Here is a 45,900-nt window from a genome sequence, read left to right as displayed (position 1 = left end):
CGCAACCCCAGTGAGGTTCCCAGAATGACGACGACGACCGCCCCGCCCGCCGGCGCGCAGACCGGCACACCCCAACCAGCCAGCCCGCGCAAACGCGGCCACCGCGGCACCCGCGGCACCCGCACTCCCGGCGAAGGCCGCATGGCCGCGCTGCTGCTCTCCCCCACCATCCTGGTCCTCGCCCTGGTGATCGTGTACCCGCTGCTCGCCGCGGTGCACCAGTCCCTCTACCGCGCCGAATCCGGACTGGACGCGGACGGCTTCGTCGCCGACGTCGAATCCTTCGTCGGCCTGGCCAACTACGCCGACCTCTTCGTCGGCGAAACCGGGCGGCGCTTCCTCAACGCGCTCGGCAACACCACGTTCTTCACCGTCACCACCGTGTTCCTCGAGACCGTCCTGGGCCTCTGCCTGGCCCTGGCCATGAACCGCGCCTTCCGCGGCCGGTCCTTCCTGCGCGCCAGCATCCTGGTCCCCTGGGCCGTGCCCACCGCCGTGTCCGGCCTGCTGTGGCGCTGGATCTTCCAGTCCGACGGCATCGCCAACACCCTGCTCGGCAGCGAAATCCTCTGGACCGCCGAGGGCAACGCCTCCCGCGCGGCCATCATCATCGCCGAGGTCTGGAAGACCGCCCCGTTCATCGGCCTGCTGGTCCTCGCCGGCATGCAGGTCATCCCCGGCGAAGTCTACGAGGCGGCCAAGATCGACGGCGCCGGCTGGTGGCGCCAGCTCAGCTCCATCACCCTCCCGCTGGTCAAGCCCACCCTGCTGGTGGCCGTGCTGTTCCGCATGCTCGACGCGCTGCGCATGTTCGACCTCCCCTTCGTGCTGATCGGCCCCGGCAAGGAATCCGTGGAAACCCTCTCCATGCTCGCCTGGGACGAATCCAACCAGCTCCGCTACGGCTCTGCCTCCGCGTTCGCGATCATGCTCTTCCTGTACGTCGCCGTCGTCGCGATCGTCTTCGTCAAGGTGCTCGGCGCCGACGTCACCGGCGCCAAGGAACTGAAGCTGATCTCAAAGAGGAACCGCACCAAGGCAACCCGCACGCAGGCGAACACTGACCAGGCAATCGCTGAACAGAAGAAGGCCGAGGCCACCCGATGACCATCTCCGACCTCCGCAACGCCGCCGCATCCTCCGGCGCGATCGGCACCGGCGCACCGGGCGCGCCCGACTCAAGCACCACCGTCGGCCGCCCCGGAAAACCCAAGACACAGCGCACGTGGCGTTCCTACTCGGTCTACCTGGGCCTGGCGCTGATCTTCGCCTACTGCCTGGCGCCGTTCTACTGGATGCTGGTCTCCAGCCTCCGCCGCACCGCCGACATTTTCGACAACACCCTGCTGCCGGCCCCGTTCTCGCTGGAGAACTACGCCAAGGTGTTCGACGGCTCCACCATGTTCGGCCAGGCCCTGCTGAACTCCCTGATCGTGGCCGGCACCACCACGGTGTTCGCGCTGCTGCTCGGCGTCTTCGCGGCCTACGCGATCTCCCGGCTGAACTTCCGCTTCAAGTCGGTGATCCTGGGCGTGATCATCGCGACGTCGATGTTCCCCGGCATCTCCGTGGTGGTGCCGCTGCTGCGCCTCTTCACTGACCTCGGCTGGATCAACACGTACCAGGCGATGATCGTGCCGAGCCTGTCCTTCGCGATCCCGCTGGCGGTCTGGAACCTCACCACGTTCATGAAGGCCCTGCCGTTCGACCTCGAGGAAGCCGCGATGATCGACGGCTGCACCAAGTGGCAGGCGTTCCGCCGGGTCCTGCTGCCGCTCGCCGCGCCGGGCGTCTTCACCACCGCGATCCTGACCTTCATCCACAGCTGGAACGAATTCATCATCGCGCTGTCCATGATCAATGACCCCAAGATCCAGACCGCCACGGTGGCGATCTCCAAGTTCACCGGCGCCACCGAATTCCAGGCGCCGTTCGGCGAGCAGATGGCCGCCGGCGTGATCGTCACCGTACCGTTGGTCATTATGGTGCTGATCTTCCAGCGACGGATCGTCGAAGGCCTCACCGCGGGCGCGAGCAAATGAGCCCTGTCTCGCCGGCGGGCCCCGTCGAGGAAACCACCGTCGCGCCGGCCCCCGACTGGTGGCAGTCCGCCGTCATCTACGAGGTTTACCCGCGCTCCTTCGCCGACGGCGACGGCGACGGCGTGGGCGACCTCGCCGGGCTCATCACCCGGCTGCCGTACATCGCCGCGCTCGGCGTCGACGGCATCTGGATGACCCCGTTCCAGCCGTCCCCACAGGTGGACCAGGGCTACGACGTCACCGACTACTGCGGCGTGGACCCGCTGTTCGGCACCATGGAACAGTTCGAGTCGCTGCTTTCTGACGCGCACGGGCTGGGCCTGCGGGTCCTGCTCGACGTCGTCCCCAACCACTGCTCCTCGGAGCACCCGCTGTTCCAGGCGGCCCTCGCTGCCGGCCCGGGCTCACCGGAGCGGGACATGTTCCACTTTGTGCCGGGTCCATTGGGCACGTCCGACGACGGCGGCAGCGGCTCTGCGTCTGAGGCCGACGCCGGCGATCCAACCAACGATGTCCCGCCGAACAACTGGCAGAGCGTCTTCGGCGGCCGGGCGTGGAGCCGCGCCAACCCCGAGTCCGATACGGACACGGACTGGTACCTGCACCTCTTTTCGGCCGGCCAGCCGGACTGGAACTGGCGCAACCCCGCCGTCGGCGATTACTTCGACGGCGTGCTGCGTTTCTGGTTCGACAAGGGCGCGGACGGGCTGCGCATCGACGTGGCGCACGCGCTGTTCAAGGCCGACGGTCTGCCGGACTCGCCCTCCACGGGCGGGGTGGTGGACGGGCTGCGGTCCAACCCGCAGGTCTCGGACCAGGAGGACGTCCACGACGTCTACCGCCGCTGGCGCACCCTGGCCGAGAAGTATGAACCGCACCGGCTGCTGGTGGGCGAGGTCAACCTGGAACCGTCCCGCGCAGCCCGGTACACCCGCGCGGACGAGATGCAGCAGGCCTTCGCATTCGCGTTCGTGAAGCTCGGTTGGGACCCGGAGGCGTGGGCCGCCGTCGGGAACGAACTCGAGGCCGCCCGGCAGCTCCACGGCGCCGCCCCCACCTGGGCGCTCGAAAACCACGACATCGTCCGCTCCGTCACCCGGTTCGGCGGCGGCGAACTCGGCAACGTCCGGGCGCGGGCTGCCCTCGTGGCATTGCTTGGACTGCCCGGCGCCGCGTACATCTACCAAGGCCAGGAGCTCGGGCTGCCCGAGGTCGACGTCCCGGTGGGTGCCCGGGTGGACCCAATGTGGGCCCGAGGGGGCGTGTGCCGTGACGGCGCGCGCGTCCCGCTGCCGTGGTCCGACGACGCGGCGTTGAACCACGGGTTCTCGCGTGCTGAGCCTGCCGGGAAGGCATCCGAGCCCTGGCTCCCGATCCCGGGCGGCTGGGGAACCCACGCCATCGAACGGCAGGAGCAGGACCCGCAGTCCGCCCTGAACCTGACCAAAGCGGCGCTGGAGCTCCGCCGGCAGTTGTGGAAGACCGAGGTCTTCACCGCGGACGACGGCGGCAGCTGGCGTGTCGAGGCCGGAAACCTCCTCATCTGCGAACGCAACGAGCACTTCCTCGTCGCCGTCGCGATGGGCACTGAACCGGTCAAACTCCCGGCCGGCACCGTGCTGCTCAGCGCCGCACCCCTGGCCGAGGACGGCTGGCTGCAGCCGAACAACGCGGCGTGGGTGCTGCGCGACTGAGGCCATCGCCTCCGCGCCGCCCGCGAGATGCATGGACTTAGAGGCACGCTCTGGACTGTCTTGGCTCTGGTGTTCAACTCCATCACCCAGGACTTTGCCTCGGGCGGCAGGGCAGCGTCCCATGGGCTCTTCGGGGTTGGTGATCGCAAACAGGGCGGTCATGGCTCCCGGCGCGGCACGGCAAAGCCCCCGGCTGCTTTGCCGGGGGCTTTGCGTTTTTCCTGTGAGTGTTACTTAACGGCTACGAAAGTCTTGTCGGCGAGCATGCCGGGCCTGACCGCAAGGACGCCTTGGGCGGCCGTGGCGGTCGGAACTTCAATGGCCTTGTTGCCCGTTGCGGTGGCGTTCTTGTAAAGCGTGCTCGTGGTGTCGATAGGCTTCGGTGCGACGACGAGCTTGTCGAGGCCATTGACAGTCTTGCCGTCCGCTGTGACGTACTCAATTGACACGAAGGCAGGCATTTGCCCGTTAGCGTCATCGCCGATGTAGGTAGTGGAGTAGTTCACGATAATGTACTCCGACCCGGCAGTCGGCGGCTTATTGATGGGGCTGGCAGCGACAACGGAATCCGTGGCGGCGAGGGAGACCGAATTGATCACGAGGCGCCAGTCGTCAGACTCGATAACCGAGCCGATCGGGTGTGGGTTCTCGCGGGTTCCGGCATTGGCGGCAGGCTTTGCCTCTGCCGCTCCACTAGTGCCACCTGCTGCGTTGGACGGTTCGACGACTTTGGTGTCCCCGCTGCCGATAGCGTTGTCGACCGACGTCGCAAGGACGGAGAAGAACACGGCAAACCCGACGATCGTCCCCACGATGGACACGATCAGGGCGGTGATGCCCATCCACTTGGGCTTGTCCTTGAGGAACAGAGAAACGAGAGCCAGAACGAATGCGATCGGCAGCAGTATCCAGCCAACGATGAGAGCGCCGGGAATACACGCGAAAATGAACCCGAGCGCTGCTGTGATGAGAGCGATGAGCCCGAGGACGTTCAACGGCTTTTTCGCCTTCGGCGGCTGGGGCGGCGTCTGAGTTGGCGCCCCATGATCCTGCTGCGCGAGAGATGATTGCTGTGGCTGGTGGGGCGCGGTCTGCTGTGAGCCCACCCCAGGGAGCTCTGGTGTTGTCATGGCCCAACTATGGCAGACACGGGTGGTTTGTCATGTTTCACGACACGACGCAAGCTCAACTATGACAGACATGAGGGTTCTCATTGTCTCTCGTCACGACGCAACAGGTGGTTGATGAAGCTTGCGCCCGCAGACCAGGGCGGAGCACTGACAGAGCCGCGTCCTGGGATCACTCCTTGAGTACGCCGCAGGTCGCGCCGAGCTCGATGCGTGTAGCGGCCGCCCTGTTCAAGGCCGACGGGCTGCCGGACTCGCCCTCCACGGGCGGGGTGGTGGACGGGCTGCGGTCCAACCCGCAGGTCTCGGACCAGGAGGACGTGCACGAGGTCTACCGCCGCTGGCGCACCCTGGCCGAGAAGTATGAGCCGCACCGGCTGCTGGTGGGCGAGGTCAACCTCGAACCGGCCCGCGCCGCCCGCTACACCCGCGCCGACGAGATGCAGCAGGCCTTCGCGTTCGCGTTCGTGAAGCTCGGCTGGGACGCATACGCGTGGGCAACCGTTGGGACCGAGCTCGAGGCCGCCCGGCAGTTGCACGGTGCCGCCCCGACGTGGGCGCTGGAAACCACGACATTGTCCGCTCCACCCGGTTCGGCGGCGGCGAGCTCGGCAGCGTCCGGGCCCGCGCGGCCCTCGTGGCTCTGCTCGGGTTGCCCGGCGCGGCGTACCTCTACCAGGGCCAGGAGCTCGGGCTGCCCGAGGTCGACGTCCCGGTGGAGGCACGGGCGGATCCGATGTGGGCCCGCGGCGGCGTCTGCCGCGACGGCGCCCGCGTGCCGCTGCCCTGGACCGCGGATGCGGCGATGAGCCATGGCTTCTCGCTCGCTGAACCCGCCGCGGATCCGTGGCTCCCGATCCCGGCTGGCTGGGGAACCCATGCCATCGAGCAACAGGAACAGGTTCCGGGCTCCTCCCTGAACATCACCAAGACGGCGCTGGAGCTGCGCCGGCAGTTGTGGAAAAACGAAGTCTTCACCGCGGACGACGGCGGCAGCTGGCGTGTCGAGGCCGGAAACCTCCTCATCTGCGAACGCAACGCGCACTTCCTCGTCGCCGTCGCGATGGGAACCGAACCGGTCAAACTCCCGGCCGGCACCGTGCTGCTCAGCGCCGCGCCCCTGGCGGAGGACGGCTGGCTGCAACCGAACAACGCTGCCTGGGTGCTGAAGGACTAAAGGTCCGGCGGCCTGAATCTGGGTTAGGACGGTCAGGTTCTGAGGAAGTCGATTAGGGCGCACAGTGTTACTGGAGTGGTGGCCAATTCGTATTCTCAGAGACGTAGCAGGCGCTGGGAACGTGAAAGCATAAGCCGGTGCACACGAACCAGTACGGACCAGAGAGCGCACCTCCTGTCTTGCTCCTGCACGGTGGTGGCGTCGCCGGTTGGATGTGGCAATCCCTGAGCCGTAGCCTGGAAGACCGGCACCGTGTGATCGTCCCCGACCTCCCGGGGCACGGAGAGAGCTCCAGCGAGGAGTACATCTCGCATTCCGCGACCGTAAATGCCCTGGCCGACTTGGTGTTGCAACGGGTTGGTTCGCCAGTAGCAGTGATCGGCTTCTCGCTCGGGGCCCAGCTATCCATCGGTCTGGCGGCTCAACATACGCCTCTGGTGAGCCGAGTTATGGTCGTCAGTGCCCAAGCGAAGCCGATGGCGTACGGTGGCCTCACCCTGGGCATTCTCGGTTTGAGCGCGCCACTTGCCCGGAGGAGATGGTTTGCCCGCCTGCAGGCCCGGCAGCTGTTCATACCCCCAGAGCTGATGGAGCAGTACATCGACACCAGTGCAGGCATAACGAAGGCGACCTTGACGGCCGCCGTCGGGGAGAACCTGCGCTTCGCATTGCCTGAGAATTGGTCCCGCTTCCCTGGGGAAGCCCTCGTGATGGTGGGTCAGCGTGAACGGAGGCTGATGCGTGACTCTGCCGCTGCGATCCATGCCGCCCTACCTGGAAGCGACTTGGAGGTTGTGGATGGGTGTGGCCACGGAATCCCCCTTCAACGCCCGGAGTGGTTCAACGCCACGGTATCGGCTTGGCTCTCTCAGGAGTAATGAGGAGGACCGACCGGACCGTCAGCAGCTGCCCGGAAGTTTGAAGAAGCCTGCAACGTCGGCTGCGCCCAGGAGATCGTGACGGAAGGCGATGGCGTCCACGGGCCGTGTCTCGACGAACAGGACCGCCACCGTCCGGGAGTGGACCACGGTGTACCGGGTCGGTCCGTCCAGCCAGGAGTGGATCCCTGTGTACTCATCGACCAACAATCCGTCGCCGAGCAGGCCCTGCTCCTCGAGCAGGTGATAGACAACATTCCAGGCGAGATCCATCAGTTCATGGATCGCCGCCTCCACTGTTGGAGCGGTCATGAGTCCATGGTCCTCCTGGGCACCGACAGCTTTGCGGAGACAGAGCGGCGTGTCTTCGAGGACACGTCTGCACCGCCAGCTCCGGATCGAACCCACGGCGCGGCGTCCTGGGGCAACGGGTTCGTTCCATAACCAAGGTGCGTCCGACCGGCGGTCGACGACGTTAGCAGCCGGCGTACAGTTCAGGCAGGTCCCCGGTGAAGGCTTCCCGTGGATCGACTCCTGCCGCCTCCAGGATGGCGCGGGCCAGAGCCCGGGCATCATCCGTCCGGTAGCTGACCGAGGCCGTCACGCCGTCGGCCTGATTGATCTGGACGCTCGGCTGATCGTCAAAACCACCGGTCGGAATTGCACGCCAGATGTCGAGGTGGTCTTCGGGGATTTCGGTGTCGTGGTGGCGGTGGACGAAGTAGTCTGCGGCGGCCATGGTGGTCCTCATCTCGAATCGGGCAAGAGAAGAGTGTAAGCACGCGAGGACAGTTCAGAAAAGTGCCCGGAAGCGAGTACCGGCCACTCGTATGCCGTGCACGGTCTTCGTCCTAATGTGGAGCGTACCGGCGGCATCCCCGGTGCTGGGGGTTTCGGATTGAAACGTGGTTTGGATACCGGGGCCGGCGGCGAGGGCGCTCACCTGTTTGTGCGCCCACTCCAGCCGTCGCCGGCCCCCTTTACGCCTGCCGGGCTACGCCTCCAGGTGGAACTCCACCCGGTACTTCATGAACCGGATGTTCCGGGCGATGGACAGTGCACGGCGGATCCGCAGATCATCTTCCTGCGCGATGATGACGCCTTCAACGGACTGCCCAGGTTCGAGCAATGCTTCCTGGACGTAGCCCATGTAGCGCTGGATCTGGCCGACGACGGCGTCACTGGCGCGACCGCGCTTGAGTTCAATCACGAGCAGCCGGGTCCGGTCCTTGCTGATCGCGAGGATGTCCATGGGCCCGGTGTCGGTGAGGTACTGCTGGCCTTTGAGTTGGCCGTCCTCTTCGTAGATGTCATAGTCCTGGCCGAGCGTTGTGCTGCGCCAGTTGTGGACCAGGAAGTCTTCGAGCTGCTTCTCCATCTGGAACGCGAGCTGGTCCTCGACCTGGGAGGAGATCGCCTGGGCTATAGGCTGGGCGGCATCGGTGAGCTGAGTGAGCGCCGCCAGCTCTACGGTGTGGGCGGCCAGCTGGAACACCGTCATGATCGACCTGGCAGATGATGCCAAGGCGGGGCTCATGTCGTCCTTGCTGAACGAGCCCTTCCAGTCGACCCGGCGCCGGTGTGGCAGATCCGTGCCCGGGTGGTATTCGTACCCGCCGGTCACGACGCCGTACTGGTAGGTGCGGTCAGGTTTGGGTGCCAGCACGAGGTTGCCTTCGACGATCCCTTCGCAGGCCCACCACAGATTGCCGGCGGCGAGACCGGCCGCGACCTTGCCCTTGTCCGGTTCCTGCCCCAGGAACACCTGGACCACGGCGGAGCGGAAAGAGTCCGGCCCTTCGCCCAGATGCGGGGTGAGGTCATAGTCGCCGACAAAGTCGACTCCCATGTATCCGGCCTCGATCATGTCTTCGGCGAACAGGCCACCTCTGCCCTGCCGGACCATCCATGCTGTCGTCATTGTTCTCCATGTCCTGATGCCCCCTGGACGGGGCCGCGTGCGGTTCCACCTGAACTTATCGCATGCGGCGGCCTCTGGCCTGAGGCTTCCCCTCGTCTGTAAGCAGCGGTTGGAGCAGTTGCCCACAGCGGAGCGGAGTTTTCAGGGGGACCAAGGCCCAGGAGCAGGCTCACCGTCGCTCCGCTGGCCGAAGACGGCTGGCTGCAGCCGAACAACGCGGTCTGGGTGCTGCGCGACTGAGGCCATTCTGTTCGTGACCGCCCACGTTTCCACGGGGAACACCCGTTGCGCTATCACTTGTAGCTGCTAAACAGCTGGTCTCAGCTATCAGAACGACCGTAGGTGATAGCGCATCGGGGCATCCGGCCTACGCGCGCTGGGAGATGTTGATGATGTTGCCCTCGCTGTCCAGGAACCAGGCTGCCTTCCCCCAGTCAGCGGTGGCAATGCCGTTCTCCGTCTTCAGGCCGGGAAAATCGTAATCTTCAAAGACGACGCCGCGGCCTCGCAGTTCCTCCATCTCGCGTTCGAGATTGTCCGTTTCCCAGCCCATCTGGGTGTTCTTGGCTGACCCGGCATTGTCTGTCTGGTAAACGAGGAAGCGCGTTCCTTGGCCGCAGCTGTACATGACGCTGCCTTCCTCCATGGATTCGGAGGGTTCCATTCCCAGCTTGTCCCGGTAGTACTCCTTCGCCCTGTTGATGTCCTTCGCGGGGAGGACAGCGATGATGTTTGAATCCTTGAGCATGATGATTCCCTTCAGTGCGTCGATGACCGCAGTGATGGCGATGCTCCCCCCGGTTTCGGTCCCCGGAATCCTTGTCCGGAGCCCGTGACCGCCCCTTGCGCCGAGCCGGGGCAGCCACTTGGGACTCTTCAACGCCGCGCCACCTATCACCAGCGTGAGGGGTTCCCGAAGTTATGTGGACATTATGGACCGATTTGGGTCTGCTGAAACAGGGTGCACGGCATCCGGTTGAAAGGTCATATGCCGGCCCCCAACGAGGTCCTCGCGCTCAGCCCGGAGTGGCGTCTCGCTGATGCCGGCACTTGCACTTGCTAACCTGTGGCCGGTTCCCGCGAACAGTGTGGCTGCTCCTTGGAGATGCGGGAGCACGCTGCCCGTCGAATTGATCATCAGTGAAAGGGCATCGACGTTAGCCTGTTCCGTGATGTCCATCGCGGTTTCGAAGCAGTGCCGCCCATAAGATGAGGCAAAGACTTTGGGGCCCGCCCTGGACGATTTTTGGGTGTGGAGTGCACCGAGAGAACCTTGGAAATGAGATTCCTGAAATGTCCGGTCAGGAACCGGCATACGGCAAAGAAAGCTGGCCGCGGGTAAAACGGGCGAAGCCGGCGTGAACGTCACGGACAATGACGGATCCGGTGCCGAGGAGCTGTGCCTTCTCTCGAAGTTGCGCCACGAGGTCCTCGCTTGGGCGGCCGAAGATTTCGATCGACTTCATCTTGATAAGCGGCGCAACTGGCGGGAACTTAGGCCCCGCCACTTTCATGTGGAACTCCAACGAGGCCAGATCAGGATGGAAATGGAGGACACTCATGGTGGAGCCGTCCTCTGAGAAACAGACGCTGTAGGAGATGATCCGAGGCTCATTCTGTTCAACGAACGCGGCGAGTTCTGCCATGGCTGTCTTGAGTTCCTCAAGTTTGCCGGAGCGGACCTCCGAAGTATCAAGGTAAGCGACGAAATCATCCATGTCAGCTCTCCCGTTGAAGGCCCTGGCTGAACGCCTGGACCTGGTTCACTACGCACAATTGTCCTCCCGATCCTCTATGGAAGCGCGGCGGATTTATGGCTCCAGGATCACGGCCAGCAGTATGCCCTGAGAATTCGCCACCGGGCCCATGGCCGCGATGACCTCACCGGGCTTGGAGCCCGAGGGCAACTGCATCACCCGACGGGTCCCCGCACCTTGCCGCCCCTTAACCCCGGCGGTAGCCTGAAAAGCAGATGACGGGCCGCGCCGCCCACCACCGGTTCCGCGAGTGCCGGGCCGGGCAGCGCCCACCGGCTCAGACCCGCCACCGGGAACGTGGAGGCGCGATGTCTACACTCGCACACGGCCGGGAGGCCTATGCCGAACGGCGCTGGCCGGACGCCGTAGGGCAGTACACCGCTGCCGACCACGACGCCGAACTGCCGGCCAGCGATCTGGAACAGCTGGCCACCTCCGTCATCCTCACCGGCCGGGGTTCCGAGGGAGTGGACATCCTGGCCCGGGCGCACCTGAAGTACCTCGCCGAAGGCGACTACGACGCCGCCGCCCGCTGCGCCGCCTGGTCCGGGTTGAACCTCATGCTGCTGGGCGAGGCGGCCCGCAGCGCCGGCTGGCTCGCCCGTGCCCACCGGATCGTCGAGGACCTGCCCGAGCCCTGCCCCTTCGAGGGCATGCTGTTCGTCCCTGCCGGGCTGGGCGCCCTCTACCGAGGCGACGGCGCCGCCGCCGCGGAGGCCTTCACCCGGGCCGCTGACCTCGGACGGGAACGTGGCGACGCTGACGCGGCGGCCCTCGGTTTGCTGGGTCTCGGGCAGGCAAGGATCATGCTGGGCCGGCTCGAGGACGGCCTGGCCCTGCTCGACGAAGCCATGGTCGCCGTCACCGTGGGGGAGATCTCGCCGGTCCCGGCCGGGATCATCTACTGCGCAGTGATCGGAACCTGCCTTCTGGCCTTCGACCTGCGCCGTGCCCACGAGTGGACACGGGCGCTGGACCGGTGGTGCGACGCGCAGCAGAACCTGGTGGCCTTCAGCGGCCAATGCCAGATGCACCGGGCCGAGCTGTACCGGCTGCACGGCGCCTGGACCGAGGCGATCGACGCGGCCCAGATGGCGCAGGACCTCGCCTTCCGCGGCGACCTGCTGGCCACCTACGGCGGCTTCTACGAACAGGGCGAAATCCAACGGCTCCGGGGCGACTTCGACGCCGCCGAGGCCTCCTACCTGCACGCTCAGGAGACCGGTTTCCCCCCGCAGCCCGGGCTGGCGCTCCTGCGTCTGGCCCAGGGCAAGCCGGACCAGGCCCAGTCCCTGCTCCGGCAGGCTATGGACGGCGCCGACCCCACGTACCGGCGCCAGATGCTCGCCGCCCGGGTGGAAATCGAACTGGCAGCAGGCGACGCACGGGCAGCACGGGCTGCCGCGGAGGAGCTGGCTTCGCTCTGCGCCTCGATCGACATGCCCCTGCTGCACGCCCTCGCCGAGCAGTCCGAGGCCTCTGTCCTGTTCCACGAAGGCGACCTTCAGTCTGCCCTGGTCCCGCTTCGCCGCGCGTGGTCCCGCTGGCTCAGCCTCGACGCACCGTTCGAAGCGGCCCGCTGCCGCGCCCTCCTGGCCAGGCTGTGCGCCGCGCTCGGCGATGAGGAATCCGCCCGGCTGGAACTTGAGGCGGCCCGGGCAGTATTTTCCGAGCTGCGCGCCGCGCCGGCGCTCTCGGAGCTTGAGCAATCGGTGCCCGTCGCGCCGGACGCCCGGGCAGCCCCGGCGCCAACCACCGGGAACGACGTTCATCACGCCGCCGACGCCGGGCCGCTCACCGCACGCGAAACCGAGGTGGTCCAGCTCGTCTCCACCGGACTGAGCAACCGAAACATTGCTTCCGAGCTGTTCATCAGCGAAAAAACGGTGGCCCGGCACCTGAGCAATATCTTCACCAAGTTGGGCCTGACCTCCCGAGCCGCGGTCACGGCCTACGCCTACCAGCACGGACTCGCCCTGACCTCCCGCCCTGCATAAAACTACCCATTCCCCGCCCGCCGGATTTCTCCCCGGGAAATGGGTGATTCGCCCGATTCGCCGCGATGCGGCGAAAAATAGCGTTAATGGCATGAACGTTTCAGTGCTCGCAGGAATGGTTTCCACCGGCCTCTTCGCGGTGAGCTACTTGCCCATGCTGCTCAAGGCACTACGCACGAGGGATCTTGACTCCTACAGCCTCGGCTACCTCGCGCTGAGCAACGTCGCCAACGCAGTGCACTCCGTGTACGTCTTCAGCCTCCCTCCGGGGCCGATCTGGCTATTGCACTCCTTCTACGTCGTCGCCTCCGCGCTGCTGCTCATCTGGTACCTGAGCTTCCGGTCCGGACCCGCCGGCCACCCGGCGCCACAGCAGTCACAACGTTCATAACCACCCAACTGCACATGCAGCACCAAGGAGGCACCACCATGAACACCACCCCAGCAACTGACACCCGCGGCACCGTCGGCACTGGCATAGTCGGCACTGCCACCGTCGACACCGTCATCATCGGTGCCGGACAGTCCGGCCTGGCGCTGGGCTATTACCTGGTGCAGCAGCACCGGAACTTTGTCATTCTCGACGCCGGCACACGGGTTGGCGACGCGTGGCGGAGCCGCTGGGACTCGCTGCGCCTGTTCACCCCCGCCAAGTACAACGGCCTGCCCGGCCGGCCCTTCCCCGGCGACCGCCTCGCCTTCCCCACCAAAGACGAGCAGGCGGACTATCTGGAGGACTATGCCTCCCGGTTCCACCTGCCGGTCCGGCCCAACACGGCCGTCACCCGGCTGAGCCACGACGGGCAGCGGTTCCATGTCACGGCCGGGGCGCGGCGCTGGACGGCGGCGAACGTCGTCCTCGCCACTGGTGCCTGCCAGCTGCCCAAGACGCCGGGCTTTGCGGCGGACCTGCCGTCCGACGTCGTGCAGATCCACTCCCACAGCTACAAGAACCCGGCCCAGCTCAAGCCCGGTCCCGTCCTGGTGGTGGGGGTGGGCAACTCCGGAGCGGAGATCGCCCTGGAGACCAGCCGCACCCATGAAACCTGGATGGCCGGCAAGCCGAGTGCCGAGATCCCGTTCCGGCACGGCCGGACCGCGGCCCGCTTCTTCATCCCGGTGGTCCGCTTCGCCGGGATGCACGTGCTGAACACCAACACGCCGGTCGGGCGCAAGGTGCTGCCCAAGATGGCTGCCATGGCTACGCCGCTGATCCGCACCAAGCTCGCGGACCTCAGCGCCGCCGGCGTCCACCTGGTGCCGCGGGTCACCGGAGTCCAGGACGGCGAAGTAATACTCGACGACGGCCAGAGCCTTCTAGTGGCGAACGTCATCTGGTGCACCGGCTTCACCGAGGCCTACCCATGGCTGGACATCCCGGCCCTGCCCGCGAACTGGCGGGAGCAGCAGCACCGCGGGATCGTGGATGCCCTGCCGGGCCTGTACCTCCTGGGGAAAGACCTCATCTTCGCCGCAGCATCTGAAACCCTCCCCGGCGTGTGCCGGGACGCCAAATACCTGGCGAAGCGGCTCGCCGCCACCCGGGCTCCGCAGCACGCAGCGGAGGTTCAGAGCCGGCTGGCGGCATAACGCAGTTGTCAGGAAGTCGCTGTCGAATTCAAGGTCGGGGACAATCTCGCCATTGTCAGGTAGTGAGCGGAGGCCCGATGATCTCGATGTTGTGGCGTGCAGCGATCGCGGTTAGTGCCTGGCCGTCGACGGGTTCAGGTTCCGGCAGTACCCTGCGCGCTGCCGGCGCTCCTGCCTCGGCGGCGAAGGTTTCAAAGCCGGCTGGCACGGTGATCACGAGGCTGCGGAAGGACTCTTCCGGTCCGGCAAGAAATGTGTGGGTGGAACCTTGGGGAAGAAAGACGAAATCGCCCTTTTGCACGGTGAAGCGCTGCCCGTCGCTCTCGAACAGAGCCGTGCCCGAAATAACGTAGAAGGATTCATCCTCAACCAGATGCCGGTGCATCGGTGGCGCGTAGCCAGCCGGATGCAGAATCTCCGTAATGGTCAGCCGCTGTTTCGTCTCCGGGCCGCCTGCCTTGACCAAGACCAATGCATTCGTGAACCACAGGGCGGTCCCCTCGTCGGCTGCAAGTTTGTACGCCCTGCCCTGTACGCCGGTGGCCGGCGTGTTCGTATCATCGGACCTGTCCATGACGCTCCTCAGCTTGGAAGTGCCTGCAATGCTACTCAGGATCCCGATCCGTTCAATGCCGTGCAGCTTACTGGCGTCCGCACCCACCACAGGACGGAACGGCATAACAGCGCCGGGACCCAGCCTCACGATGGGTCCCGACCCTCGGCAGGGCTGCCAGCCCTGCCCTCCGCGGTCAGCGGGGCGTTCACGCTGTTCTTAGCGTTGCTTGCCCGTTTCGGTGCCCGTGACGTTGAACGAGGCGTCCAATTTCACTGTCGCTGACGTCCCGTCAGCCTTGAGGATGTGCGCCTCGTAGGCAGCCCCCTCCGCATCGGTTTCGACGCGGACGACGGTCGCCCCGGGGTTGGCGTCCGTCACTGCCGCTTCCACACGTGCGGCAGTGTCACCTGTTAGCAGCTGCTCGGTGATGCCGTTGGCTTGATGACCGCCCTTGTGCTGGGAAGCGGACGGTGTGGTGGAGGTCGCCGCGCCGTCCGGAGCGGCCATTGCGAGATACATGCCGCCGCCGGCGAGAGCGGCCGTTAATGCTGCGCCCGCTGCGACGTTTCGAAGTGTCTTCATCACGTGCTCCTGATTTCTGCGATCAGGCCCATCGGTGTTTGACTGACCGCTTTCTCGTCCTGGGCATCGTGTCCCCGCAACGCCCAGCGCGGGTGAATCCGAGTAGGGACATTGTGGATTCTACGCATGTGTGAGGGTGACGACTAGGAGCATTTAGGACCATGGTTTTCCCGGCGCACAAGACCTTTTCCGGGGCCTTTGACTACCCGAGCCGACGCAGTTCCACGAGCCTGCCGGGCAGAGGTCTGTTTCACTGGCCCCCTGTGAGGACGTCCGCCGTCACAGGTCACCGGATCATTCCTCGACGAACTCCAGCAGGTCACCCGGCTGGCATTTGAGGACCCGGCACATTGCTTCCAGGGTACTGAAGCGGACAGCCTTTGCGCGGCCGTTTTTCAGCACCGCCACGTTCGCCGGGGTGAGTCCCACGCGCTCGGCGAACTCCCCCACGCTCATCTTTTGTTTGGCCAGTTCGACGTCGATGCGCACCACGATGGGCATCAAATCACCGCTTCCATGTCGCTGCGCAGGTCCGTGGCCTGCCGGAGCAGCGCGCGCAGCACCACCACCACAAGGCCCAGGGCGGCGCCGGCTACCAGCAGCAGGAACAGCAGGAGCGGCAGGCCCGGATCATCCGCGTTAAGGACCACGAAGGCGGACAGTGCCGCCAGCAAGGTCCATCCGGCGGCGACGGCCCAGACGATCGCGTCCACCCACCGCAGTGCTTCGTTGCTGAAGATGCTGCCGAGCTTGACCATGGTGAGCAACTTCCAGGTGCTCACCATCACCACCTGGACGCCAGCGACTTCCAGGATCGCGAAGACGGTGAGCGGCCATTGCAGGTAAGCCCGCTCCGGATTCTCCTGCGCCATATGGGCGAACTGCCCGGGGAGGGACATGACTTGGAACAGGACCAACAGGAGGAACGCCACAACAAGGACAATCCGAAGGGCGATGACTGCCACGCGAGTAAGTTGCATGCATCGATCTTCAGCCATTAACTATCGAAAGTCAATCGATATACTTTGGTCTGCGGACGCTCGCGGCGTGACAGGCCGCTGCCAGCCCGGTCCACTTCCGTCACCGGCCACAGAGTGCCAGAGTTGAACTGTGAACGAGCCAACGGGGAATGAGGCAACCGGGAACGCGGAATCTGGCGCGCTGGTCCTGAATCTGGAGTGCACGCTCGCTGCTCCCCCGGAGGAAGTCTTCAGGATGCTGACGGAATCGGCCGAACTGGTGAAGTGGTGGGGCCCGCACGGATTCACCATCCCTGCAGCCGAACTGAACCTCACGCCAGGCGGCCGCTACCGATTCCGCATGACGCCACCGGACGGGGAACCCTTCCACCTCTCCGGCGAGTTCCTGGAAATCGACCCGCCTTGGCATCTGGTGTACACATTCCACTGGGAGGAACCGACGCCAGACGACCGGGAAACCGTCGTCGATCTCTCGCTCGGGAGTACCGGCAAAGGCACGCGTCTGGTGCTCTCGCAGGGACCGTTCCTGACGGACGAACGCCTAGAACTGCACCGCGGCGGCTGGACTGAGTCGTTTGAGAAGCTGCGCTTGGTTACAGACGCCCTCGCCTAGAAAATGAGGGCCAGATGCCGCACCTGGCTCGCACGCAGTCCGCCACGTGGTCAAAGGCCGGGTGGCGGCGGCGGGACCTGATCGTCCTTGCCGATGTTCTGGATGCCGACCGGTTCGCCCTCCCTGGTGTTGGTCCTCCTGTTGATCAACCAGGTGATGAACCACAGCACGACGCCGATCGCCATCAGTCCCCCGGCGATCTGGTACTGGATAACGGGCCGGCCCACCCATGGTCCGGCGAGGAAGGCGCACAGCAGGGCCGCGACGATCGGTATCGGCCCCGGCGAGGTGAAGAAGACCTCGCGGTTGGGGTCCCTCTTGCCGCGGAGGACAACGCAGGCCACGTTCACCAGGGTGAACACGCATAGCAGCAGGAACGCCGTAGTGCCGGAGAGGTTCGCCACGACGTTGCTCTCCGGGTCGCTGGTGACGTACCAGATCAGCCCCAGCGCAAGGACGGTGGAAAACACGATCCCGGCCCATGGCGTGCGGCGTCCAGGGAGCACCCGTCCCAGCGGCCGCGGCAGGACGTCCTGGCGGGCCATGCCGTAGATCAGACGGCTGGCCATCAGCATGTTGATCAAGGCGGTGTTGGCCACGGCGAAGACAGCGAGGAACGGGAACACCTTGTCGATGGGGAAGTCCGGTGACCCCTTGTGCACCACCTCAAGGAGCGCGGCGCCTTCGGCCTCCCTGATCCCTTCGAGTTCGGTGGGCGTGAGCACGCTGACCACGGAAACGGCCACGAGCATGTAGAGGATCACGGCGATGCCGAGACCGGTCAGCATGGTCCGCGGGAAGATCCGCTCGGGGTTCTGCGTTTCCTCGACCATGTTCACGGAGTCCTCAAAGCCGACCATCGCAAAGAACGCGATGGACGTGGCCGCCGTGACTGCCAGGAACAGGCCCTTGTCCTGGTGGTCGGTAAAGACCGTGATCTCTGCTGGATTCCCTGTTCCTTGGGCCATCACGTAGAAGCCGACCCCGATCACGATGCACAGGGCGATCACCTCGACCAGGGTGAGCACAACGTTGAACTTCACGCTCTCCCCCACGCCGCGCAGGTTGATAGCCGCCAGCAGCAGCATAAAGCCCAACGCAACCGCGGTGATCACCTCCCGACCGGGCATGTCCATCCAGCCGTTGATCGCCAGGCCTCCAAAGAAGTTCTGGGCAAGGACGTTCGCAGACGTGGAGGCGCTGGTGATGCCGGAGCAGACGACGGCGAACGCGACCAGGAAGGTGACGAAGTGGATCCCGAACGCCTTGTGAGTGTAGAGCGCCGCACCGGCTGCCTGGGGGTATTGGGTGACCAGCTCCAGGTAGGAGAATGCGGTCAGGGTCGCGACGACGAAAGCGAGCAGGAACGGCAGCCAGACGATGCCGCCCACCGTGCCGGCCATGGTTCCGGTGACGGCGTAGACGCCGGCGCCGAGGATGTCACCGACGATGAACAGGAGCAGGAGCTTGGGTCCAAGGACCCGCTTAAGCGTGGGTTCGTCACCCTCGGGAGTGGCATCGAAGACTTTGTCGGACGTGGTGCTCATGGTTGACCTCCACCGCGGATACACGGCCCTGAGAGCCGCGGCCGGCCTCCCGGCCTCGATGTGACGTACTTCACTGTGATCTTCTCGGGTCTGTTTGGCAACACCAAGGTGCGGGCCCACCCGCGCATCTCCCGCATCATTGTGTGTTCACCCGCGGTCCAGCTCCCCGCACACCACAGTCCATCTCACCTCCCTACGGTGGTCGGGTCGCCGGCACAACGCCGGTAACCGTCACCCAGGAGGAAACCATCACCATGCGCACACCCCTGATTGCAGCGGCCGCCGCCGCGCTCATCGCCTCGCTAGCGGGCCCCGCCGTCGCCGCTTCCAACCCCGAAGCCGGCCCGCCGTCGTCGAACGCTGCCGGAACGGCTGCCGCAGAGGCAACAGCCGGTATCAAGACCAACGAGAGCAACGGCCCCTTTGACCTGCAGTCCCACCGCGGGGGCCGCGGCGAGTGGACCGAAGAATCCCTGGCCGCATTCGCCAACTCGCTAAAGCTCGGCGTGACCACGCTGGAACTGGACACCCACCTGACTTCCGACGGCAAGGTCATCGTCTGGCACGACGACACCATCCAGCCGGACAAGTGCCGCGACACCGCGCCGGCGGCTCCCGGCGACGCGGCTTTCCCGTATGTCGGCGACCGGGTGGCCGAACTGTCGCTCGCCCAGATCAAGACCCTGGACTGCGGGTTCACCCAGCTGAAGGGGTACCCGGAGCAGGACGTCATCGAGGGCAACCGGATCGCCGAGCTCAAAGACGTCTTCCAGCTGGTCCACGACGCCGACGCCAAGAAGGTCCGCTTCAACATCGAGACCAAGGTGGAGGACGGCCGGTCCGGCGGCGAGGGCATGGTGGCCCTGACCAAGGCCGTGGTCACGGAGATCTACACCGCCGGCATGGCCCAGCGCAGCACCGTGCAGTCGTTCGACTGGTCCTCGCTGAACCTGACCAAGAAGATCGCCCCGCAGCTGCCGCTCGTCGCGTTGTCCAGCGGCGACGCCTGGCTCGAGGTCGGCCAGCCCGGCGCCAGCCCCAACCTCGGCGGCATCGACATCGACACCTACGGCGGTTCGCTCGCCAAGGCAGCGGCAGCCCAGGGGTACGACGTCGTCTCCCCCACCTTCCGCTCCGTCACCCCCGAGATGATCGCCGAAGCCCACGAGCTGGGCCTGCCGGTCATCCCCTGGACCGTCAACACCACGGCGGACATGACACGGCTGATGGACCTCGGCGTGGACGGCATCATCACCGACTACCCCACCCGCCTGCGCACCGTCGTGGAAGAGCGCGGCTTGAAGCTCCCGAAGGCATACTCGACCGCGAGCTAAACGACGACGGCTGGCTGCCGCCGAACAACGCCGTGGGGGCGCTGCGCAATTAATTCTCCGCAGACCAACTCCGCGGACGGAGGGCTGTCCTCGTTTCCATGAAACGTGGGCAGCCCTGTTTTCTGTGCCCGCCGGCGGTCTTTCCGGCCACGAGCGCGCGTCGGCCCTGCGTGCGTAGGCCCTGTTCAGGCAATGGCCACGGCGCCAATCTGCCGCATGAGGCTCAGGTTGTCCGTGGTGCCCCAGTGCTCGGCCACCTTGCCTTCCTCGACACGGATGATGTCCGTGCAATCGAATTCGACGCTCTTGCCCGTTGCCGGGATGCCGGCCAGTTCGCCACGATGCGTTCCTGTGAGAATCACATGGCATACCTCCAGGTTTCCGGCAGCCACCTTGGGCTCGATCTCCTTAACCTTGATGTCCGGGAAAGCCGTCCGCATTGTGTTCACGAAGTACTTGACGCCGTCCTTGCCGGGCGGCTGCCCGGGGAGGCCCTCTTCGTGATCCACATAGCTGTCCGCAGCCAGCTCATCAATGAGGGCGAGGTTTCCGCTCTCAATGACGTCCTTGTAAAACCGCTCAATCAATCCAACACCTTCAGACATTTCCGACTCCTTGTAGGCGAGAGACCGAATCCAGATCCCCCCAGACCATTCCCCAGGAGGCTCTCCTTTTCTGGCGCCTCGGCAGGCAGAAACTGCCCGCGCGGAGCGTCGAGAATTGCTGTGGAGATTCCAGTGGAGATTGGGCGAAACGCCTCGTTAAGGCAGAAGATATTCCGGGGTTCCGAGGGTGTCAAGATGCCCTGATTACCAGCGGTCCCGGCCCAGCCGCGACACGACAAAACCCCATGACGGCTAGGGGCCCTTCCGCGCGGAAGGGCCCCTAGCTGTCGCTTAATTCGGTGCTGCCTACTTCGGTACCGCGCCGATCTGTTGCATGAGGGTCATGGTGTCCGTGGCTCCCCAGTGCTCGACGACTTTGCCGTCTTCAATGCGGATGATGTCAACGCCGCTGAATTCGACGCTGCGACCGCTGGCCGCGACGCCCATCAGTTCTCCCTGATGCGTTCCGGTCAGGACCACGTATTGCGCCTCCAGATTGCCATCGATCAGCACGGGCTCGGTGGTCTTGGCCCTGAGATCAGGGAATGCCGCCCGCATCGTATTGACGAAGAACGCGACCCCGTCCTTGGCGGGCGATTGTCCTGGCATGGGATCGTGATCGACAAAGTCATCACTCACCAGTTCATCGATGAGGGACAGGTTTCCGTCCCCAATCACCTCTGTGTAAAACCGTTTGATCAATCCAGTCCCGTCAGCCATTTCCGACTCCTTAAAAGTGGATGAGACCGCAGCCCAAGTTTCCCACTCCGGCCAGGGCACATCAACGGCTCGCGCATCCGCGGCCAGCTCCGCCGCCGGCTGCCCGCAGGACCTCAGGCCCGCCGCTCCCGCCACGCCAGCGACACCATGAACACCACCGCACCCAGCCCCAGCATCACGAATACCATCAGACCCCAGTTCGCCTGAGTTACCCCGCTGCCGTAGAAGATGCCGATCAGCACGGTGGCCGTGATCGCGCCCAAGTAGCGGCAGGTCTGGAAGATCCCGGCGGCCACCCCGCGTTCCTCCGGCCGGGTGGAAACGTACATGCCCTGGCTCGACGAAATGGCGACCACGCAATACGGCACACCCAGCAATGCGGTCAGCGCGAGCACCAGCGGGACGGCGAGGGACACCGTCAGCAGCCACATCGCCGCCGACGCGACGAGGAGAAGCACGACGCCGGCGATCAGCACCCGCCGCACGCCGAACATGTCGATCGCGCGGACCGCGAACGGCGTCCCGACCACGGAAATCGCGGCGAGCGGCAGCATGAGGATGCCCACGACGCCGGGATCGTATCCGCCGGCGGTCTGCAGCAGCTGCGGCAGGCCGAAGAACGCGAAGTAGTAGACGCCGTTGAACAGCGCGAAGCCCAGGTAGACCAGCAGCAGCGGCCGGTTGCGGCCCAGCAGCCGCAGATCCAGGAAGGGCGGGCTGAACCGCAGCTCCCGCCACGCGAACAGCGCCGCGAGGACCAGCCCTCCGCCAAGCAGCCACCACCGGTAGGCGGGCAGCACATTCAGCAGCGCCATCATCACCAGCACCAGGGCCCCGATGAAGGCCCCGATGCCGGGCAGGTCCGAGTCCCGCACCAGTTCCGACACCCGGCCGCGCTCCCGGGCACCGTCCGCCGGGGCAAAGCGCCGGACCACGAGGATTGCCAGCAGCGAGAGCGGAACGTTGACCAGGAACAGCGCCTGCCACCCCACCAGGGACACCAGCAGGCCGCCCACCACGGGCCCGACGGCAGCCGCCGAGGTATTCGCCATCTGGATCCGGCCCAGCGGCCGCGTGGACTTCACGTTCGCCTCCCGGGCCAGCGCCGCGACCATGACGACGGCGCTCGGGTAGGCGGTCGCAGTGCCGAGGGCCATGAAGGCCCGCGCCACGCACAGCAGCGCGAAGTTCGGGGCAAAGGGAGCGAGCGCGCAGGTCACGGCCACCAGGGCCATGCCCAGCAGGAACAGCCGCCGCGGGCCGAAGCGGTCCGCGAGCCGGCCCATGAGCGGCTGGCCAGCCGCGGAGGTGAGGTAGAACGCGGTGATCACCCAGGTGACCGTGGCGACGTCGAGCCCGAAGTCCTCGCGCAGCACCACGAGGGCGACGGCGATCATCGAGGAATTCAGCGGGTTCAGCGACGTGCCGAGACTGAGTCCGGCGACGGCGAGGCCCGCCCGGGGAGAGTTGCTCACGGCAACAGTCTGTCTTACGGCGGACCATAGCCGCCAACTGCAGGACGCTGGTGGCGGGACGGCGATGGGCGCCGTGAGGTCCCTCCAAGGACGTCAGGCCGGCGGTTGCGGGCCGTCGAAAGTACGCGAAATACAGAACCTAGTTACCTGCTCCAAGTACTGCCTCCGCGGACATGTGAGTACTCGGTGCAGGTGTGCCCACGTAGTTCCTCGTATTGCCTTACCTGAATTTGGGTACTGCCTACTCGTGTTGGGGAGTGATCCCGTTCATAGGCTCGCAGTTGTCAGGTTATTGGAAAATATCGCGGGGAATAACGGGCCCCGCGGTGCATTGGGGATGATCGGTCTCATTTCTCGATGACGTTCAGCTTCGTTGTCATAAGGGTTTCACTCCACGCGGCAAGAGAAATAGTCAAACCGCGTCCAGGGAAACTCCTGCCGATATCAAATGAAGCTCACCAATTCGAACCGTTTGCGATAAGGAACTAAAATGCGAGTTATCGTCACTGGGGGTGCCGGTTTCCTAGGGTCCCATTTGTGTGAAGCGCTACTGAAATCTGGAACCACGGTTGTTTGCGTCGATGATCTTTCGACCGGAAGACTCAGTAACGTCGACCAGTTCCAGGACAATCCCCTGTTCACCTTTATCAATGCGGACGTCAGCACGGGAATAGACATTGACGGTCCCGTGGACGCCGTCGCCCACCTGGCCAGCCCGGCCTCACCGCCCGATTACCACCGGCTACCGCTGGAGACACTCGCAGTGGGAAGCCGTGGAACGGAACATGCCTTGCGGCTGGCCCTGAAAAAAGACGCGCGCTTTGTGCTGGCGTCAACTTCCGAAGTGTACGGCGATCCGGCCGTGCACCCGCAAACGGAAGAATACTGGGGGAACGTCAACTCCATCGGCCCGCGCAGCGTATACGACGAAGCAAAACGCTTCGCTGAGGCCATCTCCATGGCATATGCGCGCAGCTGCGGCGTAAACGTTGGCATTGTTCGGATCTTCAACACCTTCGGACCGCGCATGCGCCCCGGCGACGGCCGGGTGGTGTCCAGCTTCATCACACAGGCGCTCAACGGTGCACCGTTGACTATCTACGGAGACGGCACCCAAACGCGCAGTTTCTGCTACGTGGATGACCTGGTCCGCGGAATCGTGGCCATGCTCCAGAGCGACGAACCCGGCCCCATTAATCTTGGAAATCCCGCGGAACATACTGTTCTGGAACTGGCGGAAATGATCCTGGAGATTACCGGATCCAAGTCTTTCATCGAATTTCACCGGCTGCCCGTTGACGATCCCACCCGCCGTCAGCCGGACATCAGCCGCGCGGGAACACGGCTTGGCTGGACGCCGCAGGTGCCCACCAGCGTCGGCTTGCGCCGCACGGTCTCTTTCTTCCAATCGCAGCCGCTCGAGGTGCGTGCCGCCGCCGAGACAGTGGCCGGCGCCCAGTTTGAAGGCGCCCGATCCACATCCGTCATCCATTCCGAGGCGCTGGCCAAAACAGCCTGAGCTAGCCGTTCGCGGGCCTCCCCTTTCTATTCACAAGCTGAGTACCCCCTGCCACAAGGAGCTTCACTATGCGCATTACCGTCATTGGAACGGGATACCTGGGTGCGGTACACGCCGCCGGAATGGCTTCGTTCGGTCACGATGTGATGGGCGTGGACGTTGACGCCGCCAAGATCGACCAACTCTCCCGCGGCCTCACGCCCTTCTTTGAACCGGGTCTGCAGGACTTGCTGCGGGAGAACATCGCCGCGGGAAGACTGAAGTTTTCGACGTCCCTGGAGGAGGCCGCCGGCTTTGGCGACGTTCACTTCATCTGCGTCGGAACCCCGCAGTCCCCCAACTCCACAGCCGCAGACATGAGGTTCGTCGACGCCGTCGTGCAAGGGCTTGCTCCCCATCTGAAAAAGCCGTGTCTGCTCGTCGGAAAGTCCACGGTGCCGGTGGGAACGGCAGCCAGATTGTCCGAGATGGCCGCTCGGTTGGCGCCCTCAGGGACTCAGGTAAACGTTGCCTGGAACCCGGAGTTCCTCCGGGAGGGGTTCGCCGTCGAAGACACCTTGCACCCGGATCGGCTGGTCATCGGCGTGACCTCCGCCGACGACGAATCAATCCTTCGCGACGTGTACGCACCCGTGCTGGCGGCGGGGACGCCCTTCATCAGCACGGATCTGGCCACTGCTGAACTGGTCAAGGTCTCGGCCAACGCCTTCCTCGCAACCAAGATCTCCTTCATCAACGCCATTGCAGACATCTGTGAGGCCGCCGGCGCTGACATCATGCCCCTGGCGGCGGCCTTGGGTCACGATTCCCGGATCGGCAGCCGGTTCCTCGCCCCGGGAGTCGGCTTCGGCGGCGGTTGCCTGCCCAAGGATATCCGTGCCTTCATGGCCCGCGCAGAGGAGTTGGGCGTGGGCGAGAGCCTCGATTTCCTCAAGAGCGTAGACCGGATCAACGTCAGCCGTCCGGCGAGCGCCGTCGATCTGGCCCGGGACATGCTCGGCGGATCGCTCATGAACAGGCGCGTCGCGGTACTGGGTGCCGCCTTCAAACCCAACAGCGACGACGTCCGTGATTCCCAGGCGCTGAAGGTCGCCAAAGCCCTGCAAGCCCAGGGGGCCCACGTCCGCGTTCACGACCCGGAAGCGGTGGACAACGCCCGTGCCGTCTATCCGACGCTGAACTACACCCACGAAGCTGACAAAGCCTTCGAAGGAGCCGAACTCACGGTCCACCTCACCGAGTGGTCCCAGTACCGGCAGCTGGACCCAACCCGCCTCTTGGGCCTGGTCACCTCGCCCCGCATCCTCGACGCCAGAAACACCCTGGACATCGACCATTGGCGTTCGGCCGGATGGACAGTCCGGGCCATGGGCCGGCCGTCCCGCTGACGCGCACCGGACGCCCCCACGACAATCCCACTTCACCGAACAAGGAGAATCATCATGCGAATACTCGTAACAGGCGGAGCCGGTTTCATCGGCTCGCACGTTGTGGAACTGCTCGTCTCGCAGGGACACGAAGTGGTCGTGTTCGACAAACTCGTCAAGCAAGTGCACGGAGACAAGGGGCCGCAGTTCGTTCCGGCGAACGTCCGGTTCATTCAGGCGGATATGTTTGACCGCCCACGCCTCATCGAGGCACTTCAAGGCGTGGATCAGATCGTGCATCTGGCGGCGGAAGTCGGCGTCGGGCAGTCCATGTACGAAATTTCGCGCTACGTGCAGGCAAATACCGGCGGTACAGCTGTCCTGCTGGACGTCCTGGCCAACGAACCCCATCAGGTTTCGAAAATTGTTGTCGCTTCCTCGATGTCTATCTACGGCGAGGGATCCTACATGTGCAGCGAACATGGTCTGCAGGCCCCGCGGTTGCGGACCGAAGAGCAGTTGCGCGCCCACGACTGGGAGCTCAGGTGCACCGGCTGCAACCGTGAACTGACGCCCGTCCCGACCGCCGAAACCAAGCCCCTGTTTCCGACGTCGGTCTACGCAATTTCCAAGATGGACCAGGAGTTGCTGTGCCTGGCGGTCGGCCCGGCGTACGGCATCGATGTCACGGCCGTACGGTATTTCAACGCCTACGGCCCCAGGCAGGCACTCTCGAACCCCTACACCGGCGTAGCCGCCATCTTCAGTGGCCGCCTCCTCAACGGGCAACGGCCGCTGGTAAATGAAGACGGCCTGCAGATGAGGGATTTCATCCATGTGGCCGACGTCGCCCGGGCAACCGTCGCGGCGTTGACCGCCCCACGTGCCAGCGGCAAGGCCATCAACATCGGTATCGGTGATCCGATCAGCATCCTGGAAGTGGCGGAGCTTCTGGCCGAGGCACTGGGAGTCGACATAAAACCCGAGCTGACCGGACAGTTCCGTTCCGGCGACATCCGGCACTGCTGGGCCGATCCCTCGGAAGCCAGGGAACTGCTGGATTTTGAGCCCCTGTACCGTTTCCGCACCCAGGGCGTGAAGGAGCTCGTCGACTGGGTGCGGGACCAGACGGCGGTCGACAAGCAGGATGAAGCAGTCGCTGAACTGCGACGTCGCGGATTGAGCGTCTGATGCACGGGGTGATGCTCACGATTTTCGCCGTCGTGCAGGTTCTGTTCCTGTTCAGCCTGCTGGTCACTCTCTGGTTCCTTGCCCAGAAGGTCAACCTGATTTCGCCGCGCAGCAAGGCCGGCGGAACGGGGTCAAAACCGCCCATCATCATGTTCTACCCCGTGCTGAACGAGCTCGAAGAGACGATGCGGACCACCTTCACCGGAATGTCCCGCGCGCCGTATCCGCGGAATCTGTTGAGGGTGGTTGCCATTCCCAATCACGACGACGTCGCCACCATTGCGTCGCTGCGGCGGCTTCAAAAGGAATTCCCTTTCCTGGAGATCCAGGCCGTCCCGCCGACCAGCGACCACAGTTGGCGGGCGGTCTTCTCCTCCTGGGACAACAACCCCAAGGCCTACTGGTGGCATGCCGGCAAGCGGACCGGGGAAACCGCCCTACCACCCAAGAAAACCAGGCAGCTGATTTGGGCCATGTACAACGTTGCCGGGAACCACCCGGACGCACTGCTGTCCTACATCGACGCCGACAGCATCGTTCCCGTTGACTACTTCGAGACCGCGGCGCAAGGAATCAAAGACTACGACGTCATCCAGTTCACGAATATCACCGGCAACCTGACGAGTTCCTGGGCTTCAGCGTTCTTCGCCATGGATCACATCGCCTGGGATTCAACGCTGTACAAGCACATGACGGCCGATGGACACCATCCCTACTACGTGCTCGGCAAGGGGCTGTTCTTCCGGGTTGCAGATCTGCTGGAAGTGGGTGGCTTCCATCCGTGGCTGACCATCGAGGACCCCGAGATTGGGATGCGGATGTGGACGAACGGCTACCGCCTGGGCGTTGTCGAATCCCCGCTGGTCGAGGAAGTCCCGGCCACGTTCCGGCAAGGCATCACTCAGAGGAAACGGTGGATGGCCGGGTTCTTCCAGTCCCTCGGAGGACCGCTGGTCCAGATGGGCATGCCCCTCAGCAAGCGGATCCGGGCCCGGCTGAACTTCGTCCCCTGCCTTTCGCTGGCGCTGAACCCCATTGGCTTGGTGATCGGAGTTTGGGCAATCGTCGGCGCGTTCACGTCGGCAAATCCCTTCATCGACGGGCCATTGATGGTTCTGTCCCTGACGAACATTGTTTTGGCGGTCTTGGTAATCAGCTACGGACAATTCCGGGCCTGGAAGATGACCGGGCCCGTCCTGCCGGAGAAGCGGGACCGCCTGCGATACCTGCTGCGGGTGAACCCCCTGTTCCTGATGGTGTTCTGGCTGTGGTGGTCCATTCCCCTCGCAATCGGGTTCTCCATGTTCCTCCGCGACACCGGATTGGTTTGGGAGCGCACCGAGAAGACTGACGCCAACCACGGACTACTCCGAGGTGGCGGCAGCAGCCCTCAGGAGTCCGCGGCCCTGAACGCTGTCGGGTCGGTGCCGTCGATGAGCTCCGCCGGGGTGAGGGGGCCGGCGAAGTAGCTCAGCCCCCAGCTCCGCAAGTCGGTATTCCCGGGCGGCACCGATTGGGTGCCGCCCAGGACCACATTGTCCTCATAGGTGGACACCGCGTCAGTGCTGGAGGGAGTGTTCAACGGGCAGATAACGTTGCCCACGAACCGGACGGAGCCGTCCACCGTTCCATTCATCTCGGCACCTCCTGAAATGGCAGGGCTCCTGGTGCGCATGTTTCCGACGGCCGTGTTCCTCACGACCTCCGTGTTGACGGTTCCGAACGCGTGCACAGCCCTCCCGCCACAGCCACTGATGATGTTGTTTTCGACGAGGATCGGTTTCCGGTATCCATACGTTTTTTCGATCAGGTCCAGGGAAATACCGTTGCCGTCGGTGACATAGTCAAAGCCACCACGCCGGAATTCGACCAGGCATTCAACGTCAAAAATGTAGTTTCCGACCATGCGATAGCCGTATCCGCCAGGCAGCAGCTCCCCTTGGGTGAGGTCCTGGGCGGCGTAGATGCTGATCCCGGACGTGTTCTCCGGACTGTGCCGTGACGTTCCGTGAATCTTGTTGTAGCTGATATCCACCAGATCGTGGGAGCCGCCGGCGTCGAAGCAATTGATTCCGCCCCCGGGAAAGTCGTGAACGTGGTTGTTCCACAGGACAACATGGTGGCTTCCCCCGTGAACGGAGATCCCAGAACAGTTGGTATTCGCATTGTTTTGGTCACCAGCGACCTCGAAGCCATAAAGCCCAACATAGGAAGAGCCGGTGATGTTGAGGAAGTTGTCCGTAGGCGGAGGGACGGAGATGACAGCGTGCGCCTGATCATCGCGGGCCATGATGCCTAGCCAGGCGTCTGGCGAGCCATGGAACCCAGATACTTCCGTGTAACCATATACGCCGGAGCCAACCAGGATCAGGTCACCGGGGCTGGCATGGTGCACGGCGGTGTTGATCTCCCGGAACGGGGCCCGCTCCGTTCCGGGGTTGCCGTCAGACCCCTGCCCCGACACATGGAGAGTACGTGTGCCGCAGCGGACGAGCTCGAGGAATTTCTCCGCCGTGGCCATCCCAGGTCCGTGCGCGGCACCGACTCGTCCGGCCAACGAGTGCAGACGCGATTGCCGCGACAGCCCATCCAACTGGTTCTTCACCACGATGCCTCCGACGGAAGCCGCGACGGCCCCACCCGCTACGGAAAAGAACGTCCGTCGCGTCACCATGCAGCCTGCCGGGCGGATAGGACAGGGCCCTTGGATGATCGGTACCACGTCATGATCGCCCCATTTCCCAGGAATGCACCGGCCACGGCAGCGCCAACTTCGGATTCTTCGAAGTATAGCTTTCGGCTCACGCCGGGTTCACGCTGTCACTCGCCGGCGGTCGCCGGCGTCAGAGCACCTTGGACAGGAATGCCTTGGTCCGGTCGTGCTGCGGATCGCTCAGGATCTGGCGGGGAGCTCCGGCCTCCACCACCACTCCTTCATCCATGAACACCAAGGTGTCCGCCACTTCGCGGGCGAACCCCATCTCGTGCGTCACCACGATCATGGTCATGCCGCTCTTGGCCAGTTCCTTCATGACGTCCAGCACTTCCCCCACCAGCTCCGGGTCCAGGGCGCTTGTGGGCTCATCGAAGAGCATCAGCTTGGGATCCATTGCCAGGGCACGGGCAATGGCCACCCGCTGCTGCTGGCCGCCCGAAAGGTGGGCCGGATAGGCATCACCCTTATCTCCCAGCCCCACACGCTCTAGGAGTTCCTTGGCCCGGGCAGTGGCTTTGGTCTTAGAAAGACCTTTCACCCGCATGGGAGCAAGGGTGATGTTCTCCACCGCGGTCAGGTGCGGAAACAGGTTGAATCGTTGGAAGACCATCCCGATTTCCTGGCGTTGGAAAGCCGCTTCCTTGAGCTTGAGTTCGTAGAGCTTTTCGCCTTTTTGACGGTAGCCGACCAGCTGTCCGTCGACCGAAAGCCGGCCGCCATCAACGCGTTCCAGGTGGTTGATACACCGCAGGAACGTCGACTTACCCGAACCGCTGGGCCCCACAATGCAAAGAACCTCCCCGGTGTCGACCTCCAGGCTGATCCCGCGCAAGACCCTGTTGGTGCCGAAATTCTTGGAAACCTTCTCCGCAAGCACCATTGGCACGTCCGTCATCCTCTTCCTCCAAAGTCTGTGCCGAGCGGTGCACCCGGGGCGCCGGGCCCCGCAGTGGGTGGTGCCTCCGGTGCCGCCGGTTCCTTGCCCGTCTTGACCCGCCCGGTTCCCCGGGAGAACCGCTTTTCAATGAAGTGCTGTCCCACCATCAGGACGGAGGTGAAGAGCAGGTACCAAAGGGAAGCCACAATCAGCAGCGGCACAGGAGTGAACGTCACCGCGGAAATACCGCGGGACACGCCGTAAAGGTCAACGCTCAACGGAATCGCGGCCACCAGGGAGGTGGTCTTGAGCATCGAAATCACTTCGTTGCCGGTAGGCGGAATGATGATCTTCATGGCCTGCGGCACCACGACGTACCGCATGGTCTGCCCCCAGGACATGGCCAGCGCCGTCGACGCTTCCTCCTGGCCCTCGTCCACTGACAGCAGGCCTGCACGCACGATTTCAGACATGTAGGCGGCTTCATTCAGGGCCAGCCCGATCACGGCGGTGATAAACAGGTTTGTGAAGATCTCGTTCGGGACGGTGACCCACGGCGTCGTGAATGGAATACCCAGTGTAAACACCGGATAGATCAGGGACACGATGCCCCAGAACACGAGCTGCACATAAACGGGAGTTCCCCGGAAAATCCAGATGTACAGCCAGGCGATGCTCTTCAGCACCGGGTTCGGCGAGAGGCGCATGATGGCCAGCAGCAGGCCGATGACGATAGCGCCGATCATCGAGTAGATGGTCAGCCACAACGTCACCCACGCAGCCTGGCTGATCCGGCGGTCGAAGATGTACTTGCCGACGTCGGGCCAGCCGTAGTCTGCACGTTGCGCGGCGTCCAACACAAAGACCGCCAGCCCAAGCAGCAGCACCACGGCAATCAGAATCCGCCACGGGTGCCGCAGCGGGATCGCCACGATCGCCTCCGGCGGCGCGTTGTCCGCGTCCCGTCCCCTGCCGGCCCGCGGCGTCCTGCCCGGTTCCGCCTCAATCATCCGGTCGGATTCCGGCTCGCTCATGTGCTATCACCCTTTGGCTGCCACGTTGAGGTCCGCCGTCTTGACTCCGCCGGCTTCCACGCCCCACTTGGACAGGATCTTGTTGTAGGTACCATCGTCGATCAGCGCCTGGAGGGCCTTCTGGAGGACCGGCGTAAATTCACTGCCCTTGGCCACGGGGATCCCGTACGGCGCCACTTCGAAGGCGTCGCCGGCGGTCTGCAGCTTGTCGTTGGTCTTGGAGATGGCATAGAGAGTCACGGGCGAATCGGCGCTCATGGCATCGACCTGTCCGACCACAAGGGCGTTGGTCGCCTGGTCCTGCGCGTCGTACTTGAAGATGGTGATGGCCGGTTTGCCGGCGTCGGTGCAGGCCTTCGATTTTGCGGGCACTTCGTGAGTGTCCTCATAGGTGGTTGCCTGGACAGCGACTTTGAGCCCGCACGCGTTATTGGGGTCCACGGTCTTGCCCTTCGGCGAAGCCCACTGGATGCCGGCGGAGTAGTAGTTCACGAAATCCACCTGCTTTTCGCGTTCCAGGGTGTCCGTGAAGGAGGACATGCCCATGTCATCCTTTCCGGCCTTCACCGCCGGAAGAATGTTGTCGAAGGTGCCGATATCGAAATTGACCTTCAAGCCCATAACCTGACCCAAGGCGTTGGTAAGGTCCACTGACCAGCCTGCCGGCGCACCGTTATCGTCCTTGAACTCGTTGGGCGGGTAGTTGTTAGCCATGCCGACATTGAGCACGCCGGCACTCTTGATTTTCTCCGGAAGCGACGCGGCAATCGAGTCATTCTTTTTCACGTCGATGGCGTCGGCGGTTCCGGACGCCCCGCCAGTGGCGGCCGGTTCGCTGTTGTTGACGCAGCCGGAAAGCGAGAGCGCCGTGGCTATGGTGAGGACGGGGAGTAGGTATCGGGTGCGCATGGTTTCCTTAGCTGTTCAGGGATCCTCTAGGCTCCCGCAACGCTGCGGGAGGGCACTGCATGGCTGCTTGTTCAGAACTCATCAAATCGTGTTGCCCGACGCTGTATTTTCAAGGATTTCTCCAGAGCGACGGATGTCCCGCAGAATTTCCCCGCCTCGTGCTTTCAACTCGGAAATGCTGGAAACGCCTACCAACGTCATCGTACGCCGCAGTTCGTCCCCGAAGATCTCAATGATGCGCCCGACGCCCGGCGATCCGGCCGCCACCAACCCGTACAGGTAGGCCCTGCCGATCGAGCAGGCGTCGGCACCCAACGCCAACGCTTTGAGGATGTCGCTGCCCCGGCGGATGCCGGAGTCCACGTAGATCTCGATCGAGTCGCCCACCCGCTGCCGCGATTCCTGGAGGACATCCATGGGGCTCAGCATGTGGTCGAGTTGGCGTCCGCCATGGTTGCTCAGCTGGACGGCGTCCAAGCCAATACGGGAGGCCTTTGCCACGTCGGCAGGGTTGACGCAGCCCTTGAGCACGATCTTGCCGTGCCAAGCCTGACGCAAGGCTTCCAGTTCCTTCCATCCGCTCGTCGCATCCGAGTGGCCAAGAATGTGCTGCCACATGGACGGGGTGACCACGGAGGTGGCTGCGGCACTGCGCGGATCCAGATTGGGAAAACTGATTCCGTCCGACTTCAGGAAATTGATCCACCACGAGGGACGGCGGGCGATGTCCGCGATGGTTGAAAGCGTTAGAGCGGGGGGCGCGGTGAAGCCGTTGTGGAGGTCCCTCTCCCTCGAACCCAGAGCTCGTGTATCGACTCCGATAATCAGGGTGGTGAATCCGGCGGCCTCGCAACGGGCAAGTTTGTCCTTCAGCGCCTGGGCGTCGGAGGTGAGCCCAAAGTTGAACCAGCGGTCAAGGGTCGGGTGGTGCTCTGTGATCGTTTCCATGGCCACGGTGCTCAGTCCGGCCAGCCCGTAGGGGATGCGGGCCCGGTTGGCGGCAGCCGCGACGGCGAGCTCGCCCTCAGGGTGGAACAGCCGGGTGGCCCCGGTGGGGGTCAACGTGAGCGGCAGCGCGCTTTCTTTTCCGAGCAGGGTGGTCGTCGTGTCGGGTCCGGACACCGGGCCCCAGCTGGGCATGAGGGCCCACGCGTCGAAGACGGCTCGATTGCGGCGGAGCGTCACTTCGTCTTCCGATCCGCCGTCGAGGTAGTCGAAAATCCCTGCCGGCAGGACCTTGCGCGCCGATTGCCGGTATTCCTCGACATTGAAAGCGTTGGCCAGCACCCGGCGTCGGCGGGATATCACCGGGGCTTTGACCTGGATGAGCTGCTTGGCTTCGCTGATTTTCAATGACGGCCTTCCGTTTTGCTGTCCTACGTTATGGTTCAGCGTAGGAAATGAAACTCCGCACCACTATGGAGTTATCGACAAATTGAGGGGGCCGTCATTAGTAGCGAATGCCAAACAGATGCGGTGTCCCCGTGACGACGCCGGCGGTGGAAAGGCACGCGCTGCCTACGCTGGCCGACGTCGCCCGCTCGGCGGGTTCGGAAATTGTCAGCCTCGTGGAAATGCCGTCCGATGACCGGCAAATCGTTGCCGGCTCTGTTCTCTATGACTCGACGGCCCGGCCTACCAAGTTTCCGGGTGCGGTTGCCCTGGCCATCGGGTTGTCCCTTACCGGGAAACGTCTGGGCGCGAAAGTTCGGGAGCTAAGCGACGCCGGCTACGTGGCGATCGTTTACAAATCCAACGGCACCTCGGACGAAGTGTTGCGGGCAGCGGCCCGGGACAACGGGATGGCACTTTTCCGGGCCTCCGACTCGGTGCCGTGGAACCAGCTCGCGGAGATCATGGATGCCGCCGTCATCCCGCACCGGCAATCTGGACGGACCCTGGTGGACATCCGCCCCGGGGACCTGTTCGACCTCGCCAACACGGTGGCGGCCCAAGCCGGCGGTGCCATCGCGATCGCCGATCCCGAGCAGACGATCCTGGCGTATTCGACCCTCCCGGACCAACCCATTGACGAGACGCGCAGGAGTTCCATCCTGAGTCTGCAGGTACCGCATTCCGTGGAAACGGATAACGACTACCGTCGGGTCCATGCCGCCACAGACGCCCTGGACGTGGTGACGCAGGATCCCCTGCTCCGGCGCACGGCCATCGCGATCCGGGCCGGCGGCTCCGTTCTGGGCTCGCTCTGGCTCCTTGAACTGGCGAACCACCACAACGAGGACGCCGACCGGATCCTGCGGGAGGCCGCCAACGTGGCCGCGCTCCACATCCTGCACAAACGGACCACCTACGTCTCGAACCTCACGCGCCAGATAGACCTGGTCCAGCCGCTGCTGTTCGATCCGAAACGCGCCGAGCTGGCGGCCATCAGGCTCGGGATCTCGGCGCCGTCGATCCGTGTTGCGGCCCTGGGCGTCTGGCCGTCCGATGCCATCGCGGCCGAAACGCTGCAGTCCCGCCTCCGGCTCTTCGATACCATCCGGACCGCCTGCGCCATCCGGCTGCCCTCGGCTATCTGCGGGCTCTCGGACAACATCGTTTACATCGTCCTGCCGCAAACCACCGAATCTTCGCGACAATTCCAACGCAACGCGATACTGAAAATCGTGCAGAATGCGCGCCGGCTTCTCTCGCGCCCGGTCCTGGCGGCGCTGGGCGGCTCAGCGACGATCGACCGTTTGGAGGAGTCCAGGGTCAACGCGGAACTGGTCCTGTCCGAGCTTGTACGCAACGTCGCGGAAGGGCGCATAGCCGCCGATTCCGATGACATCGTGGCCGACGACGACTCCCTCGGCTCGCGTCTGCAGCTGCGCCAGGTCGTCTCGTCGCTGACGGCCGCCGGCCAGCTGCCCGGGGCGCATGCCCTCAGTATCGCGGCGTACGACGAACAGCATAAGAAATCGTTCGAGGAAACCATCTACGCCTACCTGAGCTGCGGCGGAAACGCGATCGACGCCGCCAAGTCGCTGGACGTGCACGTCAACACGGTCCGCTACCGCTTGTCCCGGGTGGAGCCGCTCTTCGGCATAGACCTCGACGACGCCGAAACGCGCCTGCTCGTGTGGCTGCAGTTATGGGCAAGACACAACTAGTGGCTGGCTCACACGGTTCAGGCTAGATCTGCCCGGAATCCGCGGATCCCCATCTTGCCGGGGCCTCAAAGTCTGCCTTCCGTGACGTCCGCCCGCCGGCAGCTCACGCCCGGCCGCTCACGCCTTCCGGGCGATCACATCGAATATTTGCCAGTGCTTGGGCCCGCGGAACGATTGACCGTCGTCGTCGAACACCTCAAACTTCAGGATCTTCAGTCCGGCAAAGAGCCCCCGGGCGTCGGCCTCGGTGTGGAAGTTCCACTCGGGAATGACGGCCCAGGAGTCCCGGTCCCCAAACAGGTTCACAGCAATGACGCCGTCTGGCAGAAGCGCCCCCAGCAGCATCCGCCAGACATGGCCGAAGTTCGCCGGGTGGACGAACGGCAGCGAATAGCTGGCCAGGACGAGCCCCGCCTCCGGGAGCCGCGAAAGGTCCTCGAACGGGCTGAGCTCAATCTCCAACTGTTCGGCGAGCGCGGCGGGAACGGTTGCGAGCAGCAGGTCCCGGGTGTCCGGGAGCGAATCGACGGCGAGGACCCGCCAGCCGCCGTCGAGCAGCGCCAAGGTTTCCTTGCCCGCGCCGCAGCCCAGATCAATGGCCCGGCGGCCGTTGCCCGGTCCGGCGAAGGCCATCGCGTCAAGGCACAACTGGCGCACGGAACGCGTCGACTGGGCGGCGTTGTAGTCCGTCCACACCTTGCTGTCCGCGGGGCTGTCCAACACGGTCACTCGCCTGGGGAGGCTCTGTCACTCGCCCGCGGACGCCGGCGCAGACGGCGCGGACGGCGCAGTCGGGTGCCGCCCCCATGCCAACTCACGGAGCCGGACCAGGTCCAGGGAGGGCTGGGCCGGCGGAACGCCTGGACGGTTCCGCGGAACCAGTACCCGCAGCGCGCGGGGTTCGATGCTGCATCGCACCGGCGTGCTCATCAGCAGGGCCTCCCCGTCCACACCGACGGGGATCTCGGGCACGTCGGCGTCGACCACCACCTCCGCCGCCGCGACTTGGATCAGGCCGCGCTTCGTGGCACGGCGCAGCAGGCCCACCGCTTCGCGGGTGCTGGCGGCGGAGAGCGCCACCGCGCCGAGAACGCCGCGGTCCAGCCGGGTTCGGCGGCCCAGGCCGGCCAGGTCGTTGCTGCCGTACGGACCATTGCTGACCAGCACCGCCTGGGGGCCGTCCACGGTTGAGCCGTCCATCTGGGCTCGAAGTCGCGCACCCTTAGCGCCCCTGATCAGGTCCGGAAGCATCTCCAGCACGGTACCGGCCTTGTCGTCGCGGTACTCCGGGCTCTGCACCACCTCGGCGTACACGCCGAAAGATGAGTTGTTGACGAAGGTGCGGCCGTTGATCTTGCCGAGGTCAACGTGAAGCTCCACGCCGTCCCGGAGGGCGTCCAGGCAGCCCGTCGGGTCTTCCCGGTCCAGCCCGAGGTCCAGGGCGAAATGGTTGCGGGTGCCGGCGCTGATCACCAGGAACGGAAGGTTGTGCTCGGCCGCAATGCCGGCCACCAGCGCCTGGGTCCCGTCCCCACCGGCGACGCCGAGCAGATCGGCCCCGCGCTCCACCGCCTGCCGGGCCAGCGCATCGACATCCACCTGTCCCGGACCTTCAAGAAGTGCCACCTCCGCACCGAGTTCCTCGGCCTTGCGCTGGAGATCGAACTTCACCACCTTGCCCCCGCCGGAACGCGGATTCATCACCAGGAAGGCATGCCGCCAGGTGGGAGCGGGGTACTCAGCCATGGCCTTGCCCTCGCCCCTTTCCCGGAGGGCGGCGCGGGCACAGACCACCGCAACAGCCGCCAGTCCAACCGAGAGCACCATCTCCCACAGCAGGCCCGCCCGAATGTGTAGGACCACGAGCACCAGCGGGGCCAGTACCGCGAGCGCCAACGCACACCAGCGCAGGAAACCGCGGCTGATGAGGAACCAGTAGATCGCAGCCACAGTCACCAACACGGCGCCGGCATCGATCATGACCAGCGCAATGGTGCCTGCCAAACCTGCAGCCACCAAAGGGACAGCCACCGCGAGGAGGACCGCGACGTAAGCCGCCCTCGCCCACCAGCGCCGGGTTTCCGGGACCTCCTCGATGGACGGTATGACGGTCATGTCGCGCCCCCGATCTGCGTTACCACGACGGCGGTCATCGTCCCGGCCCCTGCCGTGCGCTCCCTTTCATGCAAGGGCGCAGATGTCTGATCTCTCTGGCATCCCTGGAATTCACTTTCGGCCTCTCCTTCGTCTCGAATGGCTGCGGGCCACCCGGATTGGGCGGGCGGTTCAGGTCCTGATCTTGGCCACCGTCATCAAGATCGCAGAGTCTTCCTCGGCTTCCAGGCTGTGCAGCCCCTCCGGCACAATCAGCAGATCGCCGGTTTTGCCCTGCCAGGATTCGTTGCCGGCCCGCAGGCGCACACAGCCGCGGAGCACAAACACCGTCGCCTCCCCGGGGTTCTGGTGCTCGCTCAGCTGTGTCCCGGCCCTGAACGCCATGACGGTCTGGCGCAGAACTTTCTCGTGCCCGCCGAACACCGTGTCGGCGGCCCGTCCGCTCCCTGCAGCGAGGGCAGCCGCGACCTGCTGCCTGGCCAGGGCATCGATCGATATTTTCTGCATGGGCACACCGTACTCGCCTCAGGCCGCGCTGCCGAGGGTCCTTCGCCCCGGGCTCGGGTTACCGTTCCCGGGTCGGGGGAGCTCGGGCCGGCGGAGTGCAGCTGCAGCCCAGCACATCTGGAGCCCTAGTACGCCACGTCGAATCCGCCGAACTCTCCCGTCGCCGCCGAGAGCGATTCTTCGACGTCCTCCACCCGGCCGGGCGCCTCGGGCGAGCGCAGCCAGCGACGCAGCTCCAGCACCACGGACTGCGGCCCCTCGGCCACAATGCCCACGGAGCCGTCGTAGTTGTTCCGGACCGTGCCGCTGAGCCCAAGCTCCTCGGCCTTCCGGACCGTCCAGTACCGGAACCCGACGGCCTGCACCACACCGGACACCCGCGCGTTCAGCCGCACGGGCTCGCCGGAATCGGCCGGAAACTGCACAGGGTGTTTGTCAGTCATGCTCCCAATGTAGCGCCCGCCACCGCCCCTGGTTTGGGTCATGCGGGGTTTGGTCCCGCAGGCTAAGTCTCTTCGCCCAGACACCAAGGGACCTTTGCCCCTTTCCGGGCGGCCGACGTTCGCGAAAGGCTGTTCCAGCACTGCAACAGCTTGTCGAAGACCCGGCAACAGCACACCGAAGTGCCTTACCCTCCCGGCAGCCACCGCTGCCCGAAAGGACAAGACAATGGCTGGACAATTCGAAATCTTCACGGACGGGGAATCCAACGTCCGGTTCCGTCTCATAGTCGCCGACGGGACCGTGTTGGCCATTTCCACAGCATTCGACGACAAACGCCAGGCGGCGAACGCGATCATGGCCGTGCGCGAGTGCGCCGGCACCGGGCTGATCCGGGAGGTCCGCAGCACCCCGTGGGCCGGGCAGCGCGGCACCAGGAACACGTCGCCGGCACCGACAGCCCGCCGACACCGGCACCTGCCCGCTGTCTAGCGACGTTGGCAGCGCGCCGTGCCCGCACCGTAGCCGGCCGCCAAGAAGTGTCCGGCCGCACCTACATCGCCGGTTCCGTGCCCGTCCCCTCGGCGGCGGGACGGAGCGAGGTGATCATCTTCCGGACGTCCTGGTACTCCGCCGTGGCAGCGTAGAGCTTCGCCTTCTCCAGATACGGCAGCCCGGGGTCCCCCGGCGTCGTGTTCTTCGCCGGGTCGTAGGCCTGGCCGAACAGCGCACCGCTGGGCGGCCAGAGGAAAAGCTGGAACATCGGACACGCCAGGGGTCCGGTCTCCTCCGGCATCATGGTGATGCCGTACGACGCGTAGGTGGGCGGCGAAGCTTCCGGTGCCGCGGCATCACCGCGGCCCTCGAAGACGTAACGCGGCCCATTCTGGTCCGCCGCACCGGGTTCGGCGAGGGCCTGCATCGGCTCCGAATCGATGAGCAGGTACGGCTGCTGCTCGCTGCATTCGGCGCCCGTGACCACATTCGTGCGCAGCGCGGCCATCTGCTTCCCGGCGGCGTTCACCACGTCTACGAACTCTCCGCCCAGCGGCGCCTCCCCCGCCGGGTCCCGGATCACCCATGTGGCCGGGTAGTCGAAACTCAGCGTCCCGTCCGACGTCGTGAACGTCTTCCACCCGGACGACGACGGCGGGCCCACCGCCGCCGGTGAGGTTGCCGGCGTCGTGGTCCCCGGAGCCGTTCCCGGTGTTGTTTCCGGCGGCGTGGTTCCCTGCGCTCCCTGCGGGGAATTTCCCGACCCCGCGTTTCCCGACTCCGTGTTTCCCGACTGAGCGTCTCCCGCAGGCGGGCCGCCGGACGTTGCATCCGGCGCCGGCGCAGCGCCGGATGTCGCGGGCGGCACCACCGGCGAGCCGCAGCCGGCCACCAGCAGGGCTGCGAGGACCAGCGCCGGGCGAAACGGAGCCGGAAACACTGTGCGTCGCCGCTGCCTCACCATCAGTCCGGGCCGGCCCTACTGCCCCGCCGGGCGCAGCGAGGTGATCATTTTCCTGATGTCCTTGTATTCGGAGGTCTCCAGGTACGCCTCCGGGGTGTCGACAAAAGGCTCGTTGCCCGGGCTGGTGTCGAAGGGGTTGTAGACGCCTCCGAACGACGCTCCGCTGGGCGGCCAGGTGAAGAAATGGAAGATCGGACAGGCATCTGGCCCGGACGGCTTCGGTGCCGAGCTGATGCCGTAGGCCATGACATTGGCCTTCATGGGGTCCTTCTCTGCCGGATACAGGCGCAACTCAAAGATGAAGTGCGGCTCAACCCCTGGCTGGACCAAAGCCGGAACGGGCACCAGATCGAGCACGGAGTAGGGGATCCGCTGCGTGCATTCCGAGCCCGTGACCACGTTGGTCCGCAGCGTGGCCAGCGACTTGCCGTCCGCGGTGAGGACCTCCAGGAACACCCCGCCGGGCGCGGCCTCGGCGCCGCGGTCCTTGACAGTCCACTCGGCCGGGTGGTCGAACTCCAGCTGCCCGTCGGATGTCTTGACGGTTTTCCAGTCCTCTGCCGTCGGCGCGGGCGTGGCCGGCGTCGACGGCGCCTCCGTCGGCGGAACATCAGTTGCGCCGGGCGCGGACGTCAGCGGGGGCACAGAGGGCATCGACGGCGACGTCGGACCCGGGCCCGCGGGGCCGCCGCAGGCGCCGAGCAGTGCCGCAACCAAGAAACCGGCCGATGCTGCCGTGCCGAACGCCGAGAGTCGACGCATGTCACCCTCCCCCTGGGATTCAAGTGGTTCGACCATTGTGGAGCGTCTGGACGCCAAAGCAAGGGCCAAAAGTCCCGAGTTGGCGGCCGGAGGGTGCCATAGCCCGCCGCTGCGTGCCATGCCCGCCACCTTCTGTAGCGGCGTTCTGTAGCGGCGTGATCGGACCCACGTTGACATCCTTCCGATTTCAATTGCCCACGGAAGCTTGCTAGAGCTTAAGTAATGCAAGAGTTCCTGACACAAGCAATGCCGTTCCTGGCCATGGCCCTCGCCGTGGTTGCCGGGCTCGTCCTGTCCTGGCTGGTTCGCAAGATTGTGCTCCGGCTCAACCGCAGCAAGCCCGAACTGCGCGAGACGTCCCGCGTGGCCCGGCTGCCGTTGCGCTTGTCGCTGTGCCTGATCGCCGTCAGGATCGCGCTGGCCACAAGCACCGGGGACCTCGAATGGCGCCACGGCCTGGACCATCTGCTGCTGATTGCGCTCATTGCGTCCCTGGCCTGGCTGGCCGTCGCCATGCTGCTCATCATCGAGGCGATGGTCCTGACCCGGTACCGGGTGGATGTCGCGGACAACCGCCGCGCCCGGCGGCTGCGCACCCAGGTGATCCTGGCCCGGCGGATCGGCGTCGCACTGATCGTGGTGGTGGCCCTGGGCAGCATGATGCTGACGTTCCCCGCGATCCAGGCGCTCGGCGCAGGGCTCCTTGCCTCCGCGGGCGTGATCTCGATTGTCGCCGGCCTCGCCGCGCAGACCTCCCTGGTGAACGTCTTTGCCGGCATCCAGCTCGCCTTCACGGACGCGATCCGGGTGGACGATGTGGTGGTGGTCCAGAAGGAATGGGGCCGGATCGAGGAGATAACCCTGACCTACGTGGTGGTCCACATCTGGGACGACCGCCGGCTGATCCTGCCCTCGACGTATTTCACCACCACCCCGTTCGAGAACTGGACCCGGCGGCAGTCCGAGGTCATGGGCACCGTGGAGTTCGACCTCGACTGGCGCGCTCCTGTCGAGGCGATGCGCGGCGAGCTGAAGAAGGTCCTGGCCGAGACCCCGTTGTGGGACAAGCGGGTGGGGATCCTGCAGATCACGGACGCCACCGCCGGCTTTGTCCGGGTGCGCATCCTGGTCAGCGCCGCGGACAGCGCCTCCCTGTTCGACCTCCGCTGCCTGATCCGTGAGGAACTGGTGCTGTTCCTGCAGCAGGACCACCCGACGGCGCTCCCCCACGTGCGCCTGGAAACGCTGCCGTCGGCGGTGGGATCCGCCGCGTTCGACGCCGGGACGGAATCCAAGCGACCGGGCAAGGATGCTGCCACTGGCGAGCACCCCCGGCACGCAGACCCCCAGGACTCCCAGCTGTTCACCGGGTCCATCGAGGCGATCCAGCGCTCCAAAGCCTTCTCCGGTCCCGGCGAGGACGTCTTCGAGGACCGCGATAACGCCATCGCCTCGCAGAACTAGCCAAGTCCGGACAGCCCGGCCGGACAGCAGGAGCGGGCAGGTCTTCCCACCCCTCTCCAACTGGTCAATAATCAGACGTTGGCGGGTCAGCAACGCGCTGTCCCGATAGCCTGCAGGACCAGCTGAGGAGTCCCCCATGACGGTCGAACAAGCCCCCGCGGAAACACCAAAGGCGACTGCCCGCGACTGGTTCCAACGCGCCGTCGTCTATCAGATCTATCCGCGCAGCTTTGCCGATTCGAACGGCGATGGCATCGGCGACCTCCGCGGCATCATCAGCAAGCTGGACTACCTGCAGCGGCTGGGGGTCGACGTCGTGTGGCTCTCCCCGATCTACACCTCGCCGCAGGACGACAACGGCTACGACATCAGCGACTACCGCAATGTCGATCCGCTCTTCGGCACTCTCGAGGAGCTCCGGGAACTGACCGACGGGCTGCACGCGCGCGGCATGAAGCTGGTGATGGACCTGGTGGTCAACCACACCTCGGATGAACACCCCTGGTTCGTGGAGTCCCGGTCCTCGAAGGAGAACCCGAAGCGCGACTGGTACTGGTGGCGGCCTCCCCGGGAGGTGGACGCCCGGGCCTCCCAACGACGCGCGGCCGCCGCCGCGGAGCCGAACAACTGGGGCTCGGCGTTCTCCGGGCCCGCGTGGGAGTTCGATCAGGCCACCGGGGAGTACTACCTGCACATTTTCTCGAAGAAGCAGCCGGACCTGAATTGGGAGAATCCCGAGGTCCGCGCGGCGGTTTACGAGATGATGAACTGGTGGCTGGACCGGGGCGTGGACGGCTTCCGGATGGATGTCATCAACTTCATCTCCAAGGACATTTCGCTCCCGGACGGGCCCGTCGCGGACGGCAAGCTCTTTGGCGACGGCAGCCCGTTCTACATCGACGGCCCGCGCATGCACGAGTTCCTGCAGGAGATGCACCGGGAAGTCTTCGCCAGCCGAACTGGCGGGCTGCTCACCGTCGGCGAAATGCCCGGCGTGACCGTGGAGGACGCCGTCCTGTACACCGACCCCGCCCGGGCCGAGGTGGACATGGTGTTCCAGTTCGAGCACGTGGCGCTGGACCAGGAGGAGGGCGACAAATGGCGGCCCAAGAAGCTCCTGCTCACCGAGCTGAAGCAGACCCTGGGACGCTGGCAGGAAGGCCTGGCCGAGACCGGCTGGAACAGCCTGTACTGGGGCAACCACGACCAGGCCCGCGCCGTGTCCCGCTTCGGCGACGACGGGAAGTACCGCGAGCACTCAGCCAAGATGCTGGCCGGCATCCTGCACCTGCACCGGGGCACGCCCTACGTCTACCAGGGCGAGGGACTGGGCATGACCAACATGACGTTCGGCGCGATCAGCGATTACCGCGACATCGAGGTCCTCAACCACCACCGCGAAGCCACCACCCATCTGGGCCACACCGACGCCGAGGTCCTCGCCGCGCTCGCGCCGCTGAACCGGGACAACGCGCGGACCCCGGTCCAGTGGGACGCCTCCCGGCACGCCGGGTTTACCACCGGCGCTCCCTGGATCGCGGTGAACCCGAATGCCAACCACATCAACGCCGCCGCCCAGATGGATGATCCGGACTCGGTCTACAGCTTCTACCGCAAGGTGATAGCGCTGCGGCATGCGGAGCCGGTGGTCTCGCACGGGGACTTCACCATGCTCCTGCCCGATGACCCGCACGTCTACGCCTTCACCCGGGCCCTGGCTGGTTCCGGTTCAGCTGGTTCCCCCGGCAGCCCCGCAGACGGCACGCAGATTCTGGTTCTGGGCAACTTCTCCGGCGAAGAGCGCGACGCCCAGCTCGGGGACCAGACCTGGCATGACGCGGAGCTGGTCTTGGGCAACTACCCCTCCGACGCCGGCGCTGCCGCGCGGGACGGCGGTTCAGCCGCGAGTGCCGTGCGCAGCTCTGCCGCGGGCGCGATGCGCCTGAGGCCCTGGGAACTGCTGGTCTTGCGCCGGCGCAGCGGCGCGTGATTGCCGTATCCGGAACGCCAGCTAAGAAAGGAAGCCAGACATGACTATTCCCCCGACGCCCGAACCCGATCCGTTTCCGCCGGAACCGGGCCCCACGACGCCGCCGCCGGAACCCGGGGACCCGTTCCCGCCGGAACCTGGCCCGGTCACGCCACCACCGGTTCCGGGGCCTGAGCCGGTCCCCGGGCCCGCGCCCACACCGTCACCGGCACCGGGTCCGTTCCCGACGCCCAATCCCCTCCCGATTCCGGATCCCGGCCCGGTGCCGCCGCGGCCGGACCCGACCCGGTTCTAGCAGCCGTCAAGCAGGACCAGCGGTGGCCCGTGGCCGGCACGCTGGTAGCGGATTCGCAGGCCCGCAAGCTCGACGGTGGCCATGAGGCAATGCTAGGTCCGGCGGGCTCAGGATGCGCAAATCCGCCCGCGACGCGCAAATGACCCTGCGTCACCCGAATTCGGGTGTCGCAGGGTCATTTGCGCGTCGGCAGGATGATTGGCGGTCGGTGCCTATCGCAGGACGATGTCCCGGGTGCGGTGATCGTACTGAATGACCAGGAGGCCGCCGCCGTGGTGGACCTCGTGGTTGGGCCCGTCGAAGACGCCGAACGCACCATAGTTTTCGTCCCAGGAGCGGTTCAGGGCGATCTTGAAGGTGTAGAAGCCGGCCGGAATGTCCGCGGCGATCTTCCAGAGCTGGTCCGCCTGGTCCAGTTCCATCTGGGCTTCGTCATACTGCGGTGCCCAGTTGGCGGGCGCGCCGATCAGGACGTTGAAGTCACCGGCAACCGCGACGGCTTCCGGCTGCTCGATGGTTTCGACGCTGACGGCCGGGGCTGCCGCTGCCGCGGTTTCTGCCGTAGCTTCTGCTGACTGTGCCTTCGCAGCGGGCTTGCGCTTCCGCACCGCCTTGGCCACCGGCGCCACAACTTCCTCGACGATCTTGGCGGCCTTGCCGGCAACCTTGCCGGCTTTCGACGGCGCTTCCTCGGCCTTGGCGGCCGGCGTTGCCGCTGTCTTTGCTGCCTTCGCCGGCTTCGCCGGCTTTGCCACGGGAGCAGACGGCAGCGGGGTGCCCGCCGGAACCGGAGTGCCGGCGTCGAGCGCTGAAGCGAAGGCGGCAGGCTCGGCGAAAGCGACCGTGGCGCGCTGGCCGTCGTCGGTGATGGACCAGCCGGAGCGGCCCTTGACCAGCCAGCCGGCCTTGACCAGCTTGGCCGTGGCGGTGGTCAGCGTCTTGTGGCCGCGGGGAATGCCGCCGCTGAGAAGTTCGGACTCCTGGTCGTTGAGGGGTACCCGTGCGATTGCCTCGCCCAGTACGGCTCCGGCGTTCGGCTTCGCGCCAGTCCACGCCTCCTCTGACAGGACATCCAGCACGGCCTTGAGCCGAAGGTTGGTGTTTTCCGCGGTGTTCGCGCCCATGGGTCTCCTTTAGAAGCAATTGATCCACCTGCATTTTGCCAAGGAAATGATGGTTTTTGCGAGCGGATCCGGTTAACTCTGTGTGTCGTGACCCACTATGACAGGGCCGAGCGGAGCGCGCGAGTTACCAACTCACCGCTACCCGCGAGTAGCCTGGCGCCGGAGTACTCTTGGCCGCCATGCCCGTTTCGGCAGTGCTGGATTCGGCAGATCTGGATTCGGGGCGCCCGCGAGCGGACAATGAGCCGTATTCGTCCCTGTTCCTCAGGAGCCGTCATGCCTCGTTTCAAGGTCTGGCTGCAGCGCCACCGCCTCCCGGCGTTCTTTGTCCTGGCCTTCGCGATTTCGTGGTGCTCCTGGCCGCTCTATGCGGCAGGCCTAATGCCGCAGTTCGAGTTCCTGCCGGTCGGTCCACTCGTGGC

General features: G+C 65.1%; 44 protein-coding genes. 18 read left to right on the top strand and 26 right to left on the bottom strand.

The window, feature by feature from the left end; all coding sequences use genetic code 11:
- Positions 1 to 24 precede the first annotated feature (24 nt).
- The 3 genes from LQV16_RS10935 to LQV16_RS10925 are packed head-to-tail and all read left to right on the top strand — an operon-like array spanning position 25 to position 3,736.
- Complete coding sequence (locus LQV16_RS10935) at positions 25 to 1,107, top strand: sugar ABC transporter permease (protein WP_229993913.1); 1,083 nt, start codon at positions 25 to 27, stop codon at positions 1,105 to 1,107.
- Positions 1,104 to 2,042 carry a carbohydrate ABC transporter permease gene (locus LQV16_RS10930; RefSeq protein ID WP_229993912.1) on the top strand — a complete coding sequence of 313 codons (939 nt, stop codon included), beginning with the start codon at positions 1,104 to 1,106 and terminating at the stop codon, positions 2,040 to 2,042. The genes LQV16_RS10935 and LQV16_RS10930 overlap by 4 nt, the downstream gene beginning before the upstream one ends.
- Positions 2,039 to 3,736, top strand: a complete 1,698-nt coding sequence (locus LQV16_RS10925; RefSeq protein WP_229993911.1) for an alpha-amylase family glycosyl hydrolase — start codon at positions 2,039 to 2,041, stop codon at positions 3,734 to 3,736. The genes LQV16_RS10930 and LQV16_RS10925 overlap by 4 nt, the downstream gene beginning before the upstream one ends.
- 230 nt (positions 3,737 to 3,966) lie before the next feature.
- Here the strand turns inward: LQV16_RS10925 and LQV16_RS10920 are convergent, their stop codons facing one another.
- Positions 3,967 to 4,866, bottom strand: coding sequence for a hypothetical protein (locus LQV16_RS10920; RefSeq protein ID WP_229993910.1), 900 nt, complete (start codon positions 4,864 to 4,866; stop codon positions 3,967 to 3,969).
- Between the two features lie 550 nt (positions 4,867 to 5,416).
- Between LQV16_RS10920 and LQV16_RS10915 the strand changes: the two genes are divergently transcribed.
- Entirely contained in the window at positions 5,417 to 6,040 is a 624-nt protein-coding gene (locus tag LQV16_RS10915; protein ID WP_229993909.1) for an alpha-amylase family glycosyl hydrolase, read from the top strand.
- Between the two features lie 137 nt (positions 6,041 to 6,177).
- On the top strand, positions 6,178 to 6,918 hold the full coding sequence (locus tag LQV16_RS10910; RefSeq protein ID WP_229993908.1) for an alpha/beta hydrolase: 741 nt from the start codon (positions 6,178 to 6,180) through the stop codon (positions 6,916 to 6,918).
- Positions 6,919 to 6,939: 21 nt separating this feature from the next.
- Here LQV16_RS10910 and LQV16_RS10905 read toward each other — a convergent pair whose 3' ends face one another.
- The 5 genes from LQV16_RS10905 to LQV16_RS10885 form a co-directional block, all read right to left on the bottom strand.
- Entirely contained in the window at positions 6,940 to 7,230 is a 291-nt protein-coding gene (locus tag LQV16_RS10905) for a hypothetical protein (RefSeq protein WP_229993907.1), read from the bottom strand.
- A 163-nt stretch (positions 7,231 to 7,393) separates the two neighbouring features.
- The gene (locus LQV16_RS10900; protein WP_229993906.1) at positions 7,394 to 7,657 is read right to left on the bottom strand and encodes a hypothetical protein; all 264 of its coding nucleotides are present in this window, start codon (positions 7,655 to 7,657) and stop codon (positions 7,394 to 7,396) included.
- A gap of 255 nt (positions 7,658 to 7,912) precedes the next feature.
- Positions 7,913 to 8,839: an endonuclease NucS domain-containing protein gene (locus LQV16_RS10895; protein ID WP_229993905.1), complete on the bottom strand. Its 927-nt coding sequence runs from the start codon at positions 8,837 to 8,839 to the stop codon at positions 7,913 to 7,915.
- 367 nt (positions 8,840 to 9,206) lie between these two features.
- The gene (locus tag LQV16_RS10890; RefSeq protein WP_229993916.1) at positions 9,207 to 9,587 is read right to left on the bottom strand and encodes a VOC family protein; all 381 of its coding nucleotides are present in this window, start codon (positions 9,585 to 9,587) and stop codon (positions 9,207 to 9,209) included.
- Between the two features lie 553 nt (positions 9,588 to 10,140).
- Positions 10,141 to 10,557, bottom strand: a complete 417-nt coding sequence (locus LQV16_RS10885) for a hypothetical protein (RefSeq protein WP_229993904.1) — start codon at positions 10,555 to 10,557, stop codon at positions 10,141 to 10,143.
- A gap of 347 nt (positions 10,558 to 10,904) precedes the next feature.
- On the opposite strand from LQV16_RS10885, the gene LQV16_RS10880 reads away from it, so the two are divergent.
- The 3 genes from LQV16_RS10880 to LQV16_RS10870 all read left to right on the top strand — a co-directional run bounded on the left by LQV16_RS10880 (position 10,905) and on the right by LQV16_RS10870 (position 14,183).
- Positions 10,905 to 12,593, top strand: a complete 1,689-nt coding sequence (locus LQV16_RS10880) for a response regulator transcription factor (RefSeq protein WP_229993903.1) — start codon at positions 10,905 to 10,907, stop codon at positions 12,591 to 12,593.
- A gap of 91 nt (positions 12,594 to 12,684) precedes the next feature.
- Positions 12,685 to 12,984, top strand: coding sequence for a hypothetical protein (locus LQV16_RS10875; protein ID WP_229993902.1), 300 nt, complete (start codon positions 12,685 to 12,687; stop codon positions 12,982 to 12,984).
- Positions 12,985 to 13,022: 38 nt separating this feature from the next.
- Positions 13,023 to 14,183: an NAD(P)-binding domain-containing protein gene (locus LQV16_RS10870; protein WP_229993901.1), complete on the top strand. Its 1,161-nt coding sequence runs from the start codon at positions 13,023 to 13,025 to the stop codon at positions 14,181 to 14,183.
- Positions 14,184 to 14,238: 55 nt separating this feature from the next.
- Here the strand turns inward: LQV16_RS10870 and LQV16_RS10865 are convergent, their stop codons facing one another.
- The 4 genes from LQV16_RS10865 to LQV16_RS10850 all read right to left on the bottom strand — a co-directional run bounded on the left by LQV16_RS10865 (position 14,239) and on the right by LQV16_RS10850 (position 16,301).
- Complete coding sequence (locus tag LQV16_RS10865) at positions 14,239 to 14,886, bottom strand: cupin domain-containing protein (protein WP_229993900.1); 648 nt, start codon at positions 14,884 to 14,886, stop codon at positions 14,239 to 14,241.
- A 69-nt stretch (positions 14,887 to 14,955) separates the two neighbouring features.
- Complete coding sequence (locus LQV16_RS10860; RefSeq protein WP_229993899.1) at positions 14,956 to 15,321, bottom strand: hypothetical protein; 366 nt, start codon at positions 15,319 to 15,321, stop codon at positions 14,956 to 14,958.
- A 294-nt stretch (positions 15,322 to 15,615) separates the two neighbouring features.
- The gene (locus LQV16_RS10855; RefSeq protein ID WP_090955828.1) at positions 15,616 to 15,822 is read right to left on the bottom strand and encodes a helix-turn-helix transcriptional regulator; all 207 of its coding nucleotides are present in this window, start codon (positions 15,820 to 15,822) and stop codon (positions 15,616 to 15,618) included.
- Complete coding sequence (locus LQV16_RS10850) at positions 15,822 to 16,301, bottom strand: DUF2975 domain-containing protein (protein ID WP_229993898.1); 480 nt, start codon at positions 16,299 to 16,301, stop codon at positions 15,822 to 15,824. Before LQV16_RS10850 ends, LQV16_RS10855 begins: the two co-directional genes overlap by 1 nt.
- A gap of 130 nt (positions 16,302 to 16,431) precedes the next feature.
- Here LQV16_RS10850 and LQV16_RS10845 point away from each other — a divergent pair, with 130 nt between their 5' ends.
- Entirely contained in the window at positions 16,432 to 16,914 is a 483-nt protein-coding gene (locus LQV16_RS10845; protein WP_229993897.1) for an SRPBCC domain-containing protein, read from the top strand.
- 50 nt (positions 16,915 to 16,964) lie between these two features.
- On the opposite strand, the gene LQV16_RS10840 is transcribed toward LQV16_RS10845, so the two are convergent.
- The gene (locus tag LQV16_RS10840; RefSeq protein ID WP_229993896.1) at positions 16,965 to 18,461 is read right to left on the bottom strand and encodes an APC family permease; all 1,497 of its coding nucleotides are present in this window, start codon (positions 18,459 to 18,461) and stop codon (positions 16,965 to 16,967) included.
- 254 nt (positions 18,462 to 18,715) lie between these two features.
- On the opposite strand from LQV16_RS10840, the gene LQV16_RS10835 reads away from it, so the two are divergent.
- On the top strand, positions 18,716 to 19,795 hold the full coding sequence (locus LQV16_RS10835; protein ID WP_229993895.1) for a glycerophosphodiester phosphodiesterase family protein: 1,080 nt from the start codon (positions 18,716 to 18,718) through the stop codon (positions 19,793 to 19,795).
- A 185-nt stretch (positions 19,796 to 19,980) separates the two neighbouring features.
- Here the strand turns inward: LQV16_RS10835 and LQV16_RS10830 are convergent, their stop codons facing one another.
- The 3 genes from LQV16_RS10830 to LQV16_RS10820 form a co-directional block, all read right to left on the bottom strand.
- Positions 19,981 to 20,400, bottom strand: coding sequence for an ester cyclase (locus LQV16_RS10830; RefSeq protein ID WP_229993894.1), 420 nt, complete (start codon positions 20,398 to 20,400; stop codon positions 19,981 to 19,983).
- A 306-nt stretch (positions 20,401 to 20,706) separates the two neighbouring features.
- Positions 20,707 to 21,120 carry an ester cyclase gene (locus LQV16_RS10825; protein ID WP_229993893.1) on the bottom strand — a complete coding sequence of 138 codons (414 nt, stop codon included), beginning with the start codon at positions 21,118 to 21,120 and terminating at the stop codon, positions 20,707 to 20,709.
- 113 nt (positions 21,121 to 21,233) lie between these two features.
- Complete coding sequence (locus LQV16_RS10820; RefSeq protein ID WP_229993892.1) at positions 21,234 to 22,595, bottom strand: MFS transporter; 1,362 nt, start codon at positions 22,593 to 22,595, stop codon at positions 21,234 to 21,236.
- A gap of 490 nt (positions 22,596 to 23,085) precedes the next feature.
- Between LQV16_RS10820 and LQV16_RS10815 the strand changes: the two genes are divergently transcribed.
- The 4 genes from LQV16_RS10815 to LQV16_RS10800 all read left to right on the top strand — a co-directional run bounded on the left by LQV16_RS10815 (position 23,086) and on the right by LQV16_RS10800 (position 28,141).
- Positions 23,086 to 24,114, top strand: coding sequence for a UDP-glucuronic acid decarboxylase family protein (locus tag LQV16_RS10815; protein ID WP_229993891.1), 1,029 nt, complete (start codon positions 23,086 to 23,088; stop codon positions 24,112 to 24,114).
- 68 nt (positions 24,115 to 24,182) lie between these two features.
- Positions 24,183 to 25,502 (top strand): UDP-glucose/GDP-mannose dehydrogenase family protein, encoded by a 1,320-nt coding sequence (locus LQV16_RS10810; protein WP_229993890.1) that lies wholly within the window; start codon positions 24,183 to 24,185, stop codon positions 25,500 to 25,502.
- 54 nt (positions 25,503 to 25,556) lie between these two features.
- Complete coding sequence (locus LQV16_RS10805) at positions 25,557 to 26,672, top strand: NAD-dependent epimerase/dehydratase family protein (protein ID WP_229993889.1); 1,116 nt, start codon at positions 25,557 to 25,559, stop codon at positions 26,670 to 26,672.
- 11 nt (positions 26,673 to 26,683) lie between these two features.
- Positions 26,684 to 28,141, top strand: a complete 1,458-nt coding sequence (locus LQV16_RS10800; protein WP_229993915.1) for a glycosyltransferase family 2 protein — start codon at positions 26,684 to 26,686, stop codon at positions 28,139 to 28,141.
- On the opposite strand, the gene LQV16_RS10795 is transcribed toward LQV16_RS10800, so the two are convergent.
- The 5 genes from LQV16_RS10795 to LQV16_RS10775 all read right to left on the bottom strand — a co-directional run bounded on the left by LQV16_RS10795 (position 28,063) and on the right by LQV16_RS10775 (position 33,561).
- Positions 28,063 to 29,193 carry a hypothetical protein gene (locus LQV16_RS10795; RefSeq protein WP_229993888.1) on the bottom strand — a complete coding sequence of 377 codons (1,131 nt, stop codon included), beginning with the start codon at positions 29,191 to 29,193 and terminating at the stop codon, positions 28,063 to 28,065. The two genes, LQV16_RS10800 and LQV16_RS10795, sit on opposite strands and share 79 nt — an antisense overlap.
- 322 nt (positions 29,194 to 29,515) lie before the next feature.
- Positions 29,516 to 30,283: an amino acid ABC transporter ATP-binding protein gene (locus LQV16_RS10790; RefSeq protein WP_290369360.1), complete on the bottom strand. Its 768-nt coding sequence runs from the start codon at positions 30,281 to 30,283 to the stop codon at positions 29,516 to 29,518.
- Positions 30,280 to 31,299: an amino acid ABC transporter permease gene (locus LQV16_RS10785; protein ID WP_229993887.1), complete on the bottom strand. Its 1,020-nt coding sequence runs from the start codon at positions 31,297 to 31,299 to the stop codon at positions 30,280 to 30,282. The genes LQV16_RS10790 and LQV16_RS10785 overlap by 4 nt, the downstream gene beginning before the upstream one ends.
- Positions 31,300 to 31,305: 6 nt before the next feature.
- Positions 31,306 to 32,208, bottom strand: a complete 903-nt coding sequence (locus tag LQV16_RS10780) for an ABC transporter substrate-binding protein (RefSeq protein WP_229993886.1) — start codon at positions 32,206 to 32,208, stop codon at positions 31,306 to 31,308.
- Positions 32,209 to 32,289: 81 nt separating this feature from the next.
- Positions 32,290 to 33,561 carry an alpha-hydroxy acid oxidase gene (locus LQV16_RS10775; RefSeq protein WP_229993885.1) on the bottom strand — a complete coding sequence of 424 codons (1,272 nt, stop codon included), beginning with the start codon at positions 33,559 to 33,561 and terminating at the stop codon, positions 32,290 to 32,292.
- A gap of 131 nt (positions 33,562 to 33,692) precedes the next feature.
- Between LQV16_RS10775 and LQV16_RS10770 the strand changes: the two genes are divergently transcribed.
- Positions 33,693 to 35,321, top strand: coding sequence for a helix-turn-helix domain-containing protein (locus tag LQV16_RS10770; RefSeq protein WP_229993884.1), 1,629 nt, complete (start codon positions 33,693 to 33,695; stop codon positions 35,319 to 35,321).
- A gap of 117 nt (positions 35,322 to 35,438) precedes the next feature.
- On the opposite strand, the gene LQV16_RS10765 is transcribed toward LQV16_RS10770, so the two are convergent.
- From LQV16_RS10765 to LQV16_RS10750, 4 genes are all read right to left on the bottom strand, one after another.
- Complete coding sequence (locus tag LQV16_RS10765; RefSeq protein ID WP_229993883.1) at positions 35,439 to 36,050, bottom strand: methyltransferase domain-containing protein; 612 nt, start codon at positions 36,048 to 36,050, stop codon at positions 35,439 to 35,441.
- A gap of 18 nt (positions 36,051 to 36,068) precedes the next feature.
- Entirely contained in the window at positions 36,069 to 37,436 is a 1,368-nt protein-coding gene (locus LQV16_RS10760; RefSeq protein ID WP_229993882.1) for a diacylglycerol kinase family protein, read from the bottom strand.
- Positions 37,437 to 37,607: 171 nt separating this feature from the next.
- The gene (locus LQV16_RS10755) at positions 37,608 to 37,943 is read right to left on the bottom strand and encodes a cupin domain-containing protein (RefSeq protein WP_229993881.1); all 336 of its coding nucleotides are present in this window, start codon (positions 37,941 to 37,943) and stop codon (positions 37,608 to 37,610) included.
- A 125-nt stretch (positions 37,944 to 38,068) separates the two neighbouring features.
- Entirely contained in the window at positions 38,069 to 38,386 is a 318-nt protein-coding gene (locus tag LQV16_RS10750) for an acylphosphatase (protein ID WP_229993880.1), read from the bottom strand.
- Positions 38,387 to 38,612: 226 nt separating this feature from the next.
- Between LQV16_RS10750 and LQV16_RS10745 the strand changes: the two genes are divergently transcribed.
- Positions 38,613 to 38,876: a DUF1508 domain-containing protein gene (locus LQV16_RS10745; RefSeq protein WP_229993879.1), complete on the top strand. Its 264-nt coding sequence runs from the start codon at positions 38,613 to 38,615 to the stop codon at positions 38,874 to 38,876.
- A gap of 61 nt (positions 38,877 to 38,937) precedes the next feature.
- On the opposite strand, the gene LQV16_RS10740 is transcribed toward LQV16_RS10745, so the two are convergent.
- Both LQV16_RS10740 and LQV16_RS10735 read right to left on the bottom strand, forming a co-directional pair.
- The gene (locus LQV16_RS10740; protein WP_229993878.1) at positions 38,938 to 39,543 is read right to left on the bottom strand and encodes a hypothetical protein; all 606 of its coding nucleotides are present in this window, start codon (positions 39,541 to 39,543) and stop codon (positions 38,938 to 38,940) included.
- Positions 39,544 to 39,858: 315 nt separating this feature from the next.
- A complete protein-coding gene (locus tag LQV16_RS10735; RefSeq protein WP_229993877.1) occupies positions 39,859 to 40,605 on the bottom strand; it encodes a hypothetical protein in 747 nt (248 codons plus the stop codon).
- Positions 40,606 to 40,827: 222 nt separating this feature from the next.
- On the opposite strand from LQV16_RS10735, the gene LQV16_RS10730 reads away from it, so the two are divergent.
- Positions 40,828 to 42,069 carry a mechanosensitive ion channel domain-containing protein gene (locus LQV16_RS10730; protein ID WP_229993876.1) on the top strand — a complete coding sequence of 414 codons (1,242 nt, stop codon included), beginning with the start codon at positions 40,828 to 40,830 and terminating at the stop codon, positions 42,067 to 42,069.
- Positions 42,070 to 42,205: 136 nt separating this feature from the next.
- Positions 42,206 to 44,059, top strand: coding sequence for an alpha-glucosidase (locus tag LQV16_RS10725; RefSeq protein WP_229993875.1), 1,854 nt, complete (start codon positions 42,206 to 42,208; stop codon positions 44,057 to 44,059).
- Between the two features lie 507 nt (positions 44,060 to 44,566).
- On the opposite strand, the gene LQV16_RS10720 is transcribed toward LQV16_RS10725, so the two are convergent.
- On the bottom strand, positions 44,567 to 45,478 hold the full coding sequence (locus tag LQV16_RS10720) for a glycosidase (RefSeq protein WP_229993874.1): 912 nt from the start codon (positions 45,476 to 45,478) through the stop codon (positions 44,567 to 44,569).
- Between the last annotated feature and the right edge of the window lie 422 nt (positions 45,479 to 45,900).

Origin of the sequence: Arthrobacter sp. Bi26 (assembly GCF_918697925.1) — a bacterium.
GTDB lineage: Bacteria > Actinomycetota > Actinomycetes > Actinomycetales > Micrococcaceae > Arthrobacter.
This window is presented reverse-complemented; position numbering and strand designations above follow the sequence as displayed.

Bases quoted from the DNA above. Each gene is read 5' to 3' on its own strand.
- LQV16_RS10935 (WP_229993913.1), top strand. From the start codon at position 25: ATGACGACGACGACCGCCCCGCCCGCCGGCGCGCAGACCGGCACACCC.
- LQV16_RS10930 (WP_229993912.1), top strand. From the start codon at position 1,104: ATGACCATCTCCGACCTCCGCAACGCCGCCGCATCCTCCGGCGCGATC.
- LQV16_RS10925 (WP_229993911.1), top strand. From the start codon at position 2,039: ATGAGCCCTGTCTCGCCGGCGGGCCCCGTCGAGGAAACCACCGTCGCG.
- LQV16_RS10920 (WP_229993910.1), bottom strand. From the start codon at position 4,866: ATGACAACACCAGAGCTCCCTGGGGTGGGCTCACAGCAGACCGCGCCC.
- LQV16_RS10905 (WP_229993907.1), bottom strand. From the start codon at position 7,230: ATGACCGCTCCAACAGTGGAGGCGGCGATCCATGAACTGATGGATCTC.
- LQV16_RS10900 (WP_229993906.1), bottom strand. From the start codon at position 7,657: ATGGCCGCCGCAGACTACTTCGTCCACCGCCACCACGACACCGAAATC.
- LQV16_RS10895 (WP_229993905.1), bottom strand. From the start codon at position 8,839: ATGACGACAGCATGGATGGTCCGGCAGGGCAGAGGTGGCCTGTTCGCC.
- LQV16_RS10890 (WP_229993916.1), bottom strand. From the start codon at position 9,587: ATGCTCAAGGATTCAAACATCATCGCTGTCCTCCCCGCGAAGGACATC.
- LQV16_RS10885 (WP_229993904.1), bottom strand. From the start codon at position 10,557: ATGGATGATTTCGTCGCTTACCTTGATACTTCGGAGGTCCGCTCCGGC.
- LQV16_RS10880 (WP_229993903.1), top strand. From the start codon at position 10,905: ATGTCTACACTCGCACACGGCCGGGAGGCCTATGCCGAACGGCGCTGG.
- LQV16_RS10875 (WP_229993902.1), top strand. From the start codon at position 12,685: ATGAACGTTTCAGTGCTCGCAGGAATGGTTTCCACCGGCCTCTTCGCG.
- LQV16_RS10870 (WP_229993901.1), top strand. From the start codon at position 13,023: ATGAACACCACCCCAGCAACTGACACCCGCGGCACCGTCGGCACTGGC.
- LQV16_RS10860 (WP_229993899.1), bottom strand. From the start codon at position 15,321: ATGAAGACACTTCGAAACGTCGCAGCGGGCGCAGCATTAACGGCCGCT.
- LQV16_RS10855 (WP_090955828.1), bottom strand. From the start codon at position 15,822: ATGCCCATCGTGGTGCGCATCGACGTCGAACTGGCCAAACAAAAGATG.
- LQV16_RS10850 (WP_229993898.1), bottom strand. From the start codon at position 16,301: ATGCAACTTACTCGCGTGGCAGTCATCGCCCTTCGGATTGTCCTTGTT.
- LQV16_RS10840 (WP_229993896.1), bottom strand. From the start codon at position 18,461: ATGAGCACCACGTCCGACAAAGTCTTCGATGCCACTCCCGAGGGTGAC.
- LQV16_RS10835 (WP_229993895.1), top strand. From the start codon at position 18,716: ATGCGCACACCCCTGATTGCAGCGGCCGCCGCCGCGCTCATCGCCTCG.
- LQV16_RS10830 (WP_229993894.1), bottom strand. From the start codon at position 20,400: ATGTCTGAAGGTGTTGGATTGATTGAGCGGTTTTACAAGGACGTCATT.
- LQV16_RS10825 (WP_229993893.1), bottom strand. From the start codon at position 21,120: ATGGCTGACGGGACTGGATTGATCAAACGGTTTTACACAGAGGTGATT.
- LQV16_RS10815 (WP_229993891.1), top strand. From the start codon at position 23,086: ATGCGAGTTATCGTCACTGGGGGTGCCGGTTTCCTAGGGTCCCATTTG.
- LQV16_RS10810 (WP_229993890.1), top strand. From the start codon at position 24,183: ATGCGCATTACCGTCATTGGAACGGGATACCTGGGTGCGGTACACGCC.
- LQV16_RS10805 (WP_229993889.1), top strand. From the start codon at position 25,557: ATGCGAATACTCGTAACAGGCGGAGCCGGTTTCATCGGCTCGCACGTT.
- LQV16_RS10800 (WP_229993915.1), top strand. From the start codon at position 26,684: ATGCTCACGATTTTCGCCGTCGTGCAGGTTCTGTTCCTGTTCAGCCTG.
- LQV16_RS10795 (WP_229993888.1), bottom strand. From the start codon at position 29,193: ATGGCCACGGCGGAGAAATTCCTCGAGCTCGTCCGCTGCGGCACACGT.
- LQV16_RS10790 (WP_290369360.1), bottom strand. From the start codon at position 30,283: ATGACGGACGTGCCAATGGTGCTTGCGGAGAAGGTTTCCAAGAATTTC.
- LQV16_RS10785 (WP_229993887.1), bottom strand. From the start codon at position 31,299: ATGAGCGAGCCGGAATCCGACCGGATGATTGAGGCGGAACCGGGCAGG.
- LQV16_RS10780 (WP_229993886.1), bottom strand. From the start codon at position 32,208: ATGCGCACCCGATACCTACTCCCCGTCCTCACCATAGCCACGGCGCTC.
- LQV16_RS10760 (WP_229993882.1), bottom strand. From the start codon at position 37,436: ATGACCGTCATACCGTCCATCGAGGAGGTCCCGGAAACCCGGCGCTGG.
- LQV16_RS10755 (WP_229993881.1), bottom strand. From the start codon at position 37,943: ATGCAGAAAATATCGATCGATGCCCTGGCCAGGCAGCAGGTCGCGGCT.
- LQV16_RS10750 (WP_229993880.1), bottom strand. From the start codon at position 38,386: ATGACTGACAAACACCCTGTGCAGTTTCCGGCCGATTCCGGCGAGCCC.
- LQV16_RS10745 (WP_229993879.1), top strand. From the start codon at position 38,613: ATGGCTGGACAATTCGAAATCTTCACGGACGGGGAATCCAACGTCCGG.
- LQV16_RS10735 (WP_229993877.1), bottom strand. From the start codon at position 40,605: ATGCGTCGACTCTCGGCGTTCGGCACGGCAGCATCGGCCGGTTTCTTG.
- LQV16_RS10730 (WP_229993876.1), top strand. From the start codon at position 40,828: ATGCAAGAGTTCCTGACACAAGCAATGCCGTTCCTGGCCATGGCCCTC.
- LQV16_RS10725 (WP_229993875.1), top strand. From the start codon at position 42,206: ATGACGGTCGAACAAGCCCCCGCGGAAACACCAAAGGCGACTGCCCGC.
- LQV16_RS10720 (WP_229993874.1), bottom strand. From the start codon at position 45,478: ATGGGCGCGAACACCGCGGAAAACACCAACCTTCGGCTCAAGGCCGTG.